Source organism: Streptomyces tyrfis (assembly GCF_037034285.1).
Taxonomy (GTDB): Bacteria; Actinomycetota; Actinomycetes; order Streptomycetales; family Streptomycetaceae; genus Streptomyces.
The window spans coordinates 1-56541 of the sequence record NZ_JBAGJZ010000050.1 but is presented as its reverse complement, the minus strand read 5'-3'; the positions used below and the strand labels follow the sequence as shown (position 1 = coordinate 56541).

The following is a 56541-nucleotide window of genomic DNA, read 5'->3' as shown; positions in this document are numbered from 1 at the left end:
TCGAAGTAGCGGGCGGCCTGCTGGGCGAACCGCATCGTGAGCACGGCTCCGATGGAGAAGTTCGGCGCGATGAGGACGCCGGTCTCCGGGGAGCCGGCCAGCCAGGCGTTCAGCTGCGCGAGCCGTTCGTCGGTCCAGCCCGTCGTGCCGACGACGGCGTGGACGCCGTGCCGGACGCAGAAGTCGAGGTTGCCCATCACCGAGGCGGGGGTGGTGAGCTCGACGGCGACCTGGGCGCCGGACTCCACGAGGGTCTCCAGCCGGTCGCCGCTGCCCAGGGCGGCCACCAGCTCCATGTCCTCGGCGGCCTCGACGGCTCGTACCGCCTCGGAGCCGATGCGGCCCCGGGCGCCGAGAACGGCCACGCGCAGCTTGCTCATGTGCTCTGCTTCCTTACGGATGGTTGGGTCCTGTGCCGAGTCTCCCACCGGCCCCGCCGGATCCGCGCGGCCGGGCGGGAGGCCCGGCGCACGGCCCGGCGGGCGCCGGGCGCGGCCTCAGGCGACCACTTCGTCGAGGCGGTCGGCCTGCTTGCTCCTGAGCGGGCCGATGACGGAGAGCGAGGGCCGGTGGCCGAGGACCTCGGCCGCGACCGCGCGGATGTCGTCGGGGGTGACCCGCGCCATCCGTTCCAGCATGTCGTCGACCGACATCTGGTCGCCCCAGCACAGCTCGCTCTTGCCGATGCGGTTCATCAGCGCGCCGGTGTCCTCCAGGCCGAGCACCGTGGAGCCGGAGAGCTGTCCGACGGCCCGGCCGATCTCCTCGTCGCTCAGCCCCTCGGACGCCACCCGGTCCAGCTCGTCCCGGCAGATCCTGAGGACGTCGTGGACCTGGCTGGGCCGGCAGCCCGCGTACACGCCGAACAGCCCGCAGTCGGCGAAGCCGGAGGTGTACGAGTAGACGCTGTAGGCGAGGCCGCGCTTCTCCCGCACCTCCTGGAAGAGGCGCGAGCTCATGCCGCCGCCGAGCGCGGTGCTGAGGACGCCGAGGGCCCAGCGGCGCTCGTCGGTGCGGGACAGGCCGGGCATGCCGAGGACGACGTGGGCCTGCTCGGTCCGTCGGTCGATCAGCTCGACGCGGCCCGCGGTGCGCAGGGCGCGGGAGCCGGCGCGCGGGGCGACCGGCACGGCGTCGGTGCGGGACAGCGCCCCGGCGCGTTCGAACGCCTTGCGGACCTGGCGCACGACCGTGGCGTGGTCGATGTTGCCCGCGGCGGCGACGACCAGGTGGGTGGGGTCGTAGTGCCGCTTGTAGAAGCGGGCGATCCGGTCGCGGTCGAGCGCGTTGACGGTGTCGACGGTGCCGAGGACCGGCCGCCCGAGCGGGGTGTCGCCGAGCAGGGTGTGCGCGAACAGGTCGTGCACGCAGTCGCCCGGGTCGTCCTCGGTCATGGCGATCTCCTCGAGGATGACGCCGCGCTCGGCGTCGACGTCCTCGGGGGTGATCAGCGAGCCGGTCAGCATGTCGCAGACGACGTCGATGGCCAGCGGCAGGTCGGTGTCGAGGACCCGCGCGTAGTAGCAGGTGTACTCCTTCGCCGTGAAGGCGTTCATCTCGCCGCCGACCGCGTCGATCGCGGCGGAGATGTCGAGGGCGCTGCGCCGGGCGGTGCCCTTGAAGAGGAGGTGTTCGAGGTAGTGCGTCGCGCCGTTGAGGGCGGGGGTCTCGTCGCGTGATCCGACGTTGGCCCAGATCCCGAAGGTGGCGGAGCGGACGGTGGGCAGGGTCTCGGTGACGATCCGCAGACCGCCGGGGAGGACGGTGCGGCGGACCGTACCGGCGCCGCCGGCGCCCTTGAGGAGCGTTTGGGTACGGGCGACGGCCCGCGCCTTCGAGGAGGCGCGGGCCGTCGTCGCGGGACTACGGGACGTCACTTGGCGGCGTCGTCCTTCTTCTCGGCCTTCTCGTCGTCCTCGCCCTCGATGACCGGGACGAGGGAGAGCTTGCCGCGCGAGTCGATCTCGGCGATCTCGACCTGCACCTTGGTGCCGACGCCGAGCACGTCCTCGACGTTCTCCACGCGCTTGCCGCCGGCGAGCTTGCGGATCTGCGAGATGTGCAGCAGGCCGTCCTTGCCCGGCATGAGCGAGACGAACGCGCCGAAGGTGGTGGTCTTGACGACCGTGCCCAGGTAGCGCTCGCCGACCTCCGGCATGGTCGGGTTGGCGATCGAGTTGATCGTGGCGCGGGCGGCCTCGGCGGCCGGGCCGTCGGCGGCGCCGATGTAGATGGTGCCGTCGTCCTCGATCGTGATGTCGGCGCCGGTGTCCTCCTGGATCTGGTTGATCATCTTGCCCTTGGGACCGATGACCTCGCCGATCTTGTCCACCGGGATCTTGACGGTGATGATCCGCGGGGCGTTCGGGGACATCTCGTCCGGGACGTCGATGGCCTCGTTCATCACGTCGAGGATGTGCAGGCGGGCGTCGCGGGCCTGCTTCAGCGCGGCGGCCAGGACCGAGGCGGGGATGCCGTCGAGCTTGGTGTCGAGCTGGAGCGCGGTGACGAACTGCCGCGTGCCGGCGACCTTGAAGTCCATGTCGCCGAAGGCGTCCTCCGCACCGAGGATGTCGGTGAGGGCGACGTAGTGGGTCTTGCCGTCGATCTCCTGGGAGATCAGGCCCATGGCGATGCCGGCGACGGCGGCCTTGAGCGGCACACCGGCGTTCAGCAGCGACATGGTGGACGCGCAGACCGAGCCCATGGACGTCGAGCCGTTGGAGCCCAGCGCCTCGGAGACCTGGCGGATCGCGTACGGGAACTCCTCGCGCGACGGCAGCACCGGCACGATGGCGCGTTCGGCGAGGGCGCCGTGGCCGATCTCGCGGCGCTTGGGCGAGCCCACGCGGCCGGTCTCGCCGACGGAGTAGGGCGGGAAGTTGTAGTTGTGCATGTAGCGCTTGCGGGTCACCGGGGAGAGGGTGTCCAGCTGCTGCTCCATGCGGAGCATGTTGAGGGTGGTGACGCCCAGGATCTGGGTCTCGCCGCGCTCGAACAGCGCCGAGCCGTGCACCCGCGGGATGGCCTCGACCTCGGCGGCGAGCGTGCGGATGTCCGTGACGCCGCGGCCGTCGATGCGGACCTTGTCCTTGATGACGCGCTCGCGGACCAGCTTCTTGGTCAGCGCGCGGTACGCGGCGGAGATCTCCTTCTCACGGCCTTCGAAGGCCGGGAGGAGCTTCTCGGCGGCGATCTCCTTGACGCGGTCCAGCTCGGTCTCGCGGTCCTGCTTGCCCGCGATGGTGAGGGCCTGGGCCAGCTCGGAGGTGACGGCGTCGGCGAGGGCCGCGTAGACGTCGTCCTGGTAGTCGAGGAAGACCGGGAACTCGCCGGTGGGCTTGGCGGCCTTGGCGGCGAGGTCCGACTGGGCCTTGCAGAGGACCTTGATGAACGGCTTCGCGGCCTCGAGACCGGCGGCGACGACCTCCTCGGTCGGGGCCTCGGCGCCGTCCTTGACCAGCTGGATGGTCTTCTCGGTGGCCTCGGCCTCGACCATCATGATCGCGACGTCGCCGTCCTCCAGGACGCGGCCGGCGACGACCATGTCGAACACGGCCTCCTCCAGCTCGGTGTGCGTCGGGAAGGCGACCCACTGGCCCTTGATCAGGGCGACGCGGGTGCCGCCGACCGGGCCGGAGAAGGGCAGGCCGGCCAGCTGCGTGGAGCAGGAGGCGGCGTTGATCGCGACCACGTCGTAGAGGTGGTCGGGGTTGAGCGCCATGACCGTCTCGACGATCTGGACCTCGTTGCGCAGGCCCTTCTTGAAGGAGGGGCGCAGCGGGCGGTCGATCAGGCGGCAGGTGAGGATCGCGTCCTCGGAGGGCCGGCCCTCGCGGCGGAAGAAGGAGCCGGGGATCTTGCCGGCGGCGTACTGCCGCTCCTCGACGTCCACCGTCAGGGGGAAGAAGTCGAGCTGGTCCTTGGGCTTCTTGGAGGCGGTGGTGGCCGACAGCACCATGGTGTCGTCGTCCAGGTACGCCACGGCGGAGCCGGCGGCCTGCTTGGCCAGGCGGCCCGTCTCGAAGCGGATGGTGCGGGTGCCGAAGGCGCCGTTGTCGATGACGGCCTCGGCGTAGTGGGTCTCGTTCTCCACTAGCGTTTTCTCCGTTACATGTCGTCTGCTCGTCCCCGCGCCCGTGTGGCGGGGGGACGGTTGCGGAGAAGCGCTCCTTCGACGGGCCGGTCTTCGATCGAAGCACCCGGGGATGAGTCCGGGGGCCACTACCGAGGACCGGCGGCGGGGAGTCCGCTTCTCGCTCGTCCGCGGGACGTTCTGCGACCAGGTTACTGAGGTCCGGGTCGGCTTGGCATTCCGGTCGTACGGTTCGGCCCGCCGCGCCCCGTACGCACGTGTGTACGCACAACCGTGCGTACAGCAAAGGGAGCGGTCCGCTCAGTGGCGGGAACCGCTCCCTTCACGGCGTCCTACTTGGCGCCGGCCGCACCGCGGCGGATGCCGAGGCGCTCGACCAGCGCGCGGAAGCGCTGGATGTCCTTCTTGGCCAGGTACTGCAGCAGGCGGCGGCGCTGGCCGACCAGGATCAGCAGACCACGGCGGGAGTGGTGGTCGTGCTTGTGCGTCTTGAGGTGCTCGGTCAGGTCCGAGATGCGGCGCGAGAGCAGCGCGACCTGGACCTCGGGGGAACCGGTGTCACCCTCCTTGGTGGCGAACTCGGCCATGATCTGCTTCTTCGTAGCGGCGTCGAGCGACACGCGGTACTCCTCTTCGGTGTTCGATGCGCCCGCGAGTGCCCCTGGTCCGACCTCAGGGGAGCTTCCGTTACTCGGGGGCGAGGGTCCGATGGGCGCTGCCCCCAGGGTGATCCGGGAGCGCGTACACAAACGGCCGTCACACAGCGTACCAGTCCCCCGTGCGGGGGGCGTACGCCGGTGACGGCCGCGGGTTCGGCGGGGGTCAGCCGGTGAGGGACCTGGCCCTGGTGAAGACGTCCAGGACGGCCAGGCAGAGCGGGACCAGGGAGAGCAGGACGGCGCCCTCCGCGAGGTCGAGCAGACGCCCCCAGAACGGGGAGAGGCCCTTGCGGGGAATGATCAGGCCGATCGCGGTGAGCAGGGCGGCCCCGGCGGCGACGGCCGCGGAGAGCCAGATCGTACGGATGTCGAGGGAGCTGCGGTCGCCGTAGCGGACGAGGTCGAAGAGCGGACCGGCCGGCGGGTGCAGGGAGAGGCCGAGGACCAGCAGGGCGATCGCGCCGATGCCCGCCACCAGGGCGCAGGCGACCTGCGAGGTGTAGCGGAAGAGGCGGGCGCGCAGCAGCATCGCGAGTCCGGCGGCCAGGGCCAGCAGCTGGCCCCACAGGTCGTCGGAGAAGCCGAGGACGGCGGCGCAGCCCACGACGACCGCGGCGCTGCCGCCGACGAGGCCGAGCAGCATCTCGTGGCCGCGGCGGGCCTGGGCCGCGATGCGGTCGGCGTCGACGGGGGCGGCCGGGGCCCCGGGGGCGTCCGGACCCGCGTCCGGGGCGGGGCCGGCGCCGGTGAGGCCGTCGTCGTAGCCGCCGGGGGCGGTGCGCGGCGAGGCGTAGCCGATGGGCAGCCGGGCGAAGCGGGCGGAGAGTCCGGGCAGGAAGGCGACGAGGCCGAGGGCGACCGGGGCGCACACGGCGGCGGTCTCGGTGGCGGACGCCTCGGTGAGGATCGCGACGAAGGTGGCCAGGGTGCCGACGGTGGCGAGGAAGGTCGCCGCGACGAACGGGGCGTCGCCGCTCGGCGTGAGGGCGACCAGGGCGACGGACGCGATCAGCACCGCGACGCAGCCGAGGAGGAACTGGAGCCGGCCGGGGCCCTGGCCGGGGTCCGGGCCGATGACGCCGGATCCGGCGATGAGGACGAGGGGCAGGGCCCCGAGGCCGAGGGCGACGGCGGAGGCCCGGTCCGCGTAGACCCGGGCGCGCACTCCGGCGTACGCGGTCAGCAGGAGTCCGGCGGCGCCGGCGATGACGCCGGGCAGGCTGTGCATGTCGTGCCGGACGGGGTCGGCGAACCAGAGCACGAAGCCCATGAGGAGGAGCAGCAGCACGCCGCCGACCAGGCCCGCGCCGCGCAGCAGGTCGTCGCTCCACAGGTGGCGGTCGCGGGTGACGGCGGAGGCGACCGCGTCGGAGACGTCGTCGAAGACGGCGGGCGGCAGGGACTGGGCGAAGGGGCGCAGGCCGAGGATCTCACCGTCGAGGACCTGCTGCGCGGCGAGGGTGCGGGCGCCGTCGAGGACGGTGCCGTCGCGGCGCACGAGGTGGTATCCGGTGGGTGTGCCGGTCGGCTGGCTCTGCCCGGTGAGGCGGAGGATCTCCGGATAGACGTCGGCTACGGCGATGTCCTCGGGCAGGGCCACATCGATCCGGCTGTCGGGCGCCACGACTGTCACGCGGCAGAAGCCCGTCGCTGCGGTCGAACTCACGTGTCTGGTCCCCCTGATTCGCGGTTGCGCACAGTGCGCGCGCCACCCTACCGGGAGGGGCGCGGGCGGTCTGCACGTAGGATCACCGTCGCGCGGGGGGACGTCCGCGGAGCTTCGGGGAACGGCAGCAGGCCGCGTGCCGCGAAGCCTGCGGCCGGGCCCTCCGGGGAAGCCACGGGGGGCTTCGGTGCGCGCCAGGCCGGCCTTCCGCCCGTCCGTACCGAAGGATTGGTGTTTCGGTGAGCCAGATCGTCGTGAAGCGGCCTCCGCGTGCCCTGCCACCGGAAGTCCCCATGGACGAGGTGACGTTGGAGTCTCCTCCCGAGCTGCCCCGGGGGCAGCAGGAGGGGATGCTGATGCAGATCCTGCCGGTGCTCGGCATGGGTTCGTCGGTGGTGTTCTTCTTCTCGCCCCAGGCGCCTCCGTTCATGCGGATCATGGGTGTGCTGATGCTGGTCTCGACGGCCGGCATGGTGATCGCGCAGCTGGTCCGGCATCGCCGGGGTACGCAGGGGCAAATGGCCGATGTCCGGCGGGACTACCTCAAATACCTGGCGCAGACGCGGCGTACGGTGCGCCGGACGGCGCGGGCGCAGCGGGACGCGCAGCTGTATCTGCAGCCCGCACCGGAGCAGTTGTGGTCGGTGGTGGCCGAGGGCAGCCGGGTGTGGGAACGGCGCGTCGGGGACGACGACTTCGGCCAGGTGCGGCTCGGGCTGGGGGTGCAGCAGCTGTCGACGCCGCTGGTCGCGCCGGACACCGCTCCGGTGGACGAGCTGGAGCCGATGTGCGCGGGGGCGATGCAGCGGTTCCTGGCGGTGCACGGGTCGTTGGACGGGCTGCCGATGGCGGTGTCGATGCGGGCGTTCTACCACGTGACGGTCTCCGGGCAGCCGGAGGCGGCGCAGTCGGCGGCGCGGGCGCTGGTCGCGCAGCTGGTGACGCTGCACTCCCCCGAGGACCTGGTGGTCGCCGTGGTGGCGGCGGGGGGCGCGGTGGAGCGCTGGGACTGGACGAAGTGGCTGCCGCACGCGCAGGCGCCGGGGCAGGTCGACGGGGCGGGCACGAAGCGGCTGTTCGGGGACGACCTGGGCGAGCTGGAGCAGTTGCTGGCGGGGCGGCTGGAGGGGCGGCCGCGGTTCGGCCGGGACGGCCAGCCGCTGCTGGACCAGCCGCACATCGTGGTGGTGCTGGACGGCGGGATCGTGCCGCCGGACTCGCTGTTCGCGGCAGCCGAGGGCCTGCAGGGCGTGACGATCGTCGAGGTGGTGCCGGGCGAGCTGGACGAGCCGCGCGGCGGTCTCTCGGTGGTGGTGCGGCCGGGGATGCTGCGGCTGGAGTCGGGCGCCGGGATGGTGTACGAGGGGGTGCCGGACGGTCTCTCGCTGCCGGCGGCCGAGGCGCTGGCCCGGCAGCTGGCGCCGCTGCGGATGGGCGGGGGCGACGACGACGAACCGCTGCTGGCCAACCTGGACTTCACGGATCTGCTGAATCTGGGCGACGCGGCCTCGGTCGACGTGGCGCGGACCTGGCGGCCGAGGTCGGTGGCCGAGCGGCTGCGGGTGCCGATCGGGGTCGGCGAGGACGGCCGGCCGGTGATGCTGGACCTGAAGGAGGCCGCGCAGGAGGGCATGGGCCCGCACGGGCTGTGCGTCGGGGCCACGGGTTCCGGCAAGTCGGAGCTGCTGCGGACGCTGGTGCTGGGGCTAGCGGTCACGCACTCCTCGGAGACGCTGAACTTCGTGCTCGCGGACTTCAAGGGCGGCGCCACCTTCGCCGGGATGTCGCAGATGCCGCACGTGGCGGCGGTCATCACCAACCTGGCGGACGATCTGACGCTGGTGGACCGGATGGGCGACGCGATCCGCGGCGAGCTGCAGCGCCGACAGGAGCTGCTGCGGTCGGCGGGCAACTACGCCAACATCCACGACTACGAGAAGGCCCGGGCGGCGGGCGCGGCGCTGGAGCCGCTGGCCTCGCTGGTGCTGGTCATCGACGAGTTCTCCGAACTCCTCACCGCCAAGCCCGACTTCATCGACATGTTCATCCAGATCGGGCGGATCGGGCGTTCGCTGGGGGTGCATCTGCTGCTGGCCTCGCAGCGCCTGGAGGAGGGCAGGCTGCGCGGGCTGGACACGTATCTCTCGTACCGGATCGGTCTGCGGACGTTCTCGGCGGCGGAGTCGCGGACGGCGCTGGGGGTGCCGGACGCGTACCACCTGCCGTCGGTGCCGGGTTCCGGGTATCTGAAGTTCGGCACGGACGAGATGACCCGGTTCAAGGCGGCGTACGTGTCGGGGACCTACCGCACGGGCGGCCCCGATCTGTCGGTGGGGGCGCTGCCGATCGAGCGGCGGGCGGCGGTGTTCAGCGCGCTGCCGGTGCCGGTGGTGTACGCGGCGCCGGATCCGGCGCACGTGGTGGCCGCCCGGACGAGCGCCGAGGACGACGCGCTCGCGGACACGGTGCTCGATGTGATCGTGCGGCGGCTGGAGGGGCAGGGGGTGCCGGCGCACCAGGTGTGGCTGCCGCCGCTGGACCGGGCTCCGGCGCTGGACCAGTTGCTGCCGGGGCTGGCGCCGACCGCGGAGCGCGGGTTCACGGCGACGGAGTACACGCGTCCGGGCGGGCTGACCGTGCCGCTGGGGCTGATCGACAAGCCCTTCGAGCAGCGGCGCGAGGTGCTGTACACGGACTTCTCGGGGGCGGCGGGCCACATGCTGGTGGTCGGCGGTCCGCAGTCCGGGAAGTCGACGCTGCTGCGGACGCTCATCTCGTCGTTCGCGCTCACCCACACCCCGCACGAAGTGCAGTTCTACGGGCTGGACTTCGGCGGTGGCGGTCTGGTCTCGCTGGCGGAGCTGCCGCATGTGGGCGGGATGGCGTCGAGGCTGGATCCGGAGCGGGTGCGGCGCACGGTCGCCGAGGTGGTCGGGGTGCTGAACCGGCGCGAGGAGTTCTTCCGCGCCCATTCCATCGACTCGATCGCCACCTACCGGCGCAAGCGCGCGCTGGGCGAACTGCCCGGCGAGGCCTGGGGCGACGTCTTCCTGGTGGTGGACGGCTGGGGCGGTTTCCGGTCCGAGTACGAGCTGCTGGAGCAGACGGTCACCGACATCGCCTCGCGCGGGCTGGGCTACGGAATCCACGTCGTCGTCACGGCCGCCCGCTACATGGAGGTGCGGGCGGCGCTGAAGGACCAGATCCTGGGCCGGCTGGAGCTGCGGCTGGGCGACGTCATGGACTCCGAGTTCGACCGGAAGGTGGCGGCCAATGTGCCGGCCGGGGTCCCGGGCCGGGGCCAGGTGCCGCAGAAGCTGCACTTCATGGGGGCGTTGCCGCGCATCGACTCCTCCAGCGACGCCTCGGACCTCTCCGAGGGCACGGCGGCGTTCGTGTCGGCGGTGAAGTCGCACTGGTCGGGTCCGTCGGCGCCGCCGGTACGGCTGCTGCCGCGCAAGCTGCCGGCGGATCATCTGCCGAAGGGCTTCGAGTTCCCGCAGCACGGCATCGCGTTCGGGATCGACGAGACCGCGCTGGAGCCGGTGTTCGTGGACTTCGAGACCGATCCGTTCTTCCTGGTCTTCGGGGAGAGCGAGTCGGGCAAGACCAACCTGCTGCGGCTGATCGCCCAGCAGATCTCGGAGCGGTACTCCCCCGACGAGGCGAAGCTGGTGGTCGGGGACTACCGGCGGGGCCTGCTGGGCGCGCTGCCGGAGAGCCATCTGCTGGAGTACGCGCCGATGGCGAGCTCCATGCAGATGCACATGGAGGCGCTGGCCGGGGTGTTCTCGCGCCGGCAGCCGCCGACGGACGTCACCCCGCAGCAGCTGCGCGACCGGAGCTGGTGGAGCGGTCCGCAGATCTTCATCATCGTCGACGACTACGACCTGGTGGCGACGAGTTCGGGCAACCCGCTGGCGCCGCTGGCGGAGTACCTGCCGTTCGCCCGGGACACCGGGGTCCGTTTCATCATCGCGCGCAACTCGGCCGGGGCGTCCCGGGCGATGTACGAGACGTTCATGCAGCGGATCAAGGAGCTGGGCGCGCAGGGCGTGGTGCTGTCCGGCGACCCGTCCGAGGGCGATCTGCTCGGCACGGTGCGCGGTCACGCGATGCCGCCGGGGCGGGGCTACTTCGTCTCGCGGCGCCGGGGCAACCCGCTGGTGCAGATCGGACGGCTGCCGGAGCAGCGGTGACGGGGCGGGGTGGGGGGGGGGGGGGGGGGGGCCCCCCCCCCCCCCCCCCCCCACTCCCCCTCTTGAACACGTTCAGGGACGAGCATAGAGTCATCGTCGCGCACGGTTGAACGTGTTCAAATCGGTGGATCCGATACGGCCCGGCGGCCGGATCCCTCACGAAGGCAGGTCCGCATGAGCACGCTCACCTATCCCGAGGCCGGCGCCACCCGGCTCGGCCCGCTCCCCGACGGCTACGACCACCTCCACCACCGGGCGCGAGTCGGGCGCGGACGGGCCGACTTCGAGGCGGCGGGCGCCGCGGTCACCGACTGGCGCATGCACCGCGCCGCCGGGGCCCGCGTCCGCGCCTCGGCCGCCCGCGCCGAGCCCGGGGTCCGGGTCCGGGTCTCCCTGGGCGTCGGCCCCTTCGGGCTCACCGCGCCCTGCCGGGTGGTCTGGGCGGCGTACGAACCGGACCGCGTCGGCTTCGGCTACGGGACCGAGGCCGGGCATCCGGAGCGCGGCGAGGAGTCCTTCGTGGTGGACCTGGCGGACGACGGGACGGTGTGGTTCACCGTCCTGGCGTTCAGCCGCCCGGCCGCGTGGTACGCCCGGCTCGCCGGGCCGCTGGTGCCGGTGGTCCAGCGCTGGTACGCCCGGCGGCTCGGCGCCGCGCTGCGCCGCGTCGTCGACGAGGGGCGCGGCGCGGCGGGCTGAAGGGCCGGGACGCGCCGCCGGGCCGATACTGGAGGTGATGCAGTGGTTCGCCGCGGACGGGTACTGGCTCAGCCGGCTGATCTTCCAGCGGGCCCTGGCCGGTGTGTACCTGTTCGCCTTCCTGACCGCCGCGCTCCAGTTCCGGGCGCTGATCGGCGAACGCGGCATGCTGCCGGTGCCCGACTTCCTGCGGCGCACGGACTGGCGGGACGCCCCCGGCCTGTTCCGCCTCCACTACTCCGACCGATTCTTCGCGTGCGTCGCCTGGACCGGCTGCGCGCTCGCCGTGGCCCTGCTCGCGGGCGCGGACTCGTACGTCCCGCTCTGGGCGGGGATGGTGTTCTGGGCGCTGCCGTGGGCGCTGTACCTGTCCATCGTCCAGGTCGGCCAGACCTGGTACGCCTTCGGCTGGGAGTCGTTGCTGCTGGAGACCGGCTTCCTCGCCGTGTTCCTCGGCAACGCGCACACGGCCCCGCCCGTCCTGGTGCTGTGGCTGCTGCGGTGGGTGCTGTTCCGGGTGGAGTTCGGCGCCGGGCTGATCAAGATCCGGGGCGACGCGTGCTGGCGCAGGCTGACGTGCCTGTACTACCACCACGAGACGCAGCCGATGCCGGGCCCGCTGAGCTGGTTCTTCCACCATCTGCCGAAGCCCGTCCACCGGGCCGAGGTGGCGGCGAACCATGTCACGCAACTCCTGGTGCCGGTGCTGCTCCTCACCCCGCAGCCGGTGGCGAGCGCGGCCGCGGGGCTGATGATCGTCACCCAGTTGTGGCTGGTCCTCTCGGGGAACTTCGCCTGGCTGAACTGGCTGACGATCACCCTGGCCCTGTCCGCAGTCGACTGGTCCCTGTTCACGGCGCCGCCCGCGCAGTCCGCGCCGCCCCTCTGGTACGAGAGCGTCGTCATCGCCGTCGCCGCGCTGGTGGTCGCCCTCAGCTACCGCCCGGCGCGCAATCTGATCTCCCGCCGCCAGGTGATGAACCGCTCGTTCGACCCGCTGCACCTGGTCAACACCTATGGCGCGTTCGGCAGCATCAGCCGGGTCCGGCTGGAGGTCGTGGTCGAGGGCACGGACGAGACGGTGCTGCACGAGGGCACGGTCTGGCGGGAGTACGGCTTCCGCGGCAAGCCGGGCGATCCACGCCGGCTGCCCCGCCAGTTCGCCCCGTACCATCTGCGGCTGGACTGGCTGATGTGGTTCGCGGCGCTCTCGCCCGCCTACGCGGGCCCCTGGTTCGGGCCGTTCGTGGAACGGCTGCTGGAGAACGACCGGGACACCCTGCGGCTGCTGCGCCGCAACCCATTCCCGGACGCCCCGCCCGCCCACGTCCGCGCCCGGCTGTACCGCTACCGGTACACGACCTGGCGCGAGCTGCGGGCCACCGGGCGATGGTGGCACCGGACCCTGGTGCGGGAGTTCATGCCGCCCGTCGCCCTCGCCGCCCCGGGGCAGGGCCGGGCCGGGCGGTACTCCTGATGCCGAGCGGCCCGGCCGGCACTGAAACCGAGGGGGCGGTCGCCCGCCGGTCCGCCCCGCGCGCACCGGGCACGGGGAGCTCCGGACGCCCCGCACGCCAGGGCTCCGGGCCGCCCCGCGCGAAGGGGGCGGCCCGGAGCCGTGGTGCGGAGGGGGTCAGTCGATGCCGGGCAGGATGTGCGGCTCGGCGAGGTCGTCCTCGTAGCCGGCCAGCCGGATGGGCGCCGACCTGGCCCAGACCTCGATGTTCCGGAGCTTCTCGGGCTGTCGCGCCCGTTCGCCCCGGCGCTCGGCCGGCGGCTTCTCGTGCTTCGTCAGTTCTGGTGTCGTCACCGCGCACTCCTTCGTGTCGCGAAACCCGGGGGCGCCGCCGACGTCCCGGCCTCGTTCCGGGAGTCGGCCACCCGTGCGGGGCAGGGAAAAGAACGGTTCGGTCGCGGTGGCGCCGGATACGGGGCGGGGCGGAGACTCGGTTGACGAGCCTGCCCCAGGACGGTCGGAGAGGGTTTTGTGGACTCCCCGATGACGTCCGTTCGCATCAGAGTAACCAAATGAGCACGTTCCCGCTCGATGGAACGTATGGCATGGCTCACTTTCAGCCACTTTCACGGAAAGGACCCGGCCAGAAACGGGGTTCCGGCCGGGTCCTGCGGGGCTGGTGCGCATGCCGCACCGATAACGCTGCCGGGCGACGGACGCGCGTTCGGCTACCAGTTGGCGGGCGCGTAGTCCTTGAGGAAGCAGCCGTACAGGTCCTCGCCCGCCTCACCGCGCACGATCGGGTCGTAGACGCGGGCCGCGCCGTCGACCAGGTCGAGCGGGGCGTGAAAGCCCTCCTCCGCGAGGCGGACCTTGTCCGGGTGCGGGCGCTCGTCGGTGATCCAGCCGGTGTCGACGGCGGTCATCAGGATGCCGTCCCTCTCGAACATCTCCTGGGCGCTGGTGCGGGTGAGCATGTTCAGCGCGGCCTTGGCCATGTTGGTGTGCGGGTGACCCGCTCCCTTGTAGCCGCGGCTGAACACGCCTTCCATGGCGGAGACGTTGACCACGTAGGCGCGCTTGGCCGCGGTCGCCGCCATGGCCGGGCGGAGCCGGCTGATGAGGATGAACGGGGCGGTGGAGTTGCAGAGCTGGACCTCCAGCAGCTCGATCGGCTCGACCTCGTCGACCGTCTGGATCCAGCTGTTGGAGTCGTGCAGGTCGGGTACCAGACCGCCCGCGTCGATCGCCCGGCCGGCCGCGATCCGTTCCAGCGAGGCGGACCCGCTGACCAGGGCGAGGTCAGTGACGTCCTGCGCGCTCAGCCCGTGCTCGCGGGCGGCCGGCAGGGCGGCGACCCGGTCGACGGAACCGCTGCCGAAGGTGCCGATGACCTCGGAGGCGGGCAGCTCCCCGGCCGGCAGCGGGGCGGACTCGGCCTTGACCAGCTCGCTGTACGCGTTGGCGGAACGGCGCACGGTCTGCGCCGCGTTGTTGATCAGGATGTCCAGCGGGCCCTCGGCGGCGACGGAATCGGCGAGCGCGACCACCTGGGCCGGGTCCCGGAGGTCTATGCCGACGATCTTCAGCCGGTGGATCCACTCGTCGCTGTCCGGCATCGCCTTGAACCGGCGGATGGCGTCACCGGGGAACCGGGTGGTGATGGTGGTGTGCGCGCCGTCGCGCAGCAGCCGCAGCGCGATGTACATGCCGATCTTGGCGCGGCCGCCGGTGAGCAGCGCGCGCCGCCCGGAGAGGTCGGTGCGCGCGTCGCGGCGGGCCCGGTTCTCCTTGGCGCACGACGGGCAGAGCTGGTGGTAGAAGGCGTCGACCTCGACGTACCGGGTCTTGCAGATGTAGCAGGACCGGGGGCGCTGGAGGATGCCGGCGATCTCGGAGGTGGTGGAGGACGACGGCAGGACGCCGTTGGTCTCGTCGTCGATGCGGTCCGCCGAACCCGTCGCGGTGGCCTCGGTGACGGCCTTGTCGTGGGCGGTCTTGGCGGCGCGGCGCTCCTGGCGGCGGCGCTGCTTCACGGTCCGGTAGATCCCGGCCGTGGCGCGGCGCACGACGACCGCGTCGGGGTGGTCGATCTCCAGGCTGTCGAGCTCGTCCAGCACGCTCAGGCAGACGGCCAGCCGCTCCGGGTCGATGCCGGGACCGAACTCCTCAGTTCCGGAAGCGAGCTCCGGGCCGTCCTCTGTCACCGTCACTGCCATTCCTCTGTCACTCGTCGCTCGTGGCGGGGACCGCCGCGTCTGCTCCTGCCGGGCGGGAAGGAAACGCCCCGGTCAAGTCTGCCATGCACCGCGCGCTGCTCCGTTCGCGTGACCGGGCGGCACGGACCCCCGCGCCCGGCGGCCGTCCGGATGGGCGCCACGGGGTCGGCGGGGTGGGCACGCCCCGGCGGTTCCGTCATGGACTGGTCACATATGCTTCCCTCCGGCGCGGCGGGATCCGCCGGTCCTTCCCGGAGTGGGATCGTCCGTCGCGGGTAGGCGAGCGTCGAGAAGCTGTCATCGGACACCCTGCGTCGCCCTGGCTGGAGCACATGAACGAACAGGTCACCTCGCGACCGGCCGGCCGCCCCCGACCGGACGGTCCCACGGAGGTTCTGCACAGCGCCGAGGTGTTCGACGGCGAGCCCGGCTGCATCGCGCGGGCCCGCGCCCTGGCCGAACGCTTTCTGGGCCGGCTGGCCGCCGAATGGCTCGCGGTGTTCGGCGAGCGCACCCGCGGCGATCTGCTGCTGGCCGTGAGCGAACTGGTCACCAACGCGGACCGCTACACCCAGGGCCCGTATCTGCTGGAGCTGGAGGGCACCGCGGAGCGCGTCAGCGTCACGGTGTACGACAGCAGCACGGCCCTCCCCCTGTTCTTCTCGCCGGACCCGGCGCGCCCCGGCGGCCACGGAATGGAGATCGTGGTGGCGCTGTGCGACCGACTGACCGCCGAACGCGTGCCGGTGGGCAAGCGCATCCGCGCCGAGTTCGAGCTGAGCAGTTGAGCTGTGGGGCGGTCGGGACGCCGTCCGCCCCACGACCACGCCCGCACCCGTGGCGGGCCGGGCGCGGACGCCGAGATCGGTCCGCGGGACGTCCGGCGATGCCCGGGCCCGCCGACGACTGGACGCCCCGCAACCACCTCATGACGGCCCGTCAGGTGCTGTCGAGGCGTCGGGGCCGCCTCCCGGTCCCGGCCCGGCCGCGCGCCGGCCCCGCGTCCGGCGTCCGGGCGCAGGAATGACGAGGCGTCAGGCGGGCGCGGTGCGCCCGGCGCCCCCGAAGACGCAGTCGCCGCACAGGCCCCCGGCGGGGCACCGGTAGTAGAGGCAGCAGCTGTGCCGCCGGAACGCCGTGTCGTGCGGAGCTCCGGTGTTCCGCAGATCCGGGTGGTCGAAGAGTTCGGCCGTCAGCGCCCGGGCCCGCGCGGCCGCGTCGGGGCGGTGGTGGGTGCGGGCCCAGCCGACGATCTGCCCCAGGGCGCCCGCCAGCGCCGACCCCGCGTTGCCCCACAGCAGCCGGTCCGACAGCGGGCCGTCCCGGTGGATCGCCTCGGCCAGCGGCGCCAGATGGCCGTACTGGACCGCCTCCCGTATCCGCTCGGCGGTGGCGGGCAGCGTGTCCGGCCGGTCCAGCCACAGGTCGTCGGGGGACGTCGCCCCCGAGTCCCAGCACAGGGCCTCGGGCGACAGGTCGGGGAAGCGGCCGGTCAGCGCCGCCGGGCCGAGGGCGAGCGACCAGAGCCGGGCGGCGAGCCCCAACTGCGCGATGGAGGCGGCGACCCTGCGCTCGTCGGTGCGGTGCCGGGCCGCGACCGCGTCGATACGCGACGTCAGCGACGCCTGCTCCCCCGCGTACAGCAGGGCCAGCGGGCGCGCCGACTCGGGCGGTGCGGTGGTGCGCAGCGCGAAGAAGCCGCCCAACGACGCCCCAGACGCCCCAGACGCCCCAGACGCCCCAGCGGAATCGTCCGTCACGCCGTGCCCTCCCCGTCCTGTTTCCGCCGTCGGCGGCACCACGCGCCCTCCGGTCGTCGTGCCCGGCGTTCACCGTACCTCCTCGGAACGATCTCTCCGGGGCGCTGCACGGGGAGTAACGTCGACGGGAGAGGGACACCGTGACCGGTCCGTACGACCGGAGCAGTACGCGTGATCGCCGCCTTAAGGACGACGACGCGGCGGCTCCGAGGAGACATCGTGGTGCACATGAGTTCCCTTGCGCTCTCCGTGCTCCTGTCGTTGGTCTCGGCCGTCGCCTACGCAGCTGGGGCGATCGTCCAGGAGCATGTGGCCGCGGCCGGGGACGGCCGCCCGCTCGATCTGGTGCGCAATCGCGTCTGGTGGGCGGCCGTGACGCTGAACGGGGCGGGCGCGGTGCTCCATGTACTGGCGCTGGCGTTCGGCCCGCTCACCCTGGTGCAGCCGCTCGGCGCGCTGACCATCGTCTTCGCCCTGCCGATGGCCGCGGTGTTCGTACGCCGCCGGGCAGGGGCCACCGCGTGGCGCGGCGCGGTGCCGGCGACCGCCGGTCTGGCGGGCCTGCTCGCGCTCACCGGGGACAGCGGGGCGCTCACCCTGAGCGGCCCGGACCGGCTGGGGCTCGCCGGGGTGACGCTCGGAACGCTCGGCGCGCTGCTCGTCCTCTCCCGAGGGATGCGTCGGCCGGTGACGCGCGGTGTGGTCCTGGCCGTCGCCGCGGGCATCGCGTTCGGCATGGCGTCGGTGTTCACCAAGGAGGTGGCGGACCGGTGGAGTTCGGGCGCGCTGGCCGCCGGTGTGACGTCGCTGCCGGCGATAGCCGTGTTCGCCGCCGCGGGGCTGCTGCTGTCCCAGACCGCGTACCGCGGGGCCGGGCTGGCCGCCCCGCTGGCCACGGTGACCGTGGTGAATCCGGCGATGGCCGCGGCCGTCGGCATCACCCTGTTCGACGAGCGGTTCCGGTACGGGACGACGGGCGCCGTGCTCGCGCTGGTGTGCGGCGCGGTCGCCGCCGGCGGGATCGTCCTCCTCACGACGGAGCGGCCGGGCACCGGGCTCGGCGCCGGGCGCGCCGACGGCTCGGGGAGCGCCGGAAACGCTCACGAGACCGGGGACGTCCTGGACGCTCGCGAGACCGGGGACGCCGCGTACTCCCGGAGCGCCGCGAGCACTTGCGGGGCCCGCGCCGCGGCGAGCGCCGACGCGGGCCCGACCGCCGATGACACGACCGAGGACACCGACGGCACGGGCGGCGTGGACGAGGGCATGGCCGGCGTCGTGACCGCCGGGAGCGCCGTCCCGGGGAGCGGCGACGCCGGGCCTCTCGCACCGGTCCCCGCGCGGCGGAACGGGATGGACGACGACCTCGGCGCAGCCGGGCCCCCGGCAGCCGTTCAGACGCTGACGCCGCCCGCCCTGAGGTAGGCCAGCGGGTCGATGTCCGAGCCGTAGCCGGGCCCGGTGCGGATCTCGAAGTGCAGGTGCGGGCCGGTGACGTTCCCCGTGGAGCCCGAGCGGGCGATCCGCTGGCCGGCGGAGACGTGCCGCCCCTCTCGCACATGGAGCGCGGACAGATGCGCGTACTGGCTGTACTTGCCGTCGCCGTGCCGGATGACGACCTGGTACCCGTACGCGCCCGCCCAGCCGGCCGAGACGACGGTGCCGGAGCTGATGGCCTTCACCGTGGTGCCGGTGGGGACCGGGAAGTCGATGCCGGTGTGGTACCCGCTGGCCCAGGCGCCGGCCCGGTGGTACGGGGTGCCGATGCCCGCCGCCACGGGGGCGACGAGACCCGGGCGGTTCTCCGACCGCGAAGGGTGGCGCGTCTCGGTCCTGCCCGGGCGCGGTGCGGGTTTCGCGACCTGGTGCGAGGGCTTCGCGGCCGGGCGCGGTGCGGGCTTCGCGACCTGGTGCGAGGGCTTCGCGGCCGGGCGCGGTGCGGGCTTCGCGGCCTGTTGTGAGGGCTTCGCGGCCGGGCTCGCGGGCTTCGCGGCCTGGTGCTCCTTCTCGGCCCGGTGCTGCTCGGTGGGCGCGGGCTGTCCGCCGCCCGTCCGTTCGGCGGCGAGGGCCTTGGCCTGTTCCGTGGCCCGGGACGGTTTCGCGGCCCCCTGCCGCTGCTCGGCGGCCCGCTCGCGGGCTTCGGTGATCCGGCCCTTGGCCGCGGCGGCTCGGCCGCCCTGCTGCTCGGCCGCGCCGTCGTGGGGTCTGGCCTCCTGGCGCTGCGGCTCCGCCCTGCGGTGCGCCTCCGCCACCGGTCTCGTCTCCGGCTTCGCCTTCGCCGCCGGGCGGGCGCCGGAGCCCGAGCCCGTTCTCGGCGCCCGGGCCGTGTCGAGGCTCAGGCGCTGGCCGGGGAAGATGAGGTCCGGGTCGTCGCCCACCACATCACGGTTGGCCGAATAGAGGCGCTGCCAGCCGCCCCGGACGCCCTCGCTCTCCGCGATCGCCGAGAGCGAGTCGCCACGGGCCACGGTGTACGGCTCGTGCTTCCCGGACGCGGTGGCCGGCGTGGCCGGAGCGGCGGTCCGCTTGGGCGCGGCCTGCGTCTTCGCCTTCGCCTTCGGCTTCGTCTGCGCCTTCGTCTTCGCGGCCGGCGACGGAGCGGAGGTCCGCACATGACTGCTGTGCTCCGACTGCGGGGCGACGCCGGCGGACTTCCCGCCCGCGGTCAGCCCGGCGCGTGTCGAGCAGTGCGGCCAGGCGCCGGGCCCCTGCCCCTTGAGCACCTTCTCGGCGACGGCGATCTGTTCGGCCCTGGTGGCCAGGTCGGCGCGGGGGGCGTAGACGGTGCCGCCGTAGGCCGCCCAGGTCGACCGCGAGAACTGCAGACCGCCGAAGTAGCCGTTGCCGTTGTTGATGTGCCAGTCGCCGGTGGACTCGCAGGCGGCGACCTTCTCCCAGACGTCCGGTGACGCGGCACCCGCGGAAGCCGCCGTGATGAGCGGGAGCGCGAGGCCCGCGCCACCGGCGGTGATGGTGAGCGAGGCACGGTTCAGCAGGCTGGGCCGGTATCTGCGGTGCCGTCCGGTTGCGGCCATGATGTGGCTCCCCCACTGGCTGTAGGACACGTCGCAAGCGCCAACTTATGTGCAGGCAAAGGAAGATGACAAGTGCGCCTCAACCGCCCGCCCGATACCCGCCGGTTCGCCATGACCGACCCCCCGTTCCGGCGCACCTGCCGAAGGCGAGGCCTCACGATCCAACCGGACATCCCGTCATCCCCCTTTCGCCGTACCCGAGTTCACCGGCCCTGGCCGCCCGGTCGCGTCCGGACGAGCCGGACGGCCCGGCGAACTCTGACGGTCCGGCACATTCGGAGGATCCAGGCGGCCCGTTGAATTCGGGTGGTTCGGGCGACCCGGTGAATTCGGACCGGTCAGACGGTCAGCGCCTCCCGCAACCGGTCGGCGAAGGCGTCCGGTTCCTCGACCGAGCCGACGTGCCCTCCGGGGAACTCCACGAGTCCGGCCCCGGTCCGATCCGCGAGCCGGGCGCCCGGGATCGCCGTCAGGAGGTCGCGGGAGTCCCGTCCCACCCCGATGACGAGCTTCTCCGCCGCCCGCCCGAGCCCCTCCAGATCGGGCAGGCAGCCGCTGAAGGAACAGAGCACCTGCTCCAGGAACACGGGCAGGTTGGCGCGCATCCGCCGGAACGCCTCGGCCTCCCTCGGGGACGGCGCCGCCACGGCCCGGGCACGGCCGTCCTCGGCTGGACGGTCCGCGGCCTCCCCCATGAGTCCCGCCGTCATGGTGGCCATCGCGGCGTCCACCCCGTGCTTCCTGAAGGACTCGCGCACCGCGGCGAACAGCCCGCGCCCCACCGCGGGATCGGGCAGCAGTTCCACCACCGGCGGCTCATGGGCGACCACCCGGCTCAGCCGCTCGGGGTGCCGGGCGAGCAGGTCCAGGGCGACGATGCCACTCGAACTGGTGCCGAAGACGGCCGCGGGCGCGCCGTCCGGCGCCAGCAGGTCGATCAGCCGGTACGCGTCGTCGCTCTGGACGTCCACCCGCTGCTCGGCGGGACCGTCGTCGAGGACGCTGCGCGAGTATCCGCGCGGGTCGTAGGCGGCCACGGTCCACCGGTCGGCCAGACGGGCCGCCATCCGGTCGTAGATCCCCGCGTCTCCGCTGCCGCCCGGGATCAGCAGCAACAGCGGCCCCTGACCGCGTACTTCGTAGTAAAGCGTCGCCCCCGCCACGCGCAGCCGGCCTGCGCGGTCGGGCGCGGCTCCGCCGGACGCCGTCCGGACGGACGGTCCGCGGTCGGACACGGCGGCTTCGGACGCCGCCCCTCCCGGCGGCGGCGTACCGGTCGTGCGGGTCGGCTGTTCGTTCGTCTCGTTCATCGTGCTTCCCCCTCGCTCACTGCGGACGACCAGTGCTCCAGCAGGAAGTGCAGGGCGTCGACGGCCCGTTCCCAGGACGCGTCCACCTCACGGGACGCGGCGAAACCGCCGTTCGCCTCCAGGGCGCAGTAGCCGTGAAGGGTGCTGCGCAGCAGTCGTACCGCGTCCGTGAGATCGGGTTCGGTCAGTCCGTACGCGCGCAGCATCGCGCCGATGGTCTCGATGGTCCGCAGGTACGCGGAGGACCGGACCGCGATCTCGGGATCGATCCGCATCTGGGTCGCCTCGTACCGTCCCGGCCGTTCCAGCGCGAAGGACCGGTAGGCGGCGGCGAACGCGATCAGGGCGTCCTTGCCGGCGCGCCCGGCGATCGCCGCGTTGATGCGGTCGATGAACTCCCCCGCGGCCAGCAGGGCGACCCGGGTCCGCAGATCGAGCAGATTGCGGACGTGGGAGTACAGGCTGGCGTCCCTCACACCGAACCCGCGGGCCAGCGCGGAGATCGTGACCTGGTCGAAGCCCACGGAGTCCGCCAGATCGGCCGCCGCCTCCACCACGCGTTCCGTCGTGAGACCCGCGCGCGCCATTCGCCACCCCTTCGGAGCCATGGTCAACCTAGTCTCCCTAGGTTATTTCCTAGGCTACCTAGGTCAGGGTCCGGCACACCACCGGATATCCGGGACGCCGGACGTCCAGGACGCCGCCCGCCCGGGACGCCGAACATCCGGCAGGCGGGCCGGGACGCCTCGGACGGCCCACGCCGATCGGGCCCTCCCGCGGCCCCGCGCCCATACTGAAGAACCGGTTCCCGACACAGATTGCAGAGCACACCGATGAGCGGTACCGCGCAGATCGGCGTCACGGGGCTGGCGGTCATGGGCCGCAACCTCGCCCGCAACTTCGCCCGCAACGGCTACCAGGTAGCCGTGCACAACCGGACGGTCTCGAAGACCGACGCCCTGATCGAGGAGTTCGGCGACGAGGGATCCTTCGTGGCCGCGCGGACGCCGCAGGAGTTCGTCGCGGCGCTGGAGCGTCCGCGCCGGGTGTTCATCATGGTGAAGGCGGGCGCGGCGACGGACGCCGTGATCCAGGAGTTCGTCCCGCTCCTCGAAGAGGGCGACGTCGTCATCGACGGCGGGAACGCGCATTTCGAGGACACCCGGCGCCGCGAGAGGGAACTGCGCGGGCGCGGCATCCACTTCGTGGGCGTCGGCATCTCCGGCGGCGAGGAGGGCGCGCTGCACGGGCCGAGCATCATGCCCGGCGGCTCCGCCGAGTCGTACGCGTCCCTGGGGCCGATGCTGGAGAAGATCGCCGCCAAGGCGGACGACGGCGCGCCGTGCACCACGCACATCGGCCCCGACGGCGCCGGCCACTTCGTGAAGATGGTCCACAACGGCATCGAGTACGCCGACATGCAGCTGATCGCGGAGGCGTACGACCTGCTGCGCAAGGTCGCCGGCTACTCCCCCGCCCGGATCGCCGAGACGTTTCGCCGCTGGAACACCGGGCGTCTCGACTCCTACCTCATCGAGATCACGGCGGAGGTCCTGGCGCACACCGACGCGGCGACCGGGAAACCGTTCGTCGACATCGTGCGGGACCAGGCGGAGCAGAAGGGCACCGGCCGCTGGACGGTGCAGATCGCGCTCGACCTCGGGGTGCCGGTCTCCGGCATCGCGGAGGCCGTCTTCGCCCGTTCGCTGTCCGGTCACACGGATCTGCGGGAGGCGGCGAAGAGTCTGGCGGGCCCCTCGCCCCGGCCGCTCGACGAGGCGGCGGCCGGGGCGTTCGCCGACCGGGTGGAGCAGGCCCTGTACGCGTCCAAGATCGTCTCTTACACGCAGGGGTTCCACCAGATCAGGGTGGGCAGCGAGGCATACGACTGGGACATCGACCTCGGCGCGGTGGCCGGCATCTGGCGGGCCGGGTGCATCATCCGGGCGGCGTTCCTGGACCGGATCCGGGCCGCGTACGAGGCCAGCCCCGAGTTGCTGAGCCTGCTCTCCGACAAGCGGTTCGCCGCGGAGATCGGCGGGGCGCAGGACGACTGGCGCGCGGTGGTCTCCGAAGCGGCACGGCAGGGCGTGCCGGCGCCCGGATTCTCCGCCGCGCTCTCCTACTACGACGGGCTGCGCGCGGACCGGCTGCCCGCGGCGCTCACCCAGGGGCAGCGCGACTTCTTCGGCGCGCACACCTACCGGCGCACGGACCGGGAGGGCTCCTTCCACACGCTCTGGGGCGGCGACCGCTCGGAGGTCGAGACCGGCTGACCCGGCGCACGGGTCTCATGCGCCGGGCTCGCATGCTCCCCCGAACCGCGCCCCTCCGACGACGGCCGCGCCCCTCGCACCCGCGCCCCTTCGAGCGAGGCGGCATCACCCGGACGGGTGCACCCGGGGTGCGGCGGCGCCGTCCCCGTGCGTAAGTGGCAGCGGGCCTTCCGCGCACGCACGCCGCGAACACGCTTCCAAGGTGTTTCTCGGCGTGCAGTCGCAGGGGCCCGAACTCCGTTTGACCGAACCGTTTTTGACCATCCCGAGTTCGACCGACCCGTGTCCGACCGACCCGTGTCCGACCGCTCCGCGCCGCACCGACCGGTGCCGCACCGACCCGAAGTCCGCACCGCCGAACCCCGTGGTGACCGGTACCCGCCGTCACCTCCTCGGCCGAGCCCCTGGAGCCCCCGCATGCCCGATGCCCCGCCGGAATCCGAACCCGCCGCGGCCCAGCCCGTCGTCGCGCCGCTGACCAGCGCCGCAGTGATCCTGGTCGCCACGGTCGAACCCGGTCGTGAGCTCGTCGTGCGCGAGGTGCTGCCGGAACTGCCGGCGATCGCCCGATCCCTCGCGTTCCGGTTCCCCGACTCCGGTCTGGCCACCGTGACCGGCTTCGGTTCGAACGTCTGGGACCGGCTGTTCGCGGGGCCGCGCCCCGCCGGGCTGCACCCGTTCCGGGAACTGCGCGGTGCCCGGCACCACGCCCCGTCCACCCCGGGCGACCTGCTGTTCCACGTCCGGGCCGAGCGGATGGACGTGTGCTACGAGTGGGCGTCCCAGCTGCTGGGCCGGCTCGGCGCGGCGGTGCGGGTGGTCGACGAGACGCAGGGATTCCGCTATTTCGACCACCGGGACCTGCTCGGGTTCGTCGACGGCACCGAGAACCCGGTCGGCGCGGACGCCCGGTCGGCGGCCCTGGTGGGCGACGAAGACCCCGCTTTCGCCGGGGGGAGCTACGTCATCACGCAGAAGTACCTGCACGACCTCGCCTCCTGGAACGGTCTGAGCACCGAGGAACAGGAACGGGTCATCGGCCGCACCAAGTTCGCCGACGTCGAACTTCCCGACGACGTCAAGCCCGCCGACTCGCACGTCGCCCTGAACACCATCACCGAGCCGGACGGCACCTCCCGCGAGATCCTCCGGGCCAACATGCCGTTCGGCAGCTTCGGGCAGGGCGAGTTCGGTACGTACTTCATCGGCTACGCCGCCGATCCGGACGTGACCGAGCGGATGCTCCGCAACATGTTCCTGGGCGATCCGCCCGGCACGCACGACCGCATCCTCGACTTCTCGACGGCGGTCACCGGCACCCTGTTCTACGCCCCGGGCGCCGGGTTCTTCGACGCCCTTCCGCCGTCGCCCGCCGGGACCGCGACCGAGTCCCCGTCCGAGCCGGCGCCCGAACCGATGTCCGTGCCGGCGCAGGACCCGTCCCCGGCCCGGCCGGACGACGGCTCGCTGCGCATCGGCAGCCTGCAGGAGAGCGCCCAGTGATGACCAACCTCCACCGCGAACTCGCCCCCGTCACCCAGGCCGCCTGGGACCAGATCGAGGAAGAGGCCAGGCGCACCTTCAGCCGCCATGTGGCGGGCCGCCGCGTCGTCGACGTCACCGGACCCGCCGGCCCCGGGCTGGCGGCCGTCGGCGACGGTCATCTGCGCGACATCGACCCGCCCACTCCCGATGTGATCGCACGGGCCCGTACCTCGATGCCCGTCATCGAGTGGCGGGTGCCGTTCACCGTGACCCGGGAGGCCGTGGACGACGTCGAGCGCGGCTCGGCCGACAGCGACTGGCAGCCGGTCAAGGGCGCGGCCCGCACCTGTGCGTTCGCCGAGGACATGGCGATCATCGACGGCTACGCCTCGGCCGGCGTCACCGGCCTCCGGGACGGCTCGTCGCACACGCCGCTGGCCCTGCCGGCCGACGCCCGGGACTATCCGGCCACGGTCAGCCAGGCTCTGACCCAGCTGCGGCTGGCCGGCGTCGACGGCCCGTACCGGCTGCTGCTGGGCGCCGACGCCTTCACCGAGGCGACCGAGACCTCCGACCACGGCTATCCGGTCGCCACCCATCTGGCCCGGCTGCTCGACGACCAGATCCTGTGGGCGCCCGCCGTCAGGGGCGGTGTGCTGCTGTCCACCCGCGGCGGCGACTTCGAACTGCGCCTGGGCCAGGACCTCTCGATCGGCTACCAGGATCACGACGCGACCGGCATCCGGCTCTATTTCCACCAGTCGTTCGTGTTCCGGATGCTGACGCCGGAAGCCGCGGTCCCGATCATCGCCTGACGGACGGACCCGCGAACCGCGGCCCAACCGGCCCCAACCGGCCGCGAACACCCCGTACACGGCCGGGCGGCGGGGCGATCGGGCGGCGGGGGCGCCCCGGCGCCGCCCCCCGCCGCCCACACACGACGGGCGCGCCCCGGCCTCCTCGGTCGGGGCGCGCCCGCTGTGCTGCGTCCGGCGGCGCTCAGGGGGTCATCCTGGCGGGCGGGGCGAAGGCTCCGGTTCCGGCACCGGCTCCGGGTTCGGGGCGGGCGGTTGCGGGATCGGATCCGGTGCCGGGCCGGGCGGAACGGGGCCGGGCGGCATCGGCGGCTGCGGTGGGGGCTCGGGCACCGGCCCGGGAGTGGGCGCCGGGGGCACGGGGTCGGGATACGGGTTGGTCATCGCGGGTCTCCGAGCGGTTCGTGGTGCGTCTCCTTCCACCGTCCCCCGGACCGGCTGCCCGCGCCCGGTGAACCCATGCGTACGGGTTCCGAATGATCTGTCCGGGGCCACGTGTCCCGGCCCGTCGCCTCCGCCCACCGAGCAGCGAACGGCGAACGGCGAACGCGCCGGCGACGTCGACCGGCGATGGCCGACGAGCGGCGTCGCCGGATCAGCGTCGCGCGGCGGCCACGGCGGCGGCCAGCCCCGAACGCGGACTGGACAGCACCGGAATCCGGGTGCCGGTGCGGCTGGCCGCGTCGGCCATGGACGCCTGCGCCAGTACGATCGCGTCGGCATCCGTCACCGCGTCCGCCGCCGTCGCGACCAGGTCGAGGAAGCCGTCCCGGTCACCGGCCGTGAAACGCTCCCAGGCCCCGTCGACCAGGACCGTGCGCACGCCGACCGGCCGCTCCCCCACCTCCCCCGTGTCTCCTGCCTCCCCCGTCTTCTCCGCCTTCCCGGTCTCCTCCGCGAGCAGCTCCAGGGTCGGGGACAGGGTGGATTCCAGCGCGGCGAGGACCACCACCCGCCCCCGTCGCACCGCTTCCGCCGCCATCGGCCGGTCCACCCGCAGCACCGGGACGCCGACCGCCGCCGAGGCCGCCTCCGCGACCCCGCCGATCGTCGAACAGGTGCAGAGGACGGCCGAAGCGCCCCCGGCCACGGCATCCGCGAGCAGTCCCCGGATCTCGTCCGCCACCGCCCCGGGCCCGTGTTCCCGGGCCCGCCGGAGCAGGCCCTCCCGTACCAGATGCCGCAGGGCGAGTCCGGGATGGTCCGCGTCGCGGAGGGCGTCGAAGGCCGGGACATGGACCGGGGAGGTGTGCAGAAGCGCGAGCGTCACCGCCCGAACGCTACAGACCCGCCGCTCGCGCGGTCGTCGCGGACGTCGATGTCGATGTCGATCCGGCCGGCCCGTTCCGACACGGCGGATGCTCCGCCGCTGCCGGGACGGTCACGGTCGGCGCCCCGCGGACACGGTGTGCGGACCCCGTCCGGTGCCGCTCCCCGGCACGGGTTCGGAGGCGTCGGCGCCGAGCCCGACGATGCGGTTGGCGGCGTCGACGTGCACGACGCGCGGCGTCAGACCGCGCGCCTCGGCGTCGTCGACCTGCGCATAGCTGATGAGGATGACCAGGTCGCCGGGGTGAACCAGGTGCGCGGCGGCGCCGTTGATGCCGATGACACCGGAGCCGCGCACGCCCTCGATGACATACGTCTCCAGCCGGGCGCCGTTGTCGATGTCGACGATGTGCACCAGCTCGCCGGGCAGCAGGTCCGCCGCCTCCATCAACTCGCCGTCGACGGTGACGGAACCGACGTAGTGCAGATCGGCCTGGGTCACGGTGGCCCGGTGGATCTTGGACTTGAACATGGTGCGCAGCATCGAGTACTCCTGAACCTAGGCTCCCTGCCTGCGTTTTTGCAGGTCAAGGGCGGTTTCCCTACCGTACGACGAATCGCGTGGCCGGGCAGCGTCCCCCAGGTTCTCAGGACTCGCGCCGACTGCTCGCCCGCTTTCCTGACTCCTCATCAGGTGAGTGCGACCACGGAAGGGCTTCGCCCGCTCTCCCGAACGCCATCGTGACGACGGCAGAAGCATGCGCGGCATCCCCCAGCGGAAAGGGGCCGACCGTCGACAGCGCGGGCCAGGGGCCGGTCGTGAGGCTGCCGCGGTCAGGCAGTGCCGGTGAGGCGCCTTGAGGCTTCCGGCCGGCCTGGCGGCCGAGGCCTACGCGGTCGACGCGCGCGAGGCGACGTAGTCCGCGCAGCCGTTGAGCGTGGTCAGCGAGGGGTAGTCCTTCTCCGGGAGCGGGAGGCCCGTTCGCCCGCTCAGGCCCTCGACGAAGTTGAGGAAGTCCAGCGAATCCATCTCGAGTGCGATCCGGAAGTCCTCGTCGGGTGAGAGTACGGAGACGTCGGCGCCTGGCACCACATCCGTCAGGATCTGTTTGATCAGTTCGAGGGCCTCGTCTCGGTTCACAGTTCCTCCGGTCGTTGGAGCAGTCGGTCGAGTGCCGTCAGGAAACGGGCGCCGGTCGCACCGTCGCTCGCCCGGTGGTCGGCGGAGAGCGTGGCTGTCACGGTCGGACGCACCGTCAGCATCCCGTCCACGGCCACGGGGCGCTCGACGACACACCCGAGACCCACGAGCGCCACCTGCGGCGGATAGATCACCCCGAACACCGTTTCGACTCCTTGATCGCCGAGATCCGTCACCGTGAGCGTGGGATCAGCGGTCTCCGACGCGCGCAGGCGCCCTCCGCGGGCCCGTGAGACCAGGTCCCTGAGCGTCGCCATGAGTTCCGGCAGGGCCATGATGTCGGCGTTCGCGAGCGCCGGTGCCGCGAGACCGCCGCCACGCAGCGAGACCGCGACGCCGAGCCGCACGGTCGCGGCCGGCGCGAAACCGTCGTCCTTCCAGTAGCCGTTCAGCTCGGGTACCTGACGTGCCGCGAGGGCGACGGACTTCAGGAGCAGGGCGGCGGGCACCAGGCGTTCCTCCACGGGGCTGCTCGCGTTCCGGTCGCGCATCCATGTCAGGGCGGTCGCGAGGTCGACCGTCGTGGACAGGTAGTAGTGCGGTATCTCGCGGTTGGCGCGCGACATCAGAGCGGAGATCGCCGCACGCGGGGCCGGTTCCCCCGCGGCGGGCCCCGCCGGCCGCGGGGGAACCGGCCCCGGCCGCTTCTCCTTCTCCGCCGTGGCGCGGCGGGGGTGGGAACGCGCGGTGCGTCGCTCCGCCTCGGCACGCACGTCGTCGGCCCTGACCGCACCCTCGCGTCCTGTGCCCCGGATTCGGTCCAGGTCCACGTCCAGCGACTGAGCCAGCCGACGGGCCAGCGGCGACGCCGGGACGCGGTGTCGCGGCCGGGACGCCGCACGCTCCACGTCGGCGCGGGTGATCCGTCCTCCGCTGCCCGAGCCGCGCACGGTGGCCAGGTCGACGTTCTTCTCCCGTGCCAGGTGTCTCGTCAGGGGCGTCGAAGCGGAATCGGCGTCGCGGCCGAGGGGTGCCGGGCCGGTCTCGTCCCGCCGCCCCGGCGTGCCTCGCACGGTGACCCGGGCGACCGGCCCGGCAGCCGTGTCGATGACCGCGAGGGGGGCGCCGACCGGCACGGTGGTACCCGGGGCGACCAGGAGGCGGCTGACGGTTCCCGAGTCGAAGCACTCGACCTCGATGGTGGACTTGGACGTCTCGACGACTGCTACGACGTCTCCCCTCGACACCGTGTCGCCCTCGCCGACCAGCCACTCCAGCAGCCTCCCCTCGTCCATGTCGGCGCCCAGGGAAGGCATGGTGAACTCGGGCATGTCAGCTCACCACCTGGCGGACCGCGTCGACGATGGAGGCCGGTTGGGGCAGCGCCGCCTCCTCGAGCTGCCGGGCGTACGGGATGGGCACTTCGGCGCTGCACACACGGTGCACCGGGGCGTCGAGGTCGAAGAACACCTGCTCGGTGATGCGCGCGGAGATCTCGGCGGCGAGGCTTCCGCTGCGCCAGGCCTCGTCCACGACCACGGCCCGGTGGGTACGGCCCACGGACTCCATGACCGTGGCGTCGTCCAGCGGACGCAGGACGCGCAGGTCGAGGACTTCCGCGCTGACGCCCTCCTCGGAAAGGAGGTCCGCGGCAGCCAGCGCCTTCGGCAGCGAGCCGCCGTAGGTGACGACGGAGACGTCCGTGCCGGGCCTGCGCACCGCCGCACGGTCGAGGTCGACGGCCTGGACCGCGGGGTCGAGAACTCCCGCGGCGTTGTAGAGGCTGCCGTGCTCGAAGATCAGCACCGGGTCCGGGTCGGCGAGCGCGGCCGCCAACATGTGCCGTGCGTCCTCCAGGGTCGCCGGGGCGAGTACCCGGATGCCCGGGATGTGGGCGTACCAGCCTTCCAGGCTGTGCGAGTGCTGTGCGCCCAGCTGCCGTCCGGCCCCCGTGGTCATGCGGATCACCACGGGCACGTTCAGTTGTCCGCCGGACATGTGGAGCAGGGTGGCCGCGTTGTTGAGGATCTGGTCCAGCGCGAGAAGGCTGAAGTTGACCGTCATGATCTCGACCACCGGCCGCATCCCCCCGATCGCGGCGCCAATGCCCGCCCCCACGAACGCGGACTCCGACAGCGGAGTGTCGCGGACTCGGTCGGGGCCGAACTCCTCCAGAAGGCCGAGGCTGACCCCGAAGCAGCCGCCGTATCTGCCGACGTCCTCGCCCATGAGGAACACCCGCTCGTCCCGCAGCGCTTCGCGCAGTCCCTCGCGGAGCGCTTCGCGGTACGTCGTGGGCGGCGGCGCGCTCGTGGATGTCCGGCGCGCGGTCATGAGGCGGCTCCCGCCGCGCTCGTCACGCTGCGGAGCAGGTCCGCGACGGGCTCCGTCGGCCCGTCCTCCGCCGACTGGACGGCGTGCTCGATCACGTCGAGCACCTCCTGTTCCATCTGCCGCATCGCGCCGTCGTCGAGGTGTCCCCCGGATCGCATCCGGTCGGCCAGCCCCTGGATCGGATCCCGCTTCTTCCACTGCTCGATCTCGGACTTGGGCCGGTACCGGTCCGGGTCGTACATGGAATGGGCGCGGAACCGGTACGTCTGTGCTTCGAGGAAGTGCGGACCGCCACCCCCGCGCACGGACTCCGCGGCCCGGCAGGCGGCCGATTCGACGGCGAGCACGTCCATGCCGTCGACGGTCCAGGCGGGCATGCCGTAGGACGCGGCACGCATCGCGAGGTTGGTCTGCGCGTGTTCTCGGGCCAGGCTCGTCCCCATCGCGTACAGGTTGTTCTCGCAGACCAGCAGCAGGGGCAGCTGCCAGAGCGCCGCGAGATTGGCCGTCTCGTGGAACTCGCCTTCGGCGAAGGCTCCGTCCCCGAAGAAGCAACAGGTGACACGTGCGGTTCCGCGCATCCGGTCGGCGAGCGCGAGCCCGGCGGCCAGGGGCAGTCCGCCCGCCACGATCGCGTTGCCCCCGTAGAAACGGCGCTCCGCGTCGAACAGGTGCATGGAGCCGCCGTGTCCGCGGCTGCAACCGGTGGCCTTGCCGTACATCTCGGCCATCACCGCGTCCGGGGGCACCCCGCGGGCCAGTGCGTGTCCGTGCTCCCGGTAGGTCGACACCACCGCGTCCTCCTGGCGCAGGGCGGCGTTGACGCCTACGGCGACGGCCTCCTCACCGATGTAGAGGTGGACGAACCCCCGGATCTTCGTGCTGCTGTACAGCTCGACACAGCGCTCCTCGAACCGGCGGATCGTGAGCATGTCCCGCAGCAGCGACAGGCGGTGCCCGGACTCGGACGTGATCCGCCCCGCGGTGGTGCCTGCCTTCTTACGCGTACTTCCGCGCACCGGCGGTCGGGCTGGTCGGTCGGTGCGTGCGGTGGTGCCGCTCATCGTCGTGCCTCCGTTCACGGGCGATTCACTCCGGCTTCTCGATCGTGGACAGGTCCCCTTCGGGCAGTCCCGCTTCCCGGGCCCGCAGGACCCGGCGCATCACCTTGCCGCTCCGTGTCCTGGGGAGGTCCTGCTCGAACTCGATCTCCCGTGGGGCCACGGCCGGTCCCAGCCGCCGACGTGCGAACGCCAGGAGCTCGCGTTCGAGCGGCAGGCCGGGCGTGCACCCCGGCCGCAGCGACACGAATGCCTTGACGACCGAACCCGCCACCGGATCCGGCCGGCCGACGACCCCGGCCTCCGCGACGGCCGGGTGCTCCATGAGCGCGCTCTCCACTTCAAACGGCCCGATCAGATGTCCCGCCGACTTGATGACGTCGTCGGCACGGCCCACGAACCAGTACCAGCCGTCCTGGTCCCGTCTGGCGAGATCGCCCGTGAGGTACCAGCCGTCGGCGAAACAGGCCGCGTAGCGGGCGTCGTCATGCAGGTAGCCACGGAACATGGAAGGCCAGCCCGGACGCAGTGCGAGTTCCCCCACCCGGCCCGGTTCGCCGATCACGCGCACGTGTCCCGCGGTGACCTCGGCGCGCCCGTCCTTGCCGCGTTCGAGCAGACCGGCCTCTACACCGGGCAGGGGGCGTCCCATGGACCCCGGACGGATGTCGCCGGAGGCGAAGTTGGCGATCATGATCGCGCCGGTCTCCGTCTGCCACCAGTTGTCATGGATCGGCAGTCCGAGGACGTCCTGCCCCCACAGGACCGCTTCCGGGTTGAGCGGTTCGCCCACACTGGCGATGAAACGCAGGGCCGACAGGTCGTACGGCCCCGGGAGCCCCTTCGGCACGCTCCCGGGGGTGGCCCGCATCAGCATGCGGACCGCCGTCGGCGCCGTGTACCAGACCGAGACCCTCTGGCCGTCCAGGACGCGGTACCAGCGGTGCACGTCGAACTCGCCCTCGTCCACCACCACGGTGACCCCGTGCGTGAGCGGGGCGATGATCCCGTACGAGGTTCCGGTCACCCATCCGGGGTCCGCCGTGCACCAGTAGACGTCACCCGGGCCCAGATCGAGCGCGAACTTTGCCGTCGCGTGGTGGGCGACGACCGCCTCGTGCACGTGGACCGCTCCTTTGGGCGCCCCGGTGGTACCGCTCGTGAAGTGCAGCAGTGCCATGTCCTCCGGTGAGGTGGGCGGAACGGTGTACTCGGGCGAGGCCCGTCTCAGCGTCTCGTCGAACGACGCCGTTCCGGGTGGCGGATCCTCGACGGCGCCGACGAGCAGGACGTGTTCCAGGGACGGCAGGCGGTGCCGGTTGTCGGCCACTTTGCGCCGGTACAGCTCCTGCGTGGTGACGAGAACGCGCGCGTCGCCCAGCGCCAGCCGCTGCCGGACGGGCTCCGGTCCGAACGCCGAGAACAACGGGCACAGCACCCGCGCCCCGCGCAGCGTGCCCAGAACTGTCGTGTAGAGCTCCGGGCAGCGGCCCAGCAGCGTGAACACCCTCTCCTGACGGGCCACCCCCATGGACGTGAGCGCGTTGGCGAATCGCCCGGTGAGGCGGGCGAGCTCGCCGTAACTGATGCGAGTGATCCTGTCACCGATGGTGATGCATCGTAGTGCCTCGCGCCCGCCCAGCCCCGCCGCGATCTGGCGGTCCACGGCTTCGTAACCCATGTTCAGCCCACCGCCGGGGAGTCCGGCCAGCCGCGACCGGGCCTCTTCCCAGGTGAATTCGGCACGGGCCTGTTCATAGTCCCGAAGCGCGAAGGCGGACCCGGGGGTTGGCCGTTGGTGGATGACGCGGTGGTCCATGACCGGGTCCTCGTCCTCGGTCCGCGCTCCCGGAGAAGTGCGGGACGTGTCGTCGTGCCTGTTGCGGGCGGCAGCCGGCGGCCACTGGATGCGGCGGCCGGCCCGGGAGCGGTGGTGCCGGGGCACGCCGGGCGCCGAACCCACCGGGTGCACGGTCACACGGCCGACCACCGAGACCACCCGTTGATCTGCTCGCCGATGCACGTCGGAACCGCGACCTCCGGCGGCTTCCGACAACGCCACTACGACAAGGCGGTCGCCGGGACGGGCTCCACGGCGGTCACCGTCTCCTTGTGGTTCCTGTACTCAAACTGCCACGCATGGCGTGCCGCCGCACGAGAAGGAACACACAATGCCTGAGACCGGCCGCCCCGTCGCCGGGCCCTCCGCCCCGAGCAGTACCCGGCACCGAGGCACGCTCCCCACGAAGGAGAGGGAGACGGCGGAGGAGGACCGAGCACGATCAGGAGATGTGTGATGAACGATGAGGCACCGTCCGCCCCGCGGATCGTGGTGGGCATTGATGGCTCCGAACCGTCGAAGGCGGCCCTGCGGTGGGCGGTCGACCAGGCGAAACTGACCAGTGGGGTGGTCGACGCGGTCACTGCCTGGGACTTCCCGACGCCCTGGTACGGTCTGGCGCCGCCCACGGACAAGAAGCCGGAGGACTACGAGGTACAGGCGCGCGCATTCCTGGATCAGACGATCGACCAGGCCCTCGGCCCGGGTCCGGGACGGCCGGTCCCGCTCCACGCCCGCGCGGTGCACGGACACCCGGCCGCCGTCCTGCTCGACGCCGCCGCAGGAGCACGACTGCTGGTCGTGGGCAACCGCGGCCGCGGCGGATTCGCCGAGGCGCTGCTGGGCTCGGTGAGCCAGCACTGCGTGCAGCACGCCGCGTGCGCCGTCGTCGTCGTCCGCAGCCATGCCCATGAAACGTGAACAGCCCGTCCCCGGCCAGGAGGGGCACGGATGTCAGGGGCGGACGGCGTCCCGGGGACGGGCGTCGCTCAGTGGTCCACGCGTTCGGCCGGCGCCCCGTGTGCCGTGTCCCATCGCTGAACGGCTTCGGGGAGGTTCCCTGCCGAAGGCTGCACATGGCCGAAGGCCCATCGCCCGACACCTTGTCCGAATGCTCAGCCGTGGCCAGGTGCTGAAGCGCCGAACCTGCGCTGTGGCAGGCGCGCGGGCTGCCCGATTCGCGGGGCGATTCGAGACCACGCAGCATGGAAATCAACGCAAGGCTGTCGTTTCGCGGAGGTGAACAGGGGATGCACCGGGACACCGACCCCCGTCACGGGAGGCCGGCGTCTTTCACCGTCGGCGTGCCGACCGGAGCGGCAACGGTCTGCACGGCCACGTCGGCGACGTCTTCCGCCTGGTCAGCGCGTATCCGCCGAACCACATCGCCACCACACCAGTGGCCGCCCCGGACGGCCCGCGTCGGCACGTCTTCGGCAACCCGGGCATTGTGGCAGCCCGGCAGCCCCCGACGGCGGGAGCCCGTCCTCCGCGGCCTCACCGAGGCGCGGCAGGACCTTGTGCACCACGTGCACACTGCGGTCACGAACGGAGCCGACACCATGTGGTGGGACCGTCCCCCGCACCTCCGGGGCAGTCCCCCGCGCATGTGAACGGGTGCGGCACGTGGCCCCGCTCCGTGTCCGTGCGGGCGGGGCGCAGCGTGCCTTGACGGGCGAAAGGAAGGGAGTTCGGACGTGCATGAAACTCCGCACATCGTGAGCGATGTGATGACGCGACAGGTGGTCGCCGTCAGACGCGGCGCACCCTTCAAGGAGGTCGTCCGGACCCTGGGGCAGTGGAGGGTCAGTGCCCTTCCGGTGCTGGCAGGCGAAGGGCGCGTCATCGGTGTGGTCTCCGAGGCCGACCTGCTGCCCAAGGAGGAGTTCCGCGATCGCGCTCAGAGCCTGTACGAGCAGTACCAGCGCCTGGCCGACGTCGCCAAGGCGGGAGCGGTGACCGCGGAGGAGGTCATGAGCTCGCCCGCCGTCACGGTGCATCCGGACGTCACGCTGGCCCAGGCCGCCCGGATCATGGCGGTGAGGCACGTCAAGCGCCTTCCCGTGGTCGATGACGAAGGCATGCTGAAGGGCATCGTCAGCCGCGGGGATCTGCTGAAGGTCTTCTTGCGGCCGGACGAGGACATCGAGGAGGAGGTACGGCGCACGGTGGTGTCCTACCTGTTTCCCGCCCTGAGCCACACCATCCACGTGGACGTGCACGAGGGAGTCGTCACCCTCCGCGGACAGGTCCAGGACACCTCACTCGTCTCGGTTGCCGTGCGCCTCGCCGGCGCCGTGGAAGGCGTGGTGGACGTGGAACCTTGCCTCACCGGCGAGTCCGGCCCCCTGGCCACGCCCGAGAGCACCGAGAGCACACAGTGACGCGCGTGGCCAGGCGACATTGCGGCCCCGGCGATGCGGGTCAGGGCTGATCGGCCTGCACGTGCAGGGCCCGGTCGCCCCTGCGGAATCCGCGGCAGGAGCGATCCTGGAAGCAGGAGACCCGTCCGAACTCGTGGACCCCAAAGGTGAGGGCGATGCGGCGCATACGGATCCGGGTACGGCCGAAGGAGCCCCGGCGGCCTCTCCCGCCGGACCTGCGCACCCCCTCCGGCCGCCCGATGTCCTACTGACCCCGCCAGTTCCGTGCGCACAGCGGAGGACAGCATGCCAACCACGCCACGCGTCGTGCCGTTCGAAGAGATCCGCCGCGAAGACGTCCCCCGCGTCGGCGGGAAGAACGCCTCACTGGGGGAGATGACCGCGCATCTGACGTCCGCCGGAGTGCGGGTGCCGCCCGGGTTCGCGACGACCGCGGACGCGTACCGGGAGCTGCTGACCGGACACGGTCTGCGGGAACGCGTCGAGGAACAGATCGCACGTCTGCGTGAAGGGGCGGCGCTGGACGAGGTGGGTGCGGCCGTCCGCTCGATGATCATGGCGGAGCCGCTGCCGAGCGGGTTGTGCACCGAGGTCGTCGCCGCCTACGAGCGGCTCGCGCACGAGCAGGGGCGTGGGGACCCCGATGTCGCCGTGCGCAGCAGCGCCACCGCCGAGGACCTTCCCGAGGCGAGTTTCGCCGGTCAGCAGGAGACCTACCTGAACGTACGCGGAGCGGCCCGGCTGCTGGAGTGCTGCCGCCGGTGCTACGCCTCCCTCTTCACCGACCGGGCGATCGACTACCGGGAACGCATGGGCTTCGACCACCTCGCGGTCGCGCTCTCCATCGGTGTTCAGGTCATGGTCCGCTCGGACCTCGCGGGGGCCGGCGTGATCTTCACCCTCGACCCGGAGAGCGGCTTTCCCGGGGTCGTCGTGGTCAGCGCGGCATGGGGGCTGGGAGAGACGGTCGTCAGCGGCCGGACCGACCCCGACGAGTACACGGTCTTCAAATCGAGTCTGGAGGATCCGGCACTCGACCCCGTGATCGACGTCCGGATCGGGGCGAAGCGGCAGAAGGCCGTCTACGGCGAACACGAACTCACCAGGACCGTCGACACCACCGCGGCCGAACGCGCCCGCAGGGTCCTCTCGGACGCCGAGGTCCGACTGCTCGCCGCATGGGCGGTGGCCGTCGAGGAGCACTACGGGTACCCCATGGACCTGGAATGGGCCAAGGACGGCGCGACCGGGGAACTGTCGCTGGTCCAGGCACGTCCCGAGACCGTGCAGTCCCGGCGCCGTGCGACGACGCTCCGCCGCTGCCGCCTCACCGCCGCTCCCGGGCCGAGCCTCGTCGAGGGCATCGCGGTCGGCGAGGCCATCGGCGCGGGTCCGGCCGTCGTCCTCGACTCGCCCGTGGAACTCGACCGGTTCCCGACCGGTGGAGTGCTCGTCACCGGCATCACCGACCCGGACTGGGAACCGCTCATGAAACGGGCCGCCGCGGTCGTCACCGACCACGGCGGCCGGACCTCGCACGCCGCCATCGTCAGCCGCGAACTGGGCGTGCCCGCCGTCGTCGGCACGGGACGGGCCACCGAGGTCCTGCACGACGGAGCGGACGCGACGGTGTCGTGCGCCGAGGGCGCCCGCGGCCGCGTCTACGCGGGGCTGCTGCCGTACGAGGAACAGGAGACCGACCTCTCCGGGCTTCCCGCCACCCGGACGCGCGTGATGCTCAACCTGGCCGATCCGTCCGCCTCCTTCCGCTGGTGGCGCCTGCCCGCCGACGGTGTCGGGCTCGCTCGGCTGGAGTTCATCGTCGCCCATCAGGTCAAGATCCACCCGATGGCGCTGCTCCATCCCGAGCGGTTGGACCGGCACGACCGTCGTACCGTCGAGCGGCTCACCGAGGGGTACCCGGACCGCGGCCAGTACTTCGTCGACAGACTGGCCTCCGGCGTGGCACGCATCGCGGCGTCCCGCTGGCCCGAACCGGTGGTCGTGCGCACCAGTGACTTCAAGACCAACGAGTACGCGCGCCTGTTGGGCGGGCGGCCCTTCGAACCGGCCGAGGCGAATCCCATGATCGGCTGGCGCGGCGCGAGCCGGTACTACAGCGACGGCTACCGTGAGGGCTTCGCGCTGGAGTGCCGGGCACTGCGCCGGGTGCGGGACGAGATGGGGCTGACGAACGTGATCGTGATGATCCCCTTCTGCCGGACCACCCAAGAGGCCGACCGCGTTCTCGACGGCATGGCGGAAGGAGGACTGCGCCGGGGCGAGCACGGTCTGAAGGTGTACGTGATGGCGGAGATTCCCTCCAACATCATCCTTGCCGAGGACTTCGCCGAGCGGTTCGACGGCTTCTCGATCGGGAGCAACGATCTCACCCAGCTCACCCTGGGCGTCGACCGCGACTCCGAACTGCTCGCCCATGTCTTCGACGAGACCGATCCCGCGGTCGAGCGCAGCGTCCGCTCGCTCATCGGCCGGGCCCACTCCGCCGGGCGCCCGGTCGGTCTGTGCGGCCAACGCCCCAGCGACGACCCCTCGTTCACCGAGTTCCTGGTGCGGGCCGGAATCGACTCGATCTCGGTGGCGCCGGACAGCTTCGCCGCGGTGAAGCAGCACGTGTACGCCGCCGAATCGCGCACGAGCGTCGACGAGGGGATGACCGTCCCGCCGGGTCCCGCGCCCGTCGGCGGGACGGTTCCCGGACGCGGTGCGGCGGAGCGCCGGTGAGCGGCGCCGACGACGAACGGAGCGCCATCGGGAAGCTCGGCGGGAAGACCGGAAGGCCGGTATGCCGTCGCGCGTGTCGCCCAGGACGGGTCATGAGTGGGCGACGACGGCGACCGGGGCGGTGGAGTGATGGAGCACCGCGTGGGTCACCGGCCCGACGTGTCCGCCGATCCGCGCCCGGCGGATGCGGCGGCCGACGACCACGAGTTCGGCTCCGGCGCACGCCTCCAGGAGCTGCCGGGACGGGTGCCCGACCGCGGCACGCGCGTCGAGGACGACGGAGGGGTATCTGTCCCGCCAGGGACTCAGCAGGTGCTCCAGGTCGGTTTCCGTGCTGCGGGCGATCAGCGCGTTGGCCTCAGCGCTGTACGCGGCTCCGGTCCCCGCCAACGGGGGCAGCATCCAACTGTGCAGCGCGGTCAGCGTGCGGTGCCGGCGTGACGCCTCCTCGAAGGCGAAGGCGAGCAGGGCGTCGCACGGGCGGCCGAGGTCGACGCCCACGACAACGCCGCGTCCGGCGTCGCCGCTCCCGGCGCCCGGGGGCACGTCCTCCGGCGCACGCACCAGGACCACCGGCTGCCGCACCGCGTGGACGACCGCCAGTCCGACGGAACCGAGGACGAACCCCGAGACGGTCCCCCAGGCCCCGGGAGCCGAGGACCAGCATGCTCGCGTTCGCCGCGACGCCCGCCAGTGCGTCCGTCGGCCGTCCGTCCAGAGCCTCGGAGCTGATGCGCAGGCGCGGGTGTTCCCCGAGCAGTTCTTCGGAGACCCCGTGAAACAGATCCCGCACCCACGCACGGCGCAGATCGGAGCCGGCGGTGGGTACGCCGGGGGCCGGGAGCCGCTCCTCGACATGGACCAGATGCAGATCGGTGTCGCGCAGAAGTGCTTCCCGGGCGGCCCAATGGGACGCCGCCACGCTCTCCGCGGAGCCGTCGAGGCCGACGACGACGTGTTGGTTCATGATGGCCTTCCTGTGGTCTCGGCCGACGGCGGTTCCCCGGTGACCGATCCCCCACGGGCGGGATGCGCGACTTCGTGCCGCGACCGCGAACGTCCTCCTCGTCGAGTACCGGAAGCCCGTCGACCCCACGCTGCGCGAGCGACTTCGCGACTTCCCCGGACGCGGCCACGGGAACGACGGGGACGGCGTCGCGGAGGCTCCGGTCAGGCGTCTTCCGGAGTCCGCTCGATCTCCAGGTCCAGGAAGTGGGCCGAGCACGAGATGCAGGGGTCGTGGTTGCGGACGGCGCGTTCGCACAGCCGGACGAGTTCGGCCTCGGACTCCTCTCCGCGGTCGAGCGCGGCCTGGACCGTCCGGCGCAGGTCTTCCTCGATCGCGCCCTGGTTCTGAGCGGTCGGCGGGACGATGCGGGCGTCGGTGACGCGGCCCTCGTCGTCGAGTGCGTAGCGGTGGTAGAGGAGTCCCCGGGGCGCCTCCGTGGCACCGTGGCCGACCCCGCCGCGGGCAGGGACGGGCACGTACGGGCGGGCCGGGTGTTCGTACTCCGCGATGATCCGGAGAGCCTCCTCCACGGCATAGAACACCTCCACGGCGCGGACCAGGATGCTCCGGAAGGGATTCCTGCAGACGGCGCCCCGCCCGGCGCCCTCGGCGGCCTGGCCCAGCGGAGGGTCGTCCAGTCCGGCCGCGGCCGCCGCTTCCAGCGCGGCCGGGGACAGCAGGTGCCCGCTCACGGCGTAACGGGCGAGGGCGCCGGTGAGGTGCCTGCGGCCGTCCAGACGGGAGTGGAGAGCGGTGGAATGGGGCACCTGCGCCTCTGTGACGTGGTCGGAGAAGGCCCGCAGCGGGAAGCTCCACGCAGGGCGTGTCGCGTCGTACGGGACGACGGTGGGCACGCCGGACTCGATGGCGTAGGTGTCCGGCTCGGCCAGCGCGAGCAGGTCGGCCTCGCACTCGGCCTCCGGGAAGTCGAACCCCGACACCCAGCACACGGTGTCCCAGGCGTCGTCGAGGGCCACGCGCAGGCGCTCCGCCAGGGGGCGGAGCTCGGCGCGGGCGGGGGTGCGGTGGAAGCCGCCCAGCCGCACGCTGACGGGGTGGACGGCGCGTCCCCCGAGCAGCTCGACGACGGCGTTGCCGGTCTGCTTCAGCCGCAGCCCGCGCCGGACGTGGGCCGGGTGGGACCGGGACAGGCCGACCACGTCGTCGCGGCCCAGGAAGTCGGGGGCGTGCAACAGGTAGATGTGCAGCGTCTGGCTCTCGATCCACTCCCCGCAGTACAGCAGGCGTCTCAGGGCGGCGAGCCGGCCGTCGACGCCCACCCCGCACGCGTCCTCGACGGCCTGGCAGGCGCTCAGCTGGTAGGCGACCGGGCAGATCCCGCAGATGCGGGAGGTGAGATCGGGAGGCTCGGTGTGGGCCCGGCCCCGGAGAAGGGCCTCGAAGAACCGCGGGGCTTCGTAGATGCCGAGCCGCGCCTCGGTGACGGTTCCGTCGTGGATCCGCAGGCGCAGCGCGGTCTCGCCCTCGACGCGCGTGAGCGCGGGAACGCGCAGGACCCGGGAGCGGTCCGGTGGCCGGCTCATCCGGGTCCCTCCTCCTCCACGGCGGTGAAGGCGGTCACGTTGAAGGTGTGCAGGTACCTGGCGACGTCAGCGTCGTCCATGCCGTCGCGGTGCAGCAGCGGGACGAGCGCGGGGAGGTTCGTGGTGTCGGCCGGTCCGAAACAGCCGTAGCAACCGCGTCCGTAGGTCGGGCACAGGGCTCCGCAGCCCGCGTGGGTGGCGGGCCCGAGGCAGGGCACCCCCTGGGCGACGGTGACGCAGACATTGCCGCGCCGCTTGCAGGAGAAGCAGACGGAATGGTTCGGAATGCCCGGTTTCCGGCCGGCGAGGAAGGCCGTGATGACCTCCAGGAGCTGGCCGCGGTCGATGGGGCAGCCCTGCAGCTCGAAGTCGACGGGCACGTGCGCGGCGATGGGCGTGGAGGTCGCGAGGCTCTCGATGTAGTCGGGACGGGCGTAGACGGTCGCCAGATACTCCTCGATCCCGGCGTAGTTGCGCAGCGCCTGCACGCCCCCGGCCGTGGCGCAGGCGCCGATGGTGACCAGGTGCCGGGACTCGGCCCGGACGCGCCGCACGCGTTCCAGATGTTCGGGGGTGCTGACCGATCCCTCGACGAGGGACAGATCGTACGGGCCGGAGGCGACCGCGCTGGACGCCTCCGTGAAGTGGGCGATCTCCCACTCGTCCGCGAGGCCGAGCAGCTCGTCCTCGCAGTCGAGGAGGGTGAGCTGGCAGCCGTCGCACGAGGCGAACTTGAACACGCCGAGCCGGGGGCGGGACGGCGACCGGGGCGTGGTGGTGGAAGTGCTCATCTCACAGTTCCCTCACGGTGAGCAGGGGTTCGGCCCGGTCGTAGCCGACGACCGGGCCGTCGCGGCAGAGCAGCAGGGGCCCGAGCTGGCAGTGGCCGCAGTGGCCGGTGCCGCAGCGCATGGTGCGTTCGAGGGAGACCTGCACGTGTTCGGGGCGCACGCCGCGGTGGATCAGCGCGCGGGCGGTGGCGCGGATCATGACCTCGGGACCGCAGACGAAGGCGATGGTCCTCCCCGGCCGGAACCGGGCCTCGCTCAGCAGTGTCGTGACGACTCCGACCCGGCCGCCCCAGTCGTCGGAGGGCAGGTCGACGGTGGTGGCGCCGAACGGCCTGCCCCAGTCGGGGAACTCGTCCCGGTACAGGAGGTCGCCGGGCGTCCGGGCGCCGGCGAGGACGTTCAGCCGTCCGTACCGGTGCGGCTGGGCCAGCACGGCGTCGACCAGGGGCCGCAGCGGTGCCAGGCCGATGCCGCCGCCGATGGCGAGCAGGTCGCGGCCGCGGGCGGCCGCGATGTCCCAGGGCGTGCCGAAGGGGCCGCGCACTCCGACGAACGCGCCGGTCGTGAGCCGGCACAGTGCGCGTGAGACGGCTCCGACGGCGCGTACCGTGTGCGTGAGCCGGCGCCCGCCCGGAGCCCTGGACAAGGACACGGGAATCTCGCCGACGCCGAAGGCGTACAGCATCGCGAACTGCCCGGGCGAGAAGGGCTTCAGCGGCTCTCCGGCGGGCTCCAGCACGAGCGTGACCGTGTCGTGGGTCTCCTCCCGGCGGTCCACCACCCGGTGGGGGCGGGGAATCATGGACATGGCGTCGGTCCGCCCTCGCGCGGCCCGTACAGGTCGAGCAGCCGGGTGCGGGTGGCGCGGAGCCGGTCCCCGATGGTCTCGGCGACGAGGGTGACCAGGGCCAGACCCAGCACCGGACGTTCGGCGCACAGGGCGCGTACCGAAGAAGCGTCGAACTCCCAGGCCAGCACGGGGTCTCTGGCCTCGGCCCCGAGGTGCCACTGCCGGGGCGGGCACAGCCACGACCAGCCGAGCAGATCACCCGCGCCGATGGTCTCGACGACCGCGCGCCCGCGACCGGGCACCTGGACGTCGAGTGCGACCGTGCCGGAACGGATGATCCAGAAGCGGTCGGCCCTGCCGCCCTCCTCGAAGATCCGCGTGGCGCCGGGGAACGCGGCGTCGCGGGCGAGATCCAGCATCGGCCCGCGGTGCTCCGCGGGCAGCGCCGCGAGCATGCCCGAGCGAGGGAGACCGCCGACCTTCCGGCTCACGGCGCGGCCTCCTTCCGCGATGCCTCCAGGTGCAGGGCGTGGGCCTCCTCGGTGAGGTCGATGCCGGTGGGACACCAGACGATGCAACGACCACAACCGACACACCCGGAGCTGTCGAACTGGTCGTGCCAGGTACCCAGCTTGTGCGTGAGCCACTGGCGGTACCGGCTGCGCGGGGTGGCCCGCACCGGCCCGCCGTGCAGGAACGAGAAGTCCAGGTCGTAGCAGGAGTCCCAGCGGCGCCACCGCTCGGCGTGGTCGCCGGTGAGGTCGGTGACGTCCTCGGTGGTGGTGCAGAAGCAGGTGGGGCAGACCATGGTGCAGTTGCCGCAGCTCAGGCACCGGGCGGTGACGTCGTCCCAGCGTTCCGCTTCCAAGCTGTCCCGCATCAGCGAACGCAGATCCACCGAGGGCATGGACCGGCCCATGTGCTCGGCGGCCTCACGCACGGCCCCGGCCGCGGCCGTCCGCACGGACTCGTCGGCGCTCCGGCGGGGGAGCTCCGCGAGCACGGCGGCCCCCTCCTCGCTGCCGCTCCGGCAGAGGAAGCGGTGGCCGGAGGCGTCCACGAGCTCGGTGAGCGCGAGATCGAATCCGGCGTCCACGCCCGGTCCCGCTCCCATCGACACGCAGAAGCAGGTGGCTCCCGGATCGGTGCATTCGACCGCGATCAGGAAGGCGCCCGTCCGCCGGGACAGGTAGGCGGGGTCCCGGTGACGGCCGCCGACCATGACCCGGTCCAGGATGCGAATGGCCCGCAGATCGCACGGCCGAACGCCGAGGAACGCGTAGGAGACGCTGCTCGGCTCCTCCGCGCGCACCACCGGCCCGTTCACCGGATCGCGGTCCACGGTCCACTCCCGGACGCGTTCGGGGTGCAGATACGTCTTCCACGACTGCGGCCCCGCGCTGTGCGCGAATGCCGCCCCGTCCGGCCGGCGGCGGATCCGGTACCGCCCCGCCTCCAGTTCGACCCCCCAGCCGTGGGGCAGCTCGTCCGCGGAACCCAGTTCGTCCAGGACGATCGCCCCGTCGCGCACTGTCGGGCCGATCACGGTGCGGCCGCGCCGTTTCAGGGTGTGCACGAGCGCGTCGAGACCATCGCGGTCGAGCACCGCCTCCGCCCGGTCGCCGGAGTCCGCCCGGTCGCGTTCGTGATCGTTCATCCGTCTGTACCTCGTCTCCGTGCCACTCGCGTCTCCGTGCGTTCGCCGAAGGGACGGGACCCGCCACGGCCCGATCCCGTCACCGCACGGGGCGTGGCCATCAGTGGACAGAGTGTCAGGCGGTCGCGATCCGTGCCGGGACCCGGACGGCGTGTCCGGCCCGACCGGCCGTGCTCGCACGCCCGAACGGCCGCTGCGCTGCTCATTCGGCGCAGCGGCCGCCCGGGGCTCCGCCGTGCTCCTCGACGTCGGCCGTGATCCGCCCGGCCAGACGGGGCACCGCGCGCGCCACCGCCGGGGTCAGCCCGAGGCCCAGTGAGCGGTCCGCTCCCTCCACCGCGTACAGGACGAGACGTTCCGGAAGACTCCCGAGGCTCTCACCGAGACGCAGGGCTTCGGCGAGGCCGAGTCCGTGGGTGCTGTGCCGTCCGGCGGCACGCAGAACACCCGCCGGGTCGTCGCACCATCGGTGCGTCCGCCCGGGACGTGCCGAAGGGGGAAAACAGGCGTCGACGACGACCGCGAGTCCGGCATTCTCCCAGAGCGAGATCAACCGGCCCGGTTCGCCGTCGGACCGTGCGAGGACGGTGTCCGCGGGGAAGGGCCGGCTCGTGGTCCGTTCCCCCAGCAGCGCGACCACGGCCCACCCCACCCCGTCGTCGCGGCGGAACTCGTTCCCGATCCCGATGACCGCCGTACGGCTGAGTTGCTTCATCGACATGCTCCTTTCCCTCGGCGGCCCCCGCTTCGGCGGCCGCGTTCACCGGTCAGGACAGCCCTCGGGAACGACCGGTCGCCCGATCCCGGTGCGACGCGCACCATGGATAGTGACCTGAAAACCGTGCTCCGCGGAGGTGAACCGCGATGACGCTGCCTGCACGACACCGACCCGGCGGTCTGCTCGAAAGGTCGTTTCCCGGTCTGGGGTGGAACGAGCCGGTCGCCGCAGAATTCGACGAACTGTTCGAGCGGATGAGTCAGTTGCTGGGATCCGCCGCGCCCGCACCGGCCGCGCTCGCGTGGGCCCCGGCGGCGGACATACGGGACACCGATGACGCCTACGTCATCGAGGCGGAACTCCCGGGCATCAAGCGGGAAGACGTCGACATCGAGATCAGCGGCCAGGAACTGCGCATCGCCGGAGACATGGAGGAACGTGAACGGGAAGGGGTACTGCGGCGCAGCACCCGGCGGACCGGGCACTTCGAATACCATGCGCTTCTGCCGTCCGACGTCAGGCCGGACGACATCAGCGCCGGCCTCCGCGACGGCGTGCTGACCGTCACCGTGCCCAAGGCGCAGACCGTCAAGCCCCGGCACATCGAGATCACCGGCGCCTGACCAGGCGGACCGGCTCCCGACCCGCCGACACCCAGCGCCCGCCCCGCGCGGGCCGAGGGCGCACGGCCGTGCGGTGACGAGGTACCGACCGGGTGCCACGGGGCCGGGCATCCGCGGAGGCCGGGGGCCTTCGAACTCCGAGCCGGCCGCCGGTGCGGTGCTCGGTTCTCGTCGCGGGACCTCGTGCCGTCTCGTGTGCCGACGAGACAGGTCGTGTTCCGACGAGCCAGGGCCGTCTCATCGTTCAAGACGCCCGGAAGGAAACGTCAGATGCGTCATCGCACGGTTGCAGAGCTCATGACCCACGATGTCGTCCGGGCGCGGTTTGATCTGCCGTTCAAGGAGATCGCCGGGCTGCTGGCGGCGAACGATGTCACCGCGGTGCCCGTGGTGGACGAACAGGACCGGCCCATCGGCGTGGTGTCCGAGGCGGACTTGCTGCGCAAGTCCGCCGACCGGGCCGACCCGTCCGGCCTGGTCCCGGTCCCCCATCTGGAGGCGTGGGAGAGGGCCAAGGCGGAGGGGGCCAGGGCGGAGGAACTGATGTCGGCCCCCGCCGTCTGCGCGCGTCCGGAATGGACCGTGGTCGAGGCGGCACGCCTCATGGAGACCGACCATGTGAAACGCCTGCCCGTCGTGGACGAGACCGGCAAACTGCTGGGCATCGTCAGCCGCAGCGACCTTCTCCGGGTCTTCCTCCGTCGGGACGAGGCCATCCGGGAGGAGATCCACCGGAACGTACTGCAAGAGACGATGGGGCTCGCTCCGTCGGCGGTGACTGCCGAGGTAAGGCAGGGAGAGGTGTCCCTCCGCGGAAGCGTCGAGGTCAGGAGCCTGGTTCCGATCATCGAGCGCCTGTGCCAGAGTGTCGACGGCGTGGTGGCCGTGCACGAGCACATCGCCTGTCGGACCGACGGCGGCCGAAGGCCGCACGACGGCATGTGAGATGACCGTGGCACCACGCTGCCGCGAGAGCGGGCGCCCTCTCGACGACCTCCTTCAGCCGATTTCCCAGCGAGGCGGCCGGCGGTACCGGGTGCCGCCTGCGCCCGGAATTCCCGGGCCGGCGCTCCACCGCGGCAGCCGCTCGCGCGCGGTCCGCGGCTCCTCGTCGACGTCCCACGGCCTCGCCCGCACACCCCGCTCCCCCGGCTCAACAGCCCCGGTCCATGCCGACGGAAGGGCGTGGAACCGTTGATCACACGAGTGCGGATGCCGCACAGGCACCTGACGCCGCCCGCCAAGCCCGGGCCGCCGCGCGAGCCGCCCACGCCCCCGCCCCGGCAACCGCAGCCGCTCGGCGGACGGTGGCTCTTCTGGTGGGTCCTGATGACGCTCGTCCTCGTGCTGTTGCTCGCTCGCGCCCGCTCCGGACCGCACCCGGCATCGCTCTCCTACAGCGACTTCGTGGGCAAGGTCGGCACGAGCCAGGTGCAGACGGTCGACGTCAACGACAAGGGAGCGATCAGCGGCACCCTGAAAAACGGTACGAAGTTCACCACCCAGATCCCCACCGCGCTGAACACCGGCGCCCAGCTCCAGCAGCAGCTGACCTCACACCACGTGCAGATCAAAGCCAGCCGGAGCGGCGGCGGCTCGGCGTGGCTGTCCGTGCTCTTCGCGTTCCTGCCGTTTTTGCTGCTGATCGGCCTCTTCGTGTGGATGGGACGCCGGGCCGCGGGGACGGTGACCGGCGGGCTGAGCGCCATCGGACGCTCCCGCGCGAAAATCATCGAGGCGGAGCGGCCCACCACCGGCTTCGACGACATCGCCGGCTACGACGGGGTCAAGCAGGAGATCAGCGAGGTCGTCGACTTCCTGCGCCATCCCGCCCGGTACACCGCGGCAGGCGCCAAGGGCCCCCGCGGTGTGATCATGGTGGGGCCGCCCGGCACGGGCAAGACGCTCTTCGCACGGGCCGTGGCCGGCGAGGCCGACGTGCCGTTCCTCTCGGTGACGGGCTCCGCGTTCGTGGAGATGTTCGTCGGGGTCGGTGCCTCCCGGGTGCGCGATCTGTTCGGCGAGGCCCGCAAACGTGCGCCGTCGATCATCTTCATCGACGAGATCGACGCGCTCGGATCGCGGCGCGGCGGTGGGACACGGCTGGGCGGCAACGACGAGCGCGAACAGACCCTGAACCAGCTTCTTTCCGAGATGGACGGCTTCGACCAGTCCAGCGGCATCGTGGTCCTCGCGGCCACCAACCGGCCCGACGCCCTCGATCCGGCCCTGCTGCGCCCCGGACGGTTCGACCGGCAGGTGTCCGTGCCGCTGCCCAACAAGGTGGAGCGGGCCGCGATCCTCGCCGTGCACACCCGCGACAAGACCCTGGCACCGGACGTCGACCTGGACGTCGTCGCCCGTGCCACACCCGGATTCTCCGGGGCCGATCTCGCCAACCTGGTGAACGAAGGCGCGATCAACGCGGTACGGGACGACCGCACCCGGATCGAGCCGCATGACCTGGACGCCGCCCGCGATCGTGTGCTGCTCGGACGCCGGGAGTCCTCCAACGCGCTGCTGCCCGAGGAACGCCGCTCGGTGGCCGTCCACGAATCGGGGCACGCCCTGGTCGCGGCGTTGTGCGAACACGCCGACCCGGTGGCGAAGGTCACCATTCTGCCGGCCGGCGTCACCCTCGGCGTCACCGAACAACTCCCCGAAGCGGAACGCCGCTTGTACAGCGAGAGCTACCTGAACGACCTTCTGGCGGTGCGCCTCGGCGGGCGCGCGGCCGAGCTCGTGGTCTTCGGCGAGGGATCGACGGGAGCCGCCAACGACCTTGCCGGAGCCACCCAGATCGCCACCCGCATGGTCTGCGAGTTCGGCCTCTCCCCCGAACTCGGACCGATCGGCTACGCCTCGTCCCGCCAGCATTTCCTCGGCGAGACCACCGAGGAGCCCGGCAGGCCGGGGTACTCGGAGCAGACCCAGCGCATCGTCGACGAGGAGGTCGCCCGGCTGCTGCGGCAGGCCGAGGAGCGCGCGCTCACGCTGCTGCGCGGCCACCGGCCCGCCCTGGAACGCCTGGCCGGAGAACTGGTCGCCCACGAGACCGTCGACGGCTCCGTCGTCCTCGACGTCCTGCGCCGGTGACGCGTCGAGCCTCCGGCGGGAGCGGGCGAGGTGACGCCGGGCCGGTTGGGCGAAGTGCGAGAGAGGAGCACGGCGATGAAGGTCTCCGAACTGATGAGCTCGCCGGCGGTGACCGCCACTCCGGCCACGTCTCTGCGGGAGGTGGGCCGGTTGATGGACGAGTACGCCGTCGGCGCCGTGGTGATGACGGAGAGCGGACACCCGGCCGGGATCGTCACCGACCGCGACCTCGCCCTGCGCGTCCTGGTCGGCGGCCTGAACCCCGAGTCTCCTGTGAGTGGTGCGATGTCGAGCCCGGTGATCACGGTCGATGTGAACGACGGGGCGCAGGCGGCGTACCGGACCTTCCGCCGGCGCGGCGTGCGCCGCCTGCCCGTCCTCGACGAACAGCAGGTCATCGGGGTCCTGACCGTTGACGACATGCTCATGGACGTCTTCCGTCGGATGGCCGACCTGCTCGGCGGCCCCATCGCCTGGAGCGTCCTGGAAGAGCTTCCCGGCCCGCCGGGACAAGGGGCCGGCCCCGGCATCACGTAGACGCGCTCGTACCGAGTGTCTCCTTCCGAGGCGGAGCACGGAGCGGGCTCCCCGCAAGTGACCGGCACGGCCGTGCGGGACGACGGCGACGGGGGGCGTGCGTGGCACGTCGGCCGCAGCGGCATCGGGAGGAGACGATCGAGAGGAGACGGTGTTGATCATGCGAGCCCACCTCGGCGACCGACTCGTGGTCGAAAGCCCGGCGACCGGTGCGGTCAGGCGCGACGGCGAGATCGTCGGACTCCACCATGAGGACGGAACGCCTCCCTACGACGTGCGCTGGTCGGAGACGGGCGAGGTGACGCTCGTGTTCCCCGGGCCCGACGCGCACGTCCGCCACCTCGCGCATGAGCCCGGCGGGCGCCGGGCGCCTTCCCGGCCCGGCAGGGTCGAGGCCGGTGCCCTGCCCGCCGAGACCCCGCCCGACGGCACCGCCGGTCCTGGTGACATCGGCCGACGCGTGGCCGCCGAACGCACACGGCAAGGACTCTCCCGCGAGGAAACCGCCGACCGGGCCGGCATGGCATGCGAATACCTCGCCTACCTCGAAGAAAGGCCTGCCGATCCGAGCCTGGCGACGCTCAGCAGGCTGGCCGACGCCCTGGGCACGACCGTCGCATCGCTGCGCGGGGTCGGCATCGAGGCACCGCCCGGCCAGGGACAGGCGCTCCTCCACCCCCGACTGCGGGCTCTCAGCCCCGACGAATGCCGCGTCCGCCTCTCCACTCACGGCGTGGGGCGCGTCACGGTGTCCACCCCGGACGGCCCGGCGATCATCCCGGTGAATTACGAGGTCGTCGACGACGCCGTCGCCTTCCGTACCGCTCCCGGGTCGGTGACCGCCGCAGCCGTGGGAACGGACGTCGCCTTCGAAGTCGACCACATCGACGAGGCCATGAGCCAGGGCTGGAGCGTGCTCGTCGTCGGCCCGGCCCGCGTCGTCTCGGAGCCCGGCGCCGTGCGACGGCTGGCCGATCGGGCCCACACCGAGCCGTGGGCCGGGGGCGAGCGTGGGATGTGGATATGCGTCCAGCCCACGCGCCTCACCGGCCGCCGCATCGGGCCGGCCGAGCCGTGAGCGACCGCGGTGCTCCCCTCACCTGTGGTGCAAGCTGTTCGCCTGTTGCGCAAGCCGGCCGTCCCCTGCCGGCGGTCTCCTCACATGAAGGACCCCGTCGCTCCGTCCCGCGACGCCGTCTCACGGCTGGACTTCTCCGGTGAGGAGAACGAGTTCCCGGGACGCGCCCCGGGGGCACTCGCCGCCGATCGCTCTTCCGACCGGCCGATCACGAGCAGCCGCAGCCTGCAGCGCCTTCAAGGTGCGGCGGGCAACGCGGCGGTGGCGCGCCTCCGGACGACGAGGAGGCACGGGGCAGGGCCGCCCCCGGCCCGGACACGGCACTGGCGGAGGGCGGTCCGGCGGTCGGCGGCCTCACGCAGAAGAGGCACGGATCCGCGCCGGCGGGGCCCGGTCAGGGGCGCAGGATCAACCGGATCGGGTCGCCGGTCTTGTTCTCCAGTCGCTCCACCGCCTCGGCGGCCTTCGCCAGCGGGAGTTCACCGCTGATCGACCCGGAGAAGTCCAGCCGGCCGCCCTGGAGCAGGGACAGCAGTTGCGGCAACGCGACCGGCATCTCGGAGCCGTAGTGGCCGAGGATCTGCTGCTGGAGGTAGCTGAAGCGGGTGCCGTCGGCGACGGTCAGCGGCTTGTCGGTCAGGCCCACGAGAACCAGTCGGCCCTTGGGCGCGAGCACCGACAGGGCCTGCTCCCGGACGGCCGGCACACCGGCGAAGTCGAAGGCGGCGGCGAGACCGCCGCCACGGGTCGCCTCGCCGATCCGCTCGCGCAGCGCCGGGTCGGCGGGGTCGAGCGCCAGGTCCGCGCCCCGGGCGAGGGCGCGCTCACGGGCGGTGGGATTGGGGTCGACGGCGATGACGGGGCACGCGCCGACGGCCCGCAGCAGTTGGACGGCGTGGACTCCGAGTCCGCCGACGCCCCAGACGCCAACGGCCTCGGCGGGCTTCACGGCGCCCGTGACGGTGATCGCGCCCCACGGCGTGGAGACCGCGTCCGGGATGATCGCCCCCTGGTCGAAGGGGACGACCGCGGGCAGTTCCGTGAGGGCGTCCTCGGCGGAGAGCGCGTACTCGGCCCAGCCCCCGTCGTAGTCCACGCCACGGGTGTAGGTGACGCCGTCGCGGACCTCGCCCGCGTACAGCACGACCCGCTGCCCCGGGATCCAGCGGGTGACCCCCGGCCCGGCCTCCTCGACGGTGCCGGACACCTCGTGCCCCAGGGTGACCGTGTCGCCGCGCAGCAACAGCGGCGTGAGGGTGCCGTCGATCAGATGGACGTCCGACAGGCAGACGCCCGCGGCCTCCACCTTCACCAGGACCTGGCCGGGGCCGGGTACGGGCTTCGCCACCTCCTCGATCCGCAGAGTGCGGCTGGGTATGTGCAGCCGGGCGGCGAGCATCTGCTCCATGACATGGCCTCCTTGACACGTCGGCGACCCGGGCCTGCGGGCCCCCTAACGCAAGTCGCCTTGCAATGAAACGTACGCCCGCCCTCCGGGTAAAGCAAGTGGCCCTGCGTTAGGATGGATCATGGCCTCGTCCGACCAGAACGCACCGCCCCTGCGCCGCCGAGGGGCCCGCATGCGCTCCGCCGTCCTCGCCGCCACCGTGGATGTCCTGACGGAACACGGGCTGGCCGGTACCACCGTCGGCGCCGTCGCCCGCGCCGCCGGCGTCCACGAAACCTCCGTCTACCGGCGATGGGGAACCCGCGAGAACCTGATCCTGGAAGCGCTGACCGAACAGCTCGACGCGGCGATGCCCGTGCCGGACACCGGACACGTCCAGGACGACCTCGCCGTCTACTTCGGCGCGCTGGCGCGACTGCTGGCGACGGCGCAGGGCGAGGCGCTGCTCCGGCTGAGCGCCGAACGCGACGACACCCTGCCGGACCGCCGCCTCCCCTACTGGACCGAGCGCCTCGAACGCGGCGCCGTCATGGTCCGCCGGGGCGTCGAGCGCGGCGAACTCGCACCGGACACAGACCCCGGTCTCGTCATCGAGGCCATCAGCGGCGCCCTGTTCACCCGTGCCCTCATCAGCGGCGCTCCGCTCGACGAGAACCTCGCCGCGCGACTCGTCGCCCTCACTCTCACCGGCGCGCTCCCACGATCTCCGGCCGGCCCCTGACCTTACGGAGTGGTATGCGCCGGTCCCGGACCTGTCGCCGGTCCATGCGATCGGCCCGAAGTTCGACGTGTCTCCGGACATTCGGAGGTGTCCCGCGTCGTTGACCACTTGCCCGGCACGGTCTCGCCGGTGAGGATCGATGGGTGCCCACATCTGCGCCGGACGGGCGCGCGGGAATTGACGCCGCCCTGGTGAAGCGGTTGATCGCCGATCAGTTCCCCCGGTGGGGCCATCTGCCCGTGGTCCCGGTGGCTGTGGACGGCTGGGACAACCGCACCTACCGCCTCGGTGACGACATGGCGGTCCGCCTGCCCACCGCGGCCGGCTACGCCCCTGCCGTCGGCAAGGAATGCGACTGGCTGCCTCGACTGGCCCCCGCGCTGCCGGTGCCCGTCCCCACCGTCCTGGCCAAGGGCGCCCCTGGCGCGGAATACCCCTACCCCTGGTCCGTACGCGGCTGGCTGCCCGGCGAGACGGCTTCTCCCGAACGCGTCGACGACATGACCCGGTTCGCCACCGGTGTCGCCGGGTTCATCCTCGCCCTTCAGCGCTGCGACTCCAGGGGTGGCCCTCCCGCCGGGGCGCACAGTGGGTATCGCGGCGCGTCACCCGCCCACTACGACGACGAGACGCGCCGCTGCCTCGCCGCCCTGAGCGGCCGGATCGACACCGTGAGGGCCACCGAGACCTGGCAAGCGGCGCTCGATGCCGAGTGGCGTGGCACGCCGGTGTGGTTCCACGGCGACGTCGGCGGCAACAACCTGCTCGTCACCGACGGCAGGCTGTCGGCCGTCATCGACTTCGGCACCTCGGGCATCGGCGACCCCGCCTGCGATCTCGTGATCGCCTGGACGATGCTCCGCGACGAGAGCCGCGAGGCATTCCGGCACGCAGTCGGCCAGGACGACGGCACCTGGGCCAGGGCCAGGGGCTGGGCGCTGTGGAAGTCCCTGCTCACGTTGACCCAGTGCTCCGGCCCCGAGGACGAGCGGGTCGCCGTCCATCTCGATGTGATCGACGCGGTGCTGGCCGACCACGAACGCCTCGCATAGCCCGGACCGCCGCCGGGGCGTCAGTCGGCCGCCGCCGGTATCCGGGCGATCTTCGTGCCGCCCTTCGGCAATCGAAGTTGCCGCCAGGACCAACGGACGCCGCCGGGCCTCGCGGCCCCGCCCCGTCCCGGCGCCTCGCACACATGGACCACGGCCGAACACGCCCTGCCCGCAGTCCCCGCCACGGCCGACGGCCGCCCCGGTGCACGCCGATCCGGCACCGGCGCCGGGCGAGCGCGCCGCGCCTCCCGCCCTCGCCCCTCGCCTCACGCCGCAGTCAGACGCCCAGCCCCTCCAGCACGATCGCGCCCGGCAGTTCGGCGAACACCTTGCCCGGCACCAGCAGTTTGCCGCGCCGCCGACCGCTGCCGACCAGGACGTAGGGCAGGTCGACGACAGCCGCGTCCACCAGCAGGGGCCAGCCGGCGGGCAGTCCGATGGGGGTCACACCGCCGTACTCCATCCCGGTCTCGCCCGTCGCCGTCTCCATCGGGGCGAACGAGGCCTTGCGGGCGCCCAGGTGGCGGCGGACCACGCCGTTGACGTCGACGCGGGTGGTGGGCAGGACCAGGCACGCGGCGAGCGTGGTCTCGCCACCCCGCTTGCCCGCGACCACCACGCAGTTCGCCGACCGCTCGGTCAGATCGCTGCCGTAGTGCTCCAGAAAGACGGCGGTGTCGGCCCAGCGCGGGTCGGTGTCGACGTAGAGGACGCGGTCGGCGGGGATGCCGGTCTGCCAGTTCCGTACGGCGTCGGCCACCGGGGCGGTCAGTTCGTCCAGACAGTCCGGGGCCGGGGTCGCGGTCTCGAAGTCTCCGATGGGTGCGCGCATGGCGACACGCTGACAAGCGGCCGGGACCGGGCGCGGAACCGTCTCACCGCACGGGCCACACGGGGACGGCTGTCGGCTGTCGGCTGAGCAGACCGGCCATGCCCGCCCCGGGCCGGCGCAGTGGCTGCTGCGAACCGCCCGCCATCACGCCGACGTCCACCGTGGCGACACGCGCGCCTACGTCCTTGAGGTACCTCCGCAGCTCAGGCGGCCGGCTCGCGCTTCGCCTCCGGCAGGTGGGCGACGGCGGCAGGTGCGCCGTGGAACATCGAGGCCATATGCCGTTCCTGCACCCGCGCTCCGCGCGCCTCCAGGCGCTCCCGGCTTCCGGGCAGCGCACCGAGAATCCGGTACCGGAGGGTGTTGCTCGCCAGCGCGAGCAACAGGCCCCAGGGGAATCGGCGGCGCAGCCCCAGATCGCGCATGCCCTCCTTGCCCATGAAGGCGGTGAGCATGCTGGCCTGGCGCGCCCGCTCGTAGCGCTGGTGAAGCCGCTCTACGGTGGGACTGCGGTGCCCGAAGCCGCGCTGGGCCTGGGCGTTCAGGGTCAGCCGGGCCAGGTCCCGGCCGGCCTGGGTCTGGCCGCCGGCGGCCAGCAGGACGTGGTGGTTCAGGTGGTGCCGTACGTCCTCGATGTCGGTCAGCCACTCCGGTGCGACGCCCATCAGCCACCCGGCATACCGCCACAGGTGCATGAAGTCGTCGCGTTGCGCGCGGGTCAGACGCACCCCGAGCCCGAGACAGCCGATGATCACCGTCGCGTCGAAGAGTCCGAGTGTGGCCGCCTGATCGGCCTGGTTGATCGGGTGGCCCCAGCGCTCGGTGTCCCAGCGCGGCTCGAAACGGGCGTTCACCAGGGCGTGCATGGCGCGCACATGGACCGTCAGGCGCCAGCCCTCGGCGCCGGGGCGCAGCCCCCCTGCCCGGGTGACGGCATGCGTCCACTTCACCGTCTCACCGAGGCGCCGCAAGGTCTCCCCGCCGGCCAGCCCGCCGGTGAGCACCAGCAGGTCGGCCGGGCCCCCGAAGCGGTAGCCGCCGATGAGAGAGAGCAGCGTGAGCACGTCGGTGGTGTTGCCCCCCAGGTAGCGGTACGTCGCCGCTCCTCGCTCGACCCGGTTCCAGTCCACCCAGTCGGGTACGGTCGTCGCCTCGTCGAGGAGCGCACGCAGCGCGGGCGGCAGATCCGGGGAGACGTCGGGGGACGCACGCAGTGCCTCGCCGATCTGCGCGTGCGCGACCCGGCCGGGATCCCCGGCCGGCAGCCGCATCGCCGCGGCGAGGGCGGCGCCCAGCTCGTCGCGCTGGAGGAGGGCGGCCCCCACCCTCTCCATGAGGGCCTCGTCGACGTCCTCGCTGATGTCGGTGAAGCGGAAGATCCCGCGGGAGATCTCGCGGCCGCGTTCCTCGGCCTCCCGGAATCGCCTCGGAAAGCGAACGGCGCTGTGGGCCTCGCTGCTCTGCGTCATACCAATCGTTGTAACGCGAATAATCAGTCGCATACAATTCGCGTTATGCGGAAGGAGCCCCGGCAGGAGCGGTCGCGGCAGATGGTGGAACGGATCGTCGAGGCGGGGCGGGCCGTCCTGATCCGCGACGGCTACGCACGCTTCGCCACCACCCGGGTCGCCGACCAGGCCGGCATCAGCCCGGGTTCCCTCTACCAGTATTTTCGCGACAAGGACGAGCTGCTCGCCGTCATCATGGAGCGGTACTGGACGGAAATGGGCGACCGGGTGGCGGCTTCGCTGGCCGACCGGCTCTCCGACCCGCCGGGGCGGCTGGTCCCCAATGTGGTCGAGGCGCTGCTGTCGGCGCTGGAGCAGGACTCGCAACTGCTTCGCATTGCGGTCGAGGAGGTCCCGCCGAGCTATCGCGAGGGACGTCTTCATGACCTTCGGCGCAGGATCCAGGACCTGAGCTCCGCGTACCTCGCGGGGCGCTCGTCGGAAGCGCGGCGGGGGGCCGCCCGCGCGTGGGTGCTCGTGTCCGCGATGGAGGCGCTCAGCGTGCGCTGGGTCCTCGACCGGCCTCCTATCCGACGCGAGGAGCTGGTGGAGGAGCTGACCACACTGGCGACCAACTACCTGGCCGGTGCGAAGGCGATCTGACGGGACGGTCCTCGGACCGCGGGCTCCCGGCCCGGGGCGCGGCGCGACGCGCGTCAACCATGCGCCGCCGAAAACCCCTCAGCCCACCCGTTCGCGGGACGGCATTGTCCGAATTCGGGCCGCTA

48 protein-coding genes and 1 pseudogene (1 of these 49 only partly in view) are annotated in these 56541 nt (G+C 72.4%); 19 read left to right on the top strand and 30 right to left on the bottom strand.

The window, feature by feature from the left end; genetic code table 11:
- From dapB to eccD, 5 genes are all read right to left on the bottom strand, one after another.
- On the bottom strand, positions 1-380 hold the 5' portion of the coding sequence (gene dapB / locus WA762_RS29450) for a 4-hydroxy-tetrahydrodipicolinate reductase (protein ID WP_335939667.1). Its footprint begins 373 nt before the window's first position; 380 of the gene's 753 nt are visible here — the first part of the coding sequence; it begins with the start codon at positions 378-380; its stop codon lies off the left edge, out of view.
- A gap of 117 nt (positions 381-497) precedes the next feature.
- The gene (locus WA762_RS29445; protein WP_335939665.1) at positions 498-1877 is read right to left on the bottom strand and encodes a M16 family metallopeptidase; all 1380 of its coding nucleotides are present in this window, start codon (positions 1875-1877) and stop codon (positions 498-500) included.
- A complete protein-coding gene (locus tag WA762_RS29440) occupies positions 1874-4096 on the bottom strand; it encodes a polyribonucleotide nucleotidyltransferase (protein WP_335939663.1) in 2223 nt (740 codons plus the stop codon). Before WA762_RS29440 ends, WA762_RS29445 begins: the two co-directional genes overlap by 4 nt.
- A 332-nt stretch (positions 4097-4428) precedes the next feature.
- Complete coding sequence (rpsO, locus tag WA762_RS29435; RefSeq protein ID WP_335939661.1) at positions 4429-4716, bottom strand: 30S ribosomal protein S15; 288 nt, start codon at positions 4714-4716, stop codon at positions 4429-4431.
- A 202-nt stretch (positions 4717-4918) separates the two neighbouring features.
- Entirely contained in the window at positions 4919-6421 is a 1503-nt protein-coding gene (gene eccD / locus WA762_RS29430) for a type VII secretion integral membrane protein EccD (RefSeq protein ID WP_335939659.1), read from the bottom strand.
- Positions 6422-6660: 239 nt separating this feature from the next.
- On the opposite strand from eccD, the gene eccCa reads away from it, so the two are divergent.
- The 3 genes from eccCa (at position 6661) to WA762_RS29415 (ending at position 12796) form a co-directional block, all read left to right on the top strand.
- Entirely contained in the window at positions 6661-10620 is a 3960-nt protein-coding gene (gene eccCa, locus WA762_RS29425) for a type VII secretion protein EccCa (protein ID WP_335939657.1), read from the top strand.
- Positions 10621-10794: 174 nt separating this feature from the next.
- A complete protein-coding gene (locus WA762_RS29420; protein WP_335939655.1) occupies positions 10795-11319 on the top strand; it encodes a DUF1990 family protein in 525 nt (174 codons plus the stop codon).
- A 37-nt stretch (positions 11320-11356) separates the two neighbouring features.
- Positions 11357-12796, top strand: coding sequence for a lipase maturation factor family protein (locus tag WA762_RS29415; RefSeq protein ID WP_335939653.1), 1440 nt, complete (start codon positions 11357-11359; stop codon positions 12794-12796).
- Between the two features lie 156 nt (positions 12797-12952).
- Here the strand turns inward: WA762_RS29415 and WA762_RS29410 are convergent, their stop codons facing one another.
- Complete coding sequence (locus WA762_RS29410) at positions 12953-13129, bottom strand: hypothetical protein (protein ID WP_335939651.1); 177 nt, start codon at positions 13127-13129, stop codon at positions 12953-12955.
- 374 nt (positions 13130-13503) lie between these two features.
- On the bottom strand, positions 13504-14988 hold the full coding sequence (locus tag WA762_RS29405) for an SDR family NAD(P)-dependent oxidoreductase (RefSeq protein WP_335939649.1): 1485 nt from the start codon (positions 14986-14988) through the stop codon (positions 13504-13506).
- Between the two features lie 338 nt (positions 14989-15326).
- Between WA762_RS29405 and WA762_RS29400 the strand changes: the two genes are divergently transcribed.
- Positions 15327-15782, top strand: coding sequence for an ATP-binding protein (locus WA762_RS29400; RefSeq protein ID WP_335939648.1), 456 nt, complete (start codon positions 15327-15329; stop codon positions 15780-15782).
- A 246-nt stretch (positions 15783-16028) separates the two neighbouring features.
- Here WA762_RS29400 and WA762_RS29395 read toward each other — a convergent pair whose 3' ends face one another.
- A complete protein-coding gene (locus tag WA762_RS29395) occupies positions 16029-16700 on the bottom strand; it encodes an IucA/IucC family C-terminal-domain containing protein (protein ID WP_443080711.1) in 672 nt (223 codons plus the stop codon).
- A gap of 282 nt (positions 16701-16982) precedes the next feature.
- Between WA762_RS29395 and WA762_RS29390 the strand changes: the two genes are divergently transcribed.
- On the top strand, positions 16983-18179 hold the full coding sequence (locus WA762_RS29390; RefSeq protein ID WP_443080710.1) for a DMT family transporter: 1197 nt from the start codon (positions 16983-16985) through the stop codon (positions 18177-18179).
- Here WA762_RS29390 and WA762_RS29385 read toward each other — a convergent pair.
- The 3 genes from WA762_RS29385 to WA762_RS29375 all read right to left on the bottom strand — a co-directional run bounded on the left by WA762_RS29385 (position 18149) and on the right by WA762_RS29375 (position 21686).
- A complete protein-coding gene (locus WA762_RS29385) occupies positions 18149-19789 on the bottom strand; it encodes a transglycosylase family protein (protein ID WP_335939643.1) in 1641 nt (546 codons plus the stop codon). The two genes, WA762_RS29390 and WA762_RS29385, sit on opposite strands and share 31 nt — an antisense overlap.
- A gap of 338 nt (positions 19790-20127) precedes the next feature.
- Positions 20128-21099, bottom strand: a complete 972-nt coding sequence (locus WA762_RS29380) for an alpha/beta fold hydrolase (protein WP_335939641.1) — start codon at positions 21097-21099, stop codon at positions 20128-20130.
- The gene (locus WA762_RS29375; RefSeq protein WP_335939639.1) at positions 21096-21686 is read right to left on the bottom strand and encodes a TetR/AcrR family transcriptional regulator; all 591 of its coding nucleotides are present in this window, start codon (positions 21684-21686) and stop codon (positions 21096-21098) included. The genes WA762_RS29380 and WA762_RS29375 overlap by 4 nt, the downstream gene beginning before the upstream one ends.
- A 246-nt stretch (positions 21687-21932) precedes the next feature.
- On the opposite strand from WA762_RS29375, the gene gndA reads away from it, so the two are divergent.
- From gndA to WA762_RS29360, 3 genes are all read left to right on the top strand, one after another.
- Positions 21933-23375 carry an NADP-dependent phosphogluconate dehydrogenase gene (gndA, locus tag WA762_RS29370; RefSeq protein ID WP_335939637.1) on the top strand — a complete coding sequence of 481 codons (1443 nt, stop codon included), beginning with the start codon at positions 21933-21935 and terminating at the stop codon, positions 23373-23375.
- Between the two features lie 417 nt (positions 23376-23792).
- Positions 23793-24878, top strand: a complete 1086-nt coding sequence (locus tag WA762_RS29365; RefSeq protein ID WP_335939635.1) for a Dyp-type peroxidase — start codon at positions 23793-23795, stop codon at positions 24876-24878.
- Positions 24878-25675, top strand: a complete 798-nt coding sequence (locus WA762_RS29360) for a family 1 encapsulin nanocompartment shell protein (RefSeq protein ID WP_335939633.1) — start codon at positions 24878-24880, stop codon at positions 25673-25675. The genes WA762_RS29365 and WA762_RS29360 overlap by 1 nt, the downstream gene beginning before the upstream one ends.
- Positions 25676-26270: 595 nt before the next feature.
- On the opposite strand, the gene WA762_RS29355 is transcribed toward WA762_RS29360, so the two are convergent.
- The 7 genes from WA762_RS29355 to acsA all read right to left on the bottom strand — a co-directional run bounded on the left by WA762_RS29355 (position 26271) and on the right by acsA (position 33299).
- Positions 26271-26945 carry an aspartate/glutamate racemase family protein gene (locus WA762_RS29355; RefSeq protein ID WP_335939631.1) on the bottom strand — a complete coding sequence of 225 codons (675 nt, stop codon included), beginning with the start codon at positions 26943-26945 and terminating at the stop codon, positions 26271-26273.
- A 111-nt stretch (positions 26946-27056) separates the two neighbouring features.
- Positions 27057-27488: an aspartate 1-decarboxylase gene (panD, locus tag WA762_RS29350; RefSeq protein WP_335939630.1), complete on the bottom strand. Its 432-nt coding sequence runs from the start codon at positions 27486-27488 to the stop codon at positions 27057-27059.
- Positions 27489-27833: 345 nt separating this feature from the next.
- Positions 27834-28085, bottom strand: a complete 252-nt coding sequence (locus WA762_RS29345) for an acyl carrier protein (RefSeq protein WP_335939628.1) — start codon at positions 28083-28085, stop codon at positions 27834-27836.
- The gene (locus WA762_RS29340; RefSeq protein WP_335939626.1) at positions 28082-29416 is read right to left on the bottom strand and encodes a dihydrolipoamide acetyltransferase family protein; all 1335 of its coding nucleotides are present in this window, start codon (positions 29414-29416) and stop codon (positions 28082-28084) included. Before WA762_RS29340 ends, WA762_RS29345 begins: the two co-directional genes overlap by 4 nt.
- Position 29417: 1 nt before the next feature.
- The gene (locus tag WA762_RS29335; protein WP_335939624.1) at positions 29418-30419 is read right to left on the bottom strand and encodes an alpha-ketoacid dehydrogenase subunit beta; all 1002 of its coding nucleotides are present in this window, start codon (positions 30417-30419) and stop codon (positions 29418-29420) included.
- Entirely contained in the window at positions 30416-31483 is a 1068-nt protein-coding gene (gene pdhA / locus WA762_RS29330; RefSeq protein WP_335939622.1) for a pyruvate dehydrogenase (acetyl-transferring) E1 component subunit alpha, read from the bottom strand. Before pdhA ends, WA762_RS29335 begins: the two co-directional genes overlap by 4 nt.
- Positions 31484-31508: 25 nt before the next feature.
- Complete coding sequence (acsA, locus tag WA762_RS29325; RefSeq protein WP_335939620.1) at positions 31509-33299, bottom strand: acetate--CoA ligase; 1791 nt, start codon at positions 33297-33299, stop codon at positions 31509-31511.
- A gap of 477 nt (positions 33300-33776) precedes the next feature.
- Between acsA and WA762_RS29320 the strand changes: the two genes are divergently transcribed.
- Positions 33777-34241, top strand: coding sequence for a universal stress protein (locus tag WA762_RS29320; RefSeq protein WP_335939618.1), 465 nt, complete (start codon positions 33777-33779; stop codon positions 34239-34241).
- Positions 34242-35017: 776 nt separating this feature from the next.
- Complete coding sequence (locus WA762_RS29315) at positions 35018-35704, top strand: CBS domain-containing protein (protein WP_335939616.1); 687 nt, start codon at positions 35018-35020, stop codon at positions 35702-35704.
- Between the two features lie 40 nt (positions 35705-35744).
- Here the strand turns inward: WA762_RS29315 and WA762_RS29310 are convergent, their stop codons facing one another.
- Positions 35745-35870 (bottom strand): hypothetical protein, encoded by a 126-nt coding sequence (locus tag WA762_RS29310; protein ID WP_335939614.1) that lies wholly within the window; start codon positions 35868-35870, stop codon positions 35745-35747.
- 119 nt (positions 35871-35989) lie between these two features.
- On the opposite strand from WA762_RS29310, the gene ppsA reads away from it, so the two are divergent.
- Complete coding sequence (ppsA, locus tag WA762_RS29305) at positions 35990-38449, top strand: phosphoenolpyruvate synthase (RefSeq protein WP_335939612.1); 2460 nt, start codon at positions 35990-35992, stop codon at positions 38447-38449.
- Positions 38450-38539: 90 nt separating this feature from the next.
- On the opposite strand, the gene WA762_RS29300 is transcribed toward ppsA, so the two are convergent.
- From WA762_RS29300 to WA762_RS29265, 8 genes and pseudogenes are all read right to left on the bottom strand, one after another.
- Positions 38540-39034: a universal stress protein gene (locus tag WA762_RS29300; protein WP_335939610.1), complete on the bottom strand. Its 495-nt coding sequence runs from the start codon at positions 39032-39034 to the stop codon at positions 38540-38542.
- A 109-nt stretch (positions 39035-39143) separates the two neighbouring features.
- Positions 39144-39416, bottom strand: a pseudogene (locus WA762_RS29295) (universal stress protein); the annotation flags it as partial.
- A gap of 203 nt (positions 39417-39619) precedes the next feature.
- Positions 39620-41002, bottom strand: coding sequence for a Ni/Fe hydrogenase subunit alpha (locus WA762_RS29290; RefSeq protein ID WP_335939608.1), 1383 nt, complete (start codon positions 41000-41002; stop codon positions 39620-39622).
- The gene (locus WA762_RS29285; protein WP_335939607.1) at positions 40999-41793 is read right to left on the bottom strand and encodes an NADH-quinone oxidoreductase subunit B family protein; all 795 of its coding nucleotides are present in this window, start codon (positions 41791-41793) and stop codon (positions 40999-41001) included. The genes WA762_RS29290 and WA762_RS29285 overlap by 4 nt, the downstream gene beginning before the upstream one ends.
- A 1-nt stretch (position 41794) precedes the next feature.
- A complete protein-coding gene (locus tag WA762_RS29280; protein WP_335939605.1) occupies positions 41795-42601 on the bottom strand; it encodes an FAD/NAD(P)-binding protein in 807 nt (268 codons plus the stop codon).
- Positions 42592-43038, bottom strand: coding sequence for a cyclic nucleotide-binding domain-containing protein (locus WA762_RS29275; RefSeq protein WP_335939677.1), 447 nt, complete (start codon positions 43036-43038; stop codon positions 42592-42594). Before WA762_RS29275 ends, WA762_RS29280 begins: the two co-directional genes overlap by 10 nt.
- Positions 43039-43070: 32 nt before the next feature.
- Entirely contained in the window at positions 43071-44240 is a 1170-nt protein-coding gene (locus tag WA762_RS29270) for a 4Fe-4S dicluster domain-containing protein (protein WP_335939603.1), read from the bottom strand.
- Positions 44241-44442: 202 nt separating this feature from the next.
- On the bottom strand, positions 44443-44955 hold the full coding sequence (locus WA762_RS29265) for a hydrogenase maturation protease (protein WP_335939601.1): 513 nt from the start codon (positions 44953-44955) through the stop codon (positions 44443-44445).
- 149 nt (positions 44956-45104) lie between these two features.
- Between WA762_RS29265 and WA762_RS29260 the strand changes: the two genes are divergently transcribed.
- The 5 genes from WA762_RS29260 to WA762_RS29240 all read left to right on the top strand — a co-directional run bounded on the left by WA762_RS29260 (position 45105) and on the right by WA762_RS29240 (position 50292).
- Positions 45105-45581 carry an Hsp20/alpha crystallin family protein gene (locus tag WA762_RS29260; RefSeq protein ID WP_335939599.1) on the top strand — a complete coding sequence of 159 codons (477 nt, stop codon included), beginning with the start codon at positions 45105-45107 and terminating at the stop codon, positions 45579-45581.
- 270 nt (positions 45582-45851) lie between these two features.
- Positions 45852-46526: a CBS domain-containing protein gene (locus WA762_RS29255; protein ID WP_335939597.1), complete on the top strand. Its 675-nt coding sequence runs from the start codon at positions 45852-45854 to the stop codon at positions 46524-46526.
- Between the two features lie 267 nt (positions 46527-46793).
- A complete protein-coding gene (ftsH, locus tag WA762_RS29250) occupies positions 46794-48677 on the top strand; it encodes an ATP-dependent zinc metalloprotease FtsH (RefSeq protein ID WP_335939595.1) in 1884 nt (627 codons plus the stop codon).
- Positions 48678-48752: 75 nt separating this feature from the next.
- Positions 48753-49214, top strand: coding sequence for a CBS domain-containing protein (locus tag WA762_RS29245; RefSeq protein WP_335939593.1), 462 nt, complete (start codon positions 48753-48755; stop codon positions 49212-49214).
- A gap of 160 nt (positions 49215-49374) precedes the next feature.
- Positions 49375-50292: a DUF1918 domain-containing protein gene (locus tag WA762_RS29240; RefSeq protein WP_335939592.1), complete on the top strand. Its 918-nt coding sequence runs from the start codon at positions 49375-49377 to the stop codon at positions 50290-50292.
- A gap of 394 nt (positions 50293-50686) precedes the next feature.
- Here the strand turns inward: WA762_RS29240 and WA762_RS29235 are convergent, their stop codons facing one another.
- Positions 50687-51700, bottom strand: coding sequence for a zinc-binding dehydrogenase (locus WA762_RS29235; RefSeq protein ID WP_335939591.1), 1014 nt, complete (start codon positions 51698-51700; stop codon positions 50687-50689).
- A gap of 121 nt (positions 51701-51821) precedes the next feature.
- Here WA762_RS29235 and WA762_RS29230 point away from each other — a divergent pair, with 121 nt between their 5' ends.
- Positions 51822-52421: a TetR/AcrR family transcriptional regulator gene (locus WA762_RS29230; RefSeq protein WP_335939589.1), complete on the top strand. Its 600-nt coding sequence runs from the start codon at positions 51822-51824 to the stop codon at positions 52419-52421.
- 143 nt (positions 52422-52564) lie between these two features.
- Positions 52565-53473 (top strand): aminoglycoside phosphotransferase family protein, encoded by a 909-nt coding sequence (locus tag WA762_RS29225; protein WP_335939587.1) that lies wholly within the window; start codon positions 52565-52567, stop codon positions 53471-53473.
- Positions 53474-53750: 277 nt separating this feature from the next.
- Here WA762_RS29225 and WA762_RS29220 read toward each other — a convergent pair whose 3' ends face one another.
- Positions 53751-54305, bottom strand: a complete 555-nt coding sequence (locus WA762_RS29220) for a YbaK/EbsC family protein (protein WP_335939585.1) — start codon at positions 54303-54305, stop codon at positions 53751-53753.
- A 203-nt stretch (positions 54306-54508) separates the two neighbouring features.
- Positions 54509-55774, bottom strand: a complete 1266-nt coding sequence (locus tag WA762_RS29215; RefSeq protein WP_335939584.1) for an oxygenase MpaB family protein — start codon at positions 55772-55774, stop codon at positions 54509-54511.
- A gap of 45 nt (positions 55775-55819) precedes the next feature.
- On the opposite strand from WA762_RS29215, the gene WA762_RS29210 reads away from it, so the two are divergent.
- Complete coding sequence (locus tag WA762_RS29210; protein WP_335939583.1) at positions 55820-56416, top strand: TetR/AcrR family transcriptional regulator; 597 nt, start codon at positions 55820-55822, stop codon at positions 56414-56416.
- The last annotated feature ends 125 nt before the right edge of the window (positions 56417-56541 follow it).

What these genes read in the sequence shown, in the direction of transcription:
- WA762_RS29265 (WP_335939601.1), bottom strand. Translation starts at nt 44,955, where the DNA reads ATGAAGCAACTCAGCCGTACGGCGGTCATCGGGATCGGGAACGAGTTC.
- WA762_RS29285 (WP_335939607.1), bottom strand. Translation starts at nt 41,793, where the DNA reads ATGAGCACTTCCACCACCACGCCCCGGTCGCCGTCCCGCCCCCGGCTC.
- WA762_RS29380 (WP_335939641.1), bottom strand. Translation starts at nt 21,099, where the DNA reads ATGAACGAGACGAACGAACAGCCGACCCGCACGACCGGTACGCCGCCG.
- WA762_RS29210 (WP_335939583.1), top strand. Translation starts at nt 55,820, where the DNA reads ATGCGGAAGGAGCCCCGGCAGGAGCGGTCGCGGCAGATGGTGGAACGG.
- acsA (WP_335939620.1), bottom strand. Translation starts at nt 33,299, where the DNA reads ATGGACCACCGCGTCATCCACCAACGGCCAACCCCCGGGTCCGCCTTC.
- ftsH (WP_335939595.1), top strand. Translation starts at nt 46,794, where the DNA reads ATGCCGCACAGGCACCTGACGCCGCCCGCCAAGCCCGGGCCGCCGCGC.
- WA762_RS29335 (WP_335939624.1), bottom strand. Translation starts at nt 30,419, where the DNA reads ATGACCGCGCGCCGGACATCCACGAGCGCGCCGCCGCCCACGACGTAC.
- WA762_RS29235 (WP_335939591.1), bottom strand. Translation starts at nt 51,700, where the DNA reads ATGGAGCAGATGCTCGCCGCCCGGCTGCACATACCCAGCCGCACTCTG.
- WA762_RS29255 (WP_335939597.1), top strand. Translation starts at nt 45,852, where the DNA reads ATGCGTCATCGCACGGTTGCAGAGCTCATGACCCACGATGTCGTCCGG.
- WA762_RS29260 (WP_335939599.1), top strand. Translation starts at nt 45,105, where the DNA reads ATGACGCTGCCTGCACGACACCGACCCGGCGGTCTGCTCGAAAGGTCG.
- WA762_RS29280 (WP_335939605.1), bottom strand. Translation starts at nt 42,601, where the DNA reads ATGTCCATGATTCCCCGCCCCCACCGGGTGGTGGACCGCCGGGAGGAG.
- WA762_RS29240 (WP_335939592.1), top strand. Translation starts at nt 49,375, where the DNA reads ATGCGAGCCCACCTCGGCGACCGACTCGTGGTCGAAAGCCCGGCGACC.
- WA762_RS29385 (WP_335939643.1), bottom strand. Translation starts at nt 19,789, where the DNA reads ATGGCCGCAACCGGACGGCACCGCAGATACCGGCCCAGCCTGCTGAAC.
- WA762_RS29270 (WP_335939603.1), bottom strand. Translation starts at nt 44,240, where the DNA reads ATGAACGATCACGAACGCGACCGGGCGGACTCCGGCGACCGGGCGGAG.
- WA762_RS29400 (WP_335939648.1), top strand. Translation starts at nt 15,327, where the DNA reads ATGAACGAACAGGTCACCTCGCGACCGGCCGGCCGCCCCCGACCGGAC.
- WA762_RS29340 (WP_335939626.1), bottom strand. Translation starts at nt 29,416, where the DNA reads ATGCCCGAGTTCACCATGCCTTCCCTGGGCGCCGACATGGACGAGGGG.
- WA762_RS29320 (WP_335939618.1), top strand. Translation starts at nt 33,777, where the DNA reads ATGAACGATGAGGCACCGTCCGCCCCGCGGATCGTGGTGGGCATTGAT.
- gndA (WP_335939637.1), top strand. Translation starts at nt 21,933, where the DNA reads ATGAGCGGTACCGCGCAGATCGGCGTCACGGGGCTGGCGGTCATGGGC.
- pdhA (WP_335939622.1), bottom strand. Translation starts at nt 31,483, where the DNA reads ATGAGCGGCACCACCGCACGCACCGACCGACCAGCCCGACCGCCGGTG.
- WA762_RS29245 (WP_335939593.1), top strand. Translation starts at nt 48,753, where the DNA reads ATGAAGGTCTCCGAACTGATGAGCTCGCCGGCGGTGACCGCCACTCCG.
- panD (WP_335939630.1), bottom strand. Translation starts at nt 27,488, where the DNA reads ATGCTGCGCACCATGTTCAAGTCCAAGATCCACCGGGCCACCGTGACC.
- WA762_RS29310 (WP_335939614.1), bottom strand. Translation starts at nt 35,870, where the DNA reads ATGCGCCGCATCGCCCTCACCTTTGGGGTCCACGAGTTCGGACGGGTC.
- WA762_RS29290 (WP_335939608.1), bottom strand. Translation starts at nt 41,002, where the DNA reads ATGAGCCGGCCACCGGACCGCTCCCGGGTCCTGCGCGTTCCCGCGCTC.
- WA762_RS29360 (WP_335939633.1), top strand. Translation starts at nt 24,878, where the DNA reads ATGACCAACCTCCACCGCGAACTCGCCCCCGTCACCCAGGCCGCCTGG.
- WA762_RS29215 (WP_335939584.1), bottom strand. Translation starts at nt 55,774, where the DNA reads ATGACGCAGAGCAGCGAGGCCCACAGCGCCGTTCGCTTTCCGAGGCGA.
- WA762_RS29415 (WP_335939653.1), top strand. Translation starts at nt 11,357, where the DNA reads ATGCAGTGGTTCGCCGCGGACGGGTACTGGCTCAGCCGGCTGATCTTC.
- ppsA (WP_335939612.1), top strand. Translation starts at nt 35,990, where the DNA reads ATGCCAACCACGCCACGCGTCGTGCCGTTCGAAGAGATCCGCCGCGAA.
- WA762_RS29275 (WP_335939677.1), bottom strand. Translation starts at nt 43,038, where the DNA reads ATGCTCGCGGCGCTGCCCGCGGAGCACCGCGGGCCGATGCTGGATCTC.
- WA762_RS29230 (WP_335939589.1), top strand. Translation starts at nt 51,822, where the DNA reads ATGGCCTCGTCCGACCAGAACGCACCGCCCCTGCGCCGCCGAGGGGCC.
- WA762_RS29365 (WP_335939635.1), top strand. Translation starts at nt 23,793, where the DNA reads ATGCCCGATGCCCCGCCGGAATCCGAACCCGCCGCGGCCCAGCCCGTC.
- WA762_RS29390 (WP_443080710.1), top strand. Translation starts at nt 16,983, where the DNA reads ATGAGTTCCCTTGCGCTCTCCGTGCTCCTGTCGTTGGTCTCGGCCGTC.
- WA762_RS29220 (WP_335939585.1), bottom strand. Translation starts at nt 54,305, where the DNA reads ATGCGCGCACCCATCGGAGACTTCGAGACCGCGACCCCGGCCCCGGAC.
- WA762_RS29375 (WP_335939639.1), bottom strand. Translation starts at nt 21,686, where the DNA reads ATGGCGCGCGCGGGTCTCACGACGGAACGCGTGGTGGAGGCGGCGGCC.
- WA762_RS29420 (WP_335939655.1), top strand. Translation starts at nt 10,795, where the DNA reads ATGAGCACGCTCACCTATCCCGAGGCCGGCGCCACCCGGCTCGGCCCG.